Annotated in this window: 55 protein-coding genes, 4 pseudogenes and 1 riboswitch (2 of these 60 running past the window's edge); of the genes and pseudogenes, 26 read left to right on the top strand and 33 right to left on the bottom strand. The window is 72.1% G+C overall.

What is annotated here, in order from left to right; genetic code table 11:
• Positions 1–10, top strand: the 3' end of a protein-coding gene (locus tag FE374_RS17390; protein ID WP_139930597.1) for a prolyl oligopeptidase family serine peptidase. Its footprint begins 2,132 nt before the window's first position; only the last 10 of its 2,142 coding nucleotides appear in the window; its start codon lies beyond the left edge, outside the window; its stop codon occupies positions 8–10.
• The gene (locus tag FE374_RS17395; RefSeq protein ID WP_223173571.1) at positions 7–450 is read left to right on the top strand and encodes an HIT family protein; all 444 of its coding nucleotides are present in this window, start codon (positions 7–9) and stop codon (positions 448–450) included. The genes FE374_RS17390 and FE374_RS17395 overlap by 4 nt, the downstream gene beginning before the upstream one ends.
• Before the next feature lie 122 nt (positions 451–572).
• Here FE374_RS17395 and FE374_RS17400 read toward each other — a convergent pair whose 3' ends face one another.
• The 5 genes from FE374_RS17400 to FE374_RS17420 form a co-directional block, all read right to left on the bottom strand.
• Entirely contained in the window at positions 573–1,001 is a 429-nt protein-coding gene (locus tag FE374_RS17400) for a heat shock protein transcriptional repressor HspR (RefSeq protein ID WP_139930600.1), read from the bottom strand.
• 64 nt (positions 1,002–1,065) lie between these two features.
• The gene (locus FE374_RS17405; protein ID WP_139930602.1) at positions 1,066–2,076 is read right to left on the bottom strand and encodes a DnaJ C-terminal domain-containing protein; all 1,011 of its coding nucleotides are present in this window, start codon (positions 2,074–2,076) and stop codon (positions 1,066–1,068) included.
• Positions 2,077–2,152: 76 nt separating this feature from the next.
• A complete protein-coding gene (locus FE374_RS17410) occupies positions 2,153–2,812 on the bottom strand; it encodes a nucleotide exchange factor GrpE (RefSeq protein WP_139930604.1) in 660 nt (219 codons plus the stop codon).
• Complete coding sequence (dnaK, locus tag FE374_RS17415; protein WP_139930606.1) at positions 2,809–4,665, bottom strand: molecular chaperone DnaK; 1,857 nt, start codon at positions 4,663–4,665, stop codon at positions 2,809–2,811. The genes FE374_RS17410 and dnaK overlap by 4 nt, the downstream gene beginning before the upstream one ends.
• A 385-nt stretch (positions 4,666–5,050) precedes the next feature.
• Positions 5,051–5,512 (bottom strand): iron chaperone, encoded by a 462-nt coding sequence (locus tag FE374_RS17420; RefSeq protein ID WP_330998421.1) that lies wholly within the window; start codon positions 5,510–5,512, stop codon positions 5,051–5,053.
• Between the two features lie 274 nt (positions 5,513–5,786).
• Here FE374_RS17420 and FE374_RS17425 point away from each other — a divergent pair, with 274 nt between their 5' ends.
• The 5 genes from FE374_RS17425 (at position 5,787) to FE374_RS17445 (ending at position 8,013) form a co-directional block, all read left to right on the top strand.
• Complete coding sequence (locus FE374_RS17425) at positions 5,787–6,380, top strand: dihydrofolate reductase family protein (RefSeq protein WP_139930608.1); 594 nt, start codon at positions 5,787–5,789, stop codon at positions 6,378–6,380.
• Between the two features lie 10 nt (positions 6,381–6,390).
• Positions 6,391–6,969 carry a dihydrofolate reductase family protein gene (locus FE374_RS17430; protein WP_139930610.1) on the top strand — a complete coding sequence of 193 codons (579 nt, stop codon included), beginning with the start codon at positions 6,391–6,393 and terminating at the stop codon, positions 6,967–6,969.
• Between the two features lie 63 nt (positions 6,970–7,032).
• A complete protein-coding gene (locus FE374_RS17435; protein WP_139930612.1) occupies positions 7,033–7,230 on the top strand; it encodes a hypothetical protein in 198 nt (65 codons plus the stop codon).
• Between the two features lie 11 nt (positions 7,231–7,241).
• Positions 7,242–7,592 (top strand): MmcQ/YjbR family DNA-binding protein, encoded by a 351-nt coding sequence (locus FE374_RS17440; protein WP_139930614.1) that lies wholly within the window; start codon positions 7,242–7,244, stop codon positions 7,590–7,592.
• A gap of 55 nt (positions 7,593–7,647) precedes the next feature.
• Positions 7,648–8,013: a nuclear transport factor 2 family protein gene (locus FE374_RS17445; RefSeq protein WP_139930616.1), complete on the top strand. Its 366-nt coding sequence runs from the start codon at positions 7,648–7,650 to the stop codon at positions 8,011–8,013.
• A 55-nt stretch (positions 8,014–8,068) separates the two neighbouring features.
• Here FE374_RS17445 and FE374_RS17450 read toward each other — a convergent pair whose 3' ends face one another.
• Together FE374_RS17450 and FE374_RS17455 are read right to left on the bottom strand one after the other, a co-directional pair.
• Entirely contained in the window at positions 8,069–8,860 is a 792-nt protein-coding gene (locus FE374_RS17450; protein ID WP_139930618.1) for a 2-keto-4-pentenoate hydratase, read from the bottom strand.
• Entirely contained in the window at positions 8,857–10,233 is a 1,377-nt protein-coding gene (locus tag FE374_RS17455; RefSeq protein WP_456319082.1) for a hydantoinase B/oxoprolinase family protein, read from the bottom strand. The genes FE374_RS17450 and FE374_RS17455 overlap by 4 nt, the downstream gene beginning before the upstream one ends.
• On the opposite strand from FE374_RS17455, the pseudogene FE374_RS17460 reads away from it, so the two are divergent.
• Positions 10,169–10,543: pseudogene (locus tag FE374_RS17460) on the top strand (fumarylacetoacetate hydrolase family protein); the annotation flags it as partial. The gene FE374_RS17455 and the pseudogene FE374_RS17460 sit on opposite strands and share 65 nt — an antisense overlap.
• A gap of 126 nt (positions 10,544–10,669) precedes the next feature.
• On the opposite strand, the gene FE374_RS17465 reads toward FE374_RS17460, so the two are convergent.
• The 4 genes from FE374_RS17465 to FE374_RS17480 form a co-directional block, all read right to left on the bottom strand.
• The gene (locus FE374_RS17465) at positions 10,670–11,809 is read right to left on the bottom strand and encodes a glycerate kinase family protein (protein WP_139930622.1); all 1,140 of its coding nucleotides are present in this window, start codon (positions 11,807–11,809) and stop codon (positions 10,670–10,672) included.
• A 119-nt stretch (positions 11,810–11,928) separates the two neighbouring features.
• The gene (locus FE374_RS17470; protein ID WP_139930624.1) at positions 11,929–12,513 is read right to left on the bottom strand and encodes a dihydrofolate reductase family protein; all 585 of its coding nucleotides are present in this window, start codon (positions 12,511–12,513) and stop codon (positions 11,929–11,931) included.
• A 255-nt stretch (positions 12,514–12,768) separates the two neighbouring features.
• Positions 12,769–13,890 carry a M24 family metallopeptidase gene (locus FE374_RS17475; protein WP_179957333.1) on the bottom strand — a complete coding sequence of 374 codons (1,122 nt, stop codon included), beginning with the start codon at positions 13,888–13,890 and terminating at the stop codon, positions 12,769–12,771.
• A 49-nt stretch (positions 13,891–13,939) separates the two neighbouring features.
• Positions 13,940–15,448 (bottom strand): peptide MFS transporter, encoded by a 1,509-nt coding sequence (locus FE374_RS17480; RefSeq protein WP_168205733.1) that lies wholly within the window; start codon positions 15,446–15,448, stop codon positions 13,940–13,942.
• A gap of 181 nt (positions 15,449–15,629) precedes the next feature.
• Here FE374_RS17480 and FE374_RS17485 point away from each other — a divergent pair, with 181 nt between their 5' ends.
• Positions 15,630–16,037, top strand: coding sequence for a type II toxin-antitoxin system VapC family toxin (locus FE374_RS17485; RefSeq protein ID WP_139930630.1), 408 nt, complete (start codon positions 15,630–15,632; stop codon positions 16,035–16,037).
• Positions 16,038–16,081: 44 nt separating this feature from the next.
• On the opposite strand, the gene FE374_RS17490 is transcribed toward FE374_RS17485, so the two are convergent.
• Positions 16,082–16,948: an aldo/keto reductase gene (locus FE374_RS17490; protein WP_139930632.1), complete on the bottom strand. Its 867-nt coding sequence runs from the start codon at positions 16,946–16,948 to the stop codon at positions 16,082–16,084.
• 157 nt (positions 16,949–17,105) lie between these two features.
• Here FE374_RS17490 and FE374_RS17495 point away from each other — a divergent pair, with 157 nt between their 5' ends.
• Positions 17,106–17,762 (top strand): cytidylate kinase-like family protein, encoded by a 657-nt coding sequence (locus FE374_RS17495; RefSeq protein ID WP_139930634.1) that lies wholly within the window; start codon positions 17,106–17,108, stop codon positions 17,760–17,762.
• 70 nt (positions 17,763–17,832) lie between these two features.
• Here the strand turns inward: FE374_RS17495 and FE374_RS17500 are convergent, their stop codons facing one another.
• Positions 17,833–18,582, bottom strand: a complete 750-nt coding sequence (locus tag FE374_RS17500; protein WP_139930636.1) for a LysR family substrate-binding domain-containing protein — start codon at positions 18,580–18,582, stop codon at positions 17,833–17,835.
• 83 nt (positions 18,583–18,665) lie between these two features.
• Between FE374_RS17500 and FE374_RS17505 the strand changes: the two genes are divergently transcribed.
• The gene (locus tag FE374_RS17505) at positions 18,666–19,058 is read left to right on the top strand and encodes a DUF5997 family protein (RefSeq protein WP_139930638.1); all 393 of its coding nucleotides are present in this window, start codon (positions 18,666–18,668) and stop codon (positions 19,056–19,058) included.
• An 11-nt stretch (positions 19,059–19,069) separates the two neighbouring features.
• Here the strand turns inward: FE374_RS17505 and FE374_RS17510 are convergent, their stop codons facing one another.
• A complete protein-coding gene (locus FE374_RS17510; RefSeq protein WP_230978377.1) occupies positions 19,070–19,423 on the bottom strand; it encodes a GNAT family N-acetyltransferase in 354 nt (117 codons plus the stop codon).
• 59 nt (positions 19,424–19,482) lie between these two features.
• On the opposite strand from FE374_RS17510, the gene FE374_RS17515 reads away from it, so the two are divergent.
• From FE374_RS17515 to FE374_RS17525, 3 genes are all read left to right on the top strand, one after another.
• The gene (locus FE374_RS17515) at positions 19,483–20,841 is read left to right on the top strand and encodes a DUF4921 family protein (protein ID WP_139930642.1); all 1,359 of its coding nucleotides are present in this window, start codon (positions 19,483–19,485) and stop codon (positions 20,839–20,841) included.
• Positions 20,842–20,911: 70 nt separating this feature from the next.
• The gene (gene yczE / locus FE374_RS19295) at positions 20,912–21,586 is read left to right on the top strand and encodes a membrane protein YczE (protein WP_168205734.1); all 675 of its coding nucleotides are present in this window, start codon (positions 20,912–20,914) and stop codon (positions 21,584–21,586) included.
• Between the two features lie 144 nt (positions 21,587–21,730).
• Positions 21,731–23,176: a lipase maturation factor family protein gene (locus FE374_RS17525; protein ID WP_223173573.1), complete on the top strand. Its 1,446-nt coding sequence runs from the start codon at positions 21,731–21,733 to the stop codon at positions 23,174–23,176.
• Positions 23,177–23,208: 32 nt separating this feature from the next.
• Here the strand turns inward: FE374_RS17525 and FE374_RS17530 are convergent, their stop codons facing one another.
• The 4 genes from FE374_RS17530 to FE374_RS17545 all read right to left on the bottom strand — a co-directional run bounded on the left by FE374_RS17530 (position 23,209) and on the right by FE374_RS17545 (position 26,137).
• Positions 23,209–24,042 (bottom strand): siderophore-interacting protein, encoded by an 834-nt coding sequence (locus FE374_RS17530; RefSeq protein WP_168205735.1) that lies wholly within the window; start codon positions 24,040–24,042, stop codon positions 23,209–23,211.
• Positions 24,043–24,443: 401 nt separating this feature from the next.
• On the bottom strand, positions 24,444–24,935 hold the full coding sequence (locus tag FE374_RS17535) for a MarR family winged helix-turn-helix transcriptional regulator (protein WP_139930648.1): 492 nt from the start codon (positions 24,933–24,935) through the stop codon (positions 24,444–24,446).
• A 72-nt stretch (positions 24,936–25,007) separates the two neighbouring features.
• Positions 25,008–25,913: an FAD-dependent monooxygenase gene (locus tag FE374_RS17540; RefSeq protein WP_168205736.1), complete on the bottom strand. Its 906-nt coding sequence runs from the start codon at positions 25,911–25,913 to the stop codon at positions 25,008–25,010.
• The gene (locus FE374_RS17545) at positions 25,829–26,137 is read right to left on the bottom strand and encodes an FAD-dependent oxidoreductase (RefSeq protein WP_139930652.1); all 309 of its coding nucleotides are present in this window, start codon (positions 26,135–26,137) and stop codon (positions 25,829–25,831) included. Before FE374_RS17545 ends, FE374_RS17540 begins: the two co-directional genes overlap by 85 nt.
• Before the next feature lie 201 nt (positions 26,138–26,338).
• On the opposite strand from FE374_RS17545, the gene hpaD reads away from it, so the two are divergent.
• From hpaD to FE374_RS17570, 5 genes and pseudogenes are all read left to right on the top strand, one after another.
• Positions 26,339–27,334 (top strand): 3,4-dihydroxyphenylacetate 2,3-dioxygenase, encoded by a 996-nt coding sequence (hpaD, locus tag FE374_RS17550; RefSeq protein ID WP_139930654.1) that lies wholly within the window; start codon positions 26,339–26,341, stop codon positions 27,332–27,334.
• 67 nt (positions 27,335–27,401) lie between these two features.
• Positions 27,402–28,086 (top strand): annotated as a pseudogene (locus FE374_RS17555) (RraA family protein); the annotation flags it as partial.
• Positions 28,083–28,870 (top strand): annotated as a pseudogene (locus FE374_RS17560) (fumarylacetoacetate hydrolase family protein). The pseudogenes FE374_RS17555 and FE374_RS17560, both read left to right, overlap by 4 nt.
• Entirely contained in the window at positions 28,855–29,673 is an 819-nt protein-coding gene (locus FE374_RS20340; protein ID WP_456319083.1) for an aldolase/citrate lyase family protein, read from the top strand. Before FE374_RS17560 ends, FE374_RS20340 begins: the two are co-directional and overlap by 16 nt.
• Before the next feature lie 55 nt (positions 29,674–29,728).
• A complete protein-coding gene (locus tag FE374_RS17570; protein WP_139930656.1) occupies positions 29,729–31,213 on the top strand; it encodes a TIGR01777 family oxidoreductase in 1,485 nt (494 codons plus the stop codon).
• Between the two features lie 33 nt (positions 31,214–31,246).
• Here the strand turns inward: FE374_RS17570 and betT are convergent, their stop codons facing one another.
• A complete protein-coding gene (betT, locus tag FE374_RS17575; RefSeq protein ID WP_139930659.1) occupies positions 31,247–33,490 on the bottom strand; it encodes a choline BCCT transporter BetT in 2,244 nt (747 codons plus the stop codon).
• A 441-nt stretch (positions 33,491–33,931) separates the two neighbouring features.
• On the opposite strand from betT, the gene FE374_RS17580 reads away from it, so the two are divergent.
• From FE374_RS17580 to FE374_RS20345, 3 genes and pseudogenes are all read left to right on the top strand, one after another.
• Entirely contained in the window at positions 33,932–34,327 is a 396-nt protein-coding gene (locus FE374_RS17580; protein WP_139930661.1) for a RidA family protein, read from the top strand.
• A 126-nt stretch (positions 34,328–34,453) separates the two neighbouring features.
• Positions 34,454–35,269, top strand: coding sequence for a glycerophosphodiester phosphodiesterase family protein (locus FE374_RS17585; RefSeq protein WP_139931686.1), 816 nt, complete (start codon positions 34,454–34,456; stop codon positions 35,267–35,269).
• A 117-nt stretch (positions 35,270–35,386) separates the two neighbouring features.
• Positions 35,387–35,602 (top strand): annotated as a pseudogene (locus FE374_RS20345) (ABC transporter substrate-binding protein); the annotation flags it as partial.
• Positions 35,603–35,661: 59 nt separating this feature from the next.
• Here FE374_RS20345 and FE374_RS17595 read toward each other — a convergent pair.
• Together FE374_RS17595 and FE374_RS17600 are read right to left on the bottom strand one after the other, a co-directional pair.
• The gene (locus tag FE374_RS17595) at positions 35,662–38,010 is read right to left on the bottom strand and encodes a glycoside hydrolase family 65 protein (RefSeq protein WP_230978378.1); all 2,349 of its coding nucleotides are present in this window, start codon (positions 38,008–38,010) and stop codon (positions 35,662–35,664) included.
• A complete protein-coding gene (locus FE374_RS17600) occupies positions 38,007–38,735 on the bottom strand; it encodes an HAD family hydrolase (RefSeq protein WP_139930663.1) in 729 nt (242 codons plus the stop codon). Before FE374_RS17600 ends, FE374_RS17595 begins: the two co-directional genes overlap by 4 nt.
• Before the next feature lie 146 nt (positions 38,736–38,881).
• On the opposite strand from FE374_RS17600, the gene FE374_RS17605 reads away from it, so the two are divergent.
• The gene (locus tag FE374_RS17605; RefSeq protein WP_139930665.1) at positions 38,882–39,385 is read left to right on the top strand and encodes an SRPBCC family protein; all 504 of its coding nucleotides are present in this window, start codon (positions 38,882–38,884) and stop codon (positions 39,383–39,385) included.
• A 3-nt stretch (positions 39,386–39,388) separates the two neighbouring features.
• Here the strand turns inward: FE374_RS17605 and FE374_RS17610 are convergent, their stop codons facing one another.
• Both FE374_RS17610 and FE374_RS17615 read right to left on the bottom strand, forming a co-directional pair.
• Positions 39,389–39,712, bottom strand: a complete 324-nt coding sequence (locus FE374_RS17610) for a cupin domain-containing protein (RefSeq protein ID WP_139930667.1) — start codon at positions 39,710–39,712, stop codon at positions 39,389–39,391.
• Complete coding sequence (locus tag FE374_RS17615) at positions 39,705–40,400, bottom strand: hypothetical protein (protein ID WP_139930669.1); 696 nt, start codon at positions 40,398–40,400, stop codon at positions 39,705–39,707. The genes FE374_RS17610 and FE374_RS17615 overlap by 8 nt, the downstream gene beginning before the upstream one ends.
• Positions 40,401–40,537: 137 nt before the next feature.
• Here FE374_RS17615 and FE374_RS17620 point away from each other — a divergent pair, with 137 nt between their 5' ends.
• Both FE374_RS17620 and FE374_RS17625 read left to right on the top strand, forming a co-directional pair.
• Entirely contained in the window at positions 40,538–40,927 is a 390-nt protein-coding gene (locus FE374_RS17620) for a VOC family protein (RefSeq protein WP_139930671.1), read from the top strand.
• 51 nt (positions 40,928–40,978) lie between these two features.
• On the top strand, positions 40,979–42,631 hold the full coding sequence (locus FE374_RS17625) for a bifunctional 3'-5' exonuclease/DNA polymerase (protein ID WP_139930673.1): 1,653 nt from the start codon (positions 40,979–40,981) through the stop codon (positions 42,629–42,631).
• Between the two features lies 1 nt (position 42,632).
• On the opposite strand, the gene FE374_RS17630 is transcribed toward FE374_RS17625, so the two are convergent.
• From FE374_RS17630 to FE374_RS17675, 10 genes are all read right to left on the bottom strand, one after another.
• On the bottom strand, positions 42,633–43,823 hold the full coding sequence (locus FE374_RS17630) for an ABC transporter ATP-binding protein (protein WP_139930675.1): 1,191 nt from the start codon (positions 43,821–43,823) through the stop codon (positions 42,633–42,635).
• Positions 43,817–45,523, bottom strand: a complete 1,707-nt coding sequence (locus FE374_RS17635) for an ABC transporter permease (protein ID WP_139930677.1) — start codon at positions 45,521–45,523, stop codon at positions 43,817–43,819. Before FE374_RS17635 ends, FE374_RS17630 begins: the two co-directional genes overlap by 7 nt.
• Positions 45,523–46,611 carry a thiamine ABC transporter substrate-binding protein gene (locus FE374_RS17640; protein WP_139930679.1) on the bottom strand — a complete coding sequence of 363 codons (1,089 nt, stop codon included), beginning with the start codon at positions 46,609–46,611 and terminating at the stop codon, positions 45,523–45,525. The genes FE374_RS17635 and FE374_RS17640 overlap by 1 nt, the downstream gene beginning before the upstream one ends.
• Positions 46,612–46,682: 71 nt before the next feature.
• Positions 46,683–46,788: riboswitch (TPP riboswitch) on the bottom strand.
• 81 nt (positions 46,789–46,869) lie between these two features.
• Positions 46,870–47,136: a DUF4235 domain-containing protein gene (locus FE374_RS17645; protein ID WP_139930681.1), complete on the bottom strand. Its 267-nt coding sequence runs from the start codon at positions 47,134–47,136 to the stop codon at positions 46,870–46,872.
• Positions 47,137–47,267: 131 nt separating this feature from the next.
• Complete coding sequence (mnhG, locus tag FE374_RS17650) at positions 47,268–47,651, bottom strand: monovalent cation/H(+) antiporter subunit G (RefSeq protein ID WP_139930683.1); 384 nt, start codon at positions 47,649–47,651, stop codon at positions 47,268–47,270.
• On the bottom strand, positions 47,648–48,157 hold the full coding sequence (locus tag FE374_RS17655; RefSeq protein WP_139931688.1) for a monovalent cation/H+ antiporter complex subunit F: 510 nt from the start codon (positions 48,155–48,157) through the stop codon (positions 47,648–47,650). The genes mnhG and FE374_RS17655 overlap by 4 nt, the downstream gene beginning before the upstream one ends.
• A 5-nt stretch (positions 48,158–48,162) precedes the next feature.
• The gene (locus tag FE374_RS17660) at positions 48,163–48,771 is read right to left on the bottom strand and encodes a Na+/H+ antiporter subunit E (RefSeq protein WP_139930685.1); all 609 of its coding nucleotides are present in this window, start codon (positions 48,769–48,771) and stop codon (positions 48,163–48,165) included.
• Positions 48,768–50,411 (bottom strand): Na+/H+ antiporter subunit D, encoded by a 1,644-nt coding sequence (locus FE374_RS17665; protein ID WP_139930687.1) that lies wholly within the window; start codon positions 50,409–50,411, stop codon positions 48,768–48,770. Before FE374_RS17665 ends, FE374_RS17660 begins: the two co-directional genes overlap by 4 nt.
• Positions 50,408–50,941, bottom strand: coding sequence for a Na(+)/H(+) antiporter subunit C (locus FE374_RS17670; protein WP_179957334.1), 534 nt, complete (start codon positions 50,939–50,941; stop codon positions 50,408–50,410). Before FE374_RS17670 ends, FE374_RS17665 begins: the two co-directional genes overlap by 4 nt.
• Complete coding sequence (locus FE374_RS17675) at positions 50,938–53,982, bottom strand: Na+/H+ antiporter subunit A (protein WP_139930689.1); 3,045 nt, start codon at positions 53,980–53,982, stop codon at positions 50,938–50,940. The genes FE374_RS17670 and FE374_RS17675 overlap by 4 nt, the downstream gene beginning before the upstream one ends.
• A gap of 236 nt (positions 53,983–54,218) precedes the next feature.
• On the opposite strand from FE374_RS17675, the gene FE374_RS17680 reads away from it, so the two are divergent.
• Positions 54,219–54,939 carry the 5' portion of a (Fe-S)-binding protein gene (locus tag FE374_RS17680; protein ID WP_139930691.1) on the top strand. Its footprint extends 1,523 nt past the window's final position, so the window shows 721 of its 2,244 coding nt (coding positions 1–721); the start codon lies at positions 54,219–54,221; its stop codon lies beyond the right edge, outside the window.

Genomic DNA, 54,939 nt, shown 5'->3' on the forward strand with positions numbered 1-54,939 from the left:
GTTGACGTGAGCGTCGCGGACGGCGGCGCCGGGGAGTGCGTGTTCTGCCAGATCGCCAGTGGTGCCGAACCCGCGAGCATTGTGCGAGCGGACGATGAGGTGCTTGCGTTCCTCACGCACCAGCCGGTCAACGCTGGGCATGTGCTCGTGGTGCCACGAACACACGTCGTGGGTCTCGCGGACCTGCCTGACGCGACAGGCGCGGCGATGTGGAAGCTGGCGCAGGAGATCGCGACCACCCTGCGGCACGACCCGGCATGGTCCGACGGCGTGAACCTGCACCTGTCGGACGGTGCCGCCGCCGGCCAGCACGTCTTCCACGTGCACCTGCACGTCATTCCGCGGTTTCGCGGTGACGGCCTGCGCATCACGGACGAGCGGCATCACCCGCCCACGCGGCACGAGCTCGACGAGGCGGCGACCAAGCTGCGCGGTGCCTTGGGGCGGTAGGTCCTCCCCCGGCTCTCCGTCGCAGACCTCCCACCGCTTCTCCTGGGCCCGACCTGCCGCTCGGCGAGCCTGACATCGCCGCGAATGGGGCGCCGCGACTGAGGGCCCCCGCTGGAAGGCAGTCAGTTCTGGGTCGGTCGCCAGAGCACGAGGGCACCGCCGTTGCTGGTGGTCACCCGGCGCACCCGCGTGCCGCGCGGCACGGCGACGACGTCACCTGTCGGGCCTGCCGCGAAGATGCGGTGGCCTGGGTCGACCACCGAACGTAGCGAGTCGAGCTGGGCGCGGATCCGGGCGAGCTCGCGCTCCAGGTCCAGGATCCGCTTGATCCCGGCGAGGTTGACGCCCTCCTCCTGGCTCAGCCGCTGAACCTCTCGAAGCATGGCGACGTCACGAAGGCTGTACCGCCGTCCGCGACCGGGCGTGCGCCGCGGCTCCACGAGCCCGACCCGGTCGTACTGGCGGAGCGTCTGGGGGTGCATGCCGGCGAGCTCCGCGGCCACCGAGATGGTCAGGACGGGTGCGTCCTCGCGCGGGTTCGTCGGTGTCATGGCCCCTCCTTCCGGTATCTGCACTTCGCCGTGACGGGCCGGAGGTCACCGGCCCGCCACGGGATCACTTCGCGGCGGCCTCGGCCAGCCCGGACCGGGGATTCACCCCGTCATTGGCCTCGGCGAACGCCTTGACCGCGGCCTTCGCCGCGCTGCTGAGCCGGCTCGGCACCACCACGTTGACGGTGACGAGGAGGTCGCCGTCGGGCGCGGAGGGGATGTTCAGGCCCTTGCTCCGCACACGCAGCGTCCGGCCCGACGGCGTACCCGCCGGGACCTTGACCTTCACCGTGCGCCCGTCGAGCGTGGGGACGTCGATCGTGGCACCCAGGGCGGCCTCGTCGAACGTGATGGGCACCGTGATGCGCAGGTGCTTGCCGTCCAGTGAGAACACCGGGTGGGGCTCCACCTGCACGGCCACGATGAGATCGCCGGGTTCGCCGCCCCCGGTCCCTGGCTGTCCCTTGCCGCGCAAGCGGATCTTCTGACCGTCGTGCACCCCGGGCGGGATGCGAGTGGTCATGGTGCGACCGTCCACGGTGAGCAGGACGGTGGCACCGGTGACCGCCTGCCGGAAGGGCAGCTTCGTCGTCGCCGTGATGTCGCCGCCGCGCTGCGCCCGCCGGCGCGAGCCGAAGCCGCCACCGCCGAACATGCCCGAGAGGATGTCTTCGAAGCCACCGGTGCCGGTCCCGGTGCCCGTGCTCGTGGGCCCGCCGGAGTAGCGCACCCGCGTGCCGCCGGGCGCGCCGGCCCCCTGGCCGAACATCCCGCCGAAGAGGTCCTCGAAGCCGGCGCCGCCGGCGCCACCGGACCCGGCGGAGAAGCGCGCCCCGCCGCCGGCCATGGCGCGCAGCGCGTCGTACTGCTTGCGCTGCTCGGGGTCGGAGAGGACCGCGTAGGCCTCACCGACAGACTTGAAGCGCTCCTCGGACTTGGTGTCCCCCGGGTTGTGGTCCGGGTGGTACTTACGGGCGAGCTTGCGGTAGGTCTTCTTGATCGTGTCGGCGTCGGCGTCCTTCGCGACGCCGAGGGTGGCGTAGAAGTCCTTCTCGAGCCAGTCCTGGCCGGTCATCTCGCCTCACCTCCTCGATCGTGCGGTGCCGCGGCGGGAAACCCGCCGCGGCACCGGCCCTCATGGTTCTCGGCCGTCACTGCGGGCCGGTCACGCCCACGCGCGCGGCGCGCAGCACCTTCTCCCCGGCACGGTAGCCGGGCTGGAGCACCTGCGAGACCGTCGTGGCCGTCGCGGCGGGGTCCGCCTGGTGCATGAGCGCCTCGTGGACCTCGGGGTCGAACTCCTCGCCCACCTGGCCGTACCGCTCGACGTCGAACCGCTGCCGCAGCGTCCCCTCGAGCTTCTCCGCGATCGCCGCGAAGGGCCCCGTGAGGTCGCCGTGCTGACGGGCGAGCTCCAGCTCGTCCAGCACGCCGAGCAGCGCCTCGACCACGTCGTGCACGCCAGCCTGCTTGTGGTTGGCCACCTCGGCCTTCGAGCGGCGCACGTAGGCGTTGTACTCCTGCTGAAGGTTGTAGATGTCCGCGTTGCGTCGGGCGAGCTGGTCGGCCAGGTCGAGCGACTCGGCCCGGGCGGCCTCGAGCGGGTCCGGCCCGCTCTCGGTCGCCGGTCCACCGGCGGTGCCGGGCCCCGCGGCCGAAGCGGCCGCGGCGGCCCCGGGCTCCGCCGTCGTCCCGGCTGCGGCGTCGGGCTGGCGGACCTTCCCGGTCTCCGGGTCGATCCGGCGCTTGTCGGTCACTACGGGCTTCTCGACGTCGACCTCTTCCTCGCGTTCGCGGTTGACGTCGGTCACTTGTTCTCCTCGTCATCCACGATCTCGGCGTCGACGACGTCCTCGTCCGCGGCGGAACCGTGGGCGGCGCCGTCGGGGCCGGGGTTGGCGGTCTCGGCCGACTGCTGAGCGTAGAGCGCCTCGCCGATCTTCTGGCTCTTGGTGGTCAGGTCCGCCTGCGCCGACTTGACCGCCTCGAGGTCGTCACCCTCGAGCGCCTTCTTCAGGGCGTCGACGGCGTCGCGCACCTCGGAGGTGACCGCCTCGGGCAGCTTCTCGGCGTTGTCCGTGAGGAGCTTCTCGGTGGAGTACACCTGCTGCTCGGCGGTGTTGCGGACCTCCGCCTCCTCGCGCCGCTGGGCGTCCTCGGCAGCGTGGGCCTCGGCCTCCTTGATCATGCGGTCGATCTCGTCCTTGGGCAGCGCGGAGCCGCCGGTGATCGTCATCGACTGCTCCTTGCTGGTGCCACGGTCCTTGGCGGAGACGTGGACGATGCCGTTGGCGTCGATGTCGAAGGTGACCTCGATCTGCGGCATGCCCCGCGGGGCGGGCGCGATGCCGGTCAGCTCGAAGGTGCCCAGCGCCTTGTTGTCCCGCGCGAACTCGCGCTCGCCCTGGAAGACCTGGATGAGCACGCTCGGCTGGTTGTCCTCGGCGGTGGAGAAGACCTCGGACCGCTTCGTGGGGATGGCCGTGTTGCGCTCGATGAGCTTGGTCATCACGCCACCCTTGGTCTCGATGCCGAGGGACAGCGGGGTGACGTCGATGAGCAGGACGTCCTTGCGGTCGCCCTTGATGACGCCGGCCTGCAGCGCGGCGCCGACGGCGACGACCTCGTCCGGGTTGACGCCCTTGTTGGGCTCCTGGCCGCCGGTGAGCTCCTTGACGACCTCGGTGACCGCCGGCATGCGGGTGGAACCACCCACGAGGACCACGTGGTCGATGTCGCTGAGGGCGATCCCGGCGTCCTTGATGACGTTGTGGAACGGGGTCTTGGTCCGGGCCAGCAGGTCGGAGGTCATCTCCTCGAATGCCGCCCGGGTGAGCTTCTCGTCCAGGTGGATCGGGCCGGCCTCGCTCATCGACAGGTACTGCAGGGAGATGTTGGTGCTCGTCGTGGACGAGAGCTCCTTCTTGGCCTGCTCGGCCGCCTCACGCAGCCGCTGGAGCGCGATCTTGTCCTTGGCCAGGTCCACGCCGTCCTTGTTCTTGACCTGCTTGACCAGCCAGTCGACGACACGCTGGTCCCAGTCGTCGCCGCCGAGCTTGTTGTCACCGTTGGTGGCGCGCACCTGGATGGTGGAGAACCCGTCGTCGTCCTTGCCCACCTCCAGCAGGGAGACGTCGAAGGTCCCGCCGCCGAGGTCGAAGACGAGGATGAGCTCGTCCTCCTTGCCCTTCTCCAGGCCGTAGGCGAGGGCGGCGGCGGTCGGCTCGTTGACGATACGCAGCACGTTCAGGCCCGCGATCTGTCCCGCGTCCTTGGTCGCCTGACGCTGCGCGTCGTTGAAGTAGGCCGGGACCGTGATGACGGCGTCGGTGACCGGCTCACCCAGGTACGACTCGGCGTCCTTCTTCAGCTTGCCGAGGACCCGGGCGGAGATCTCCTGCGCCGTGTAGGTCTTGTCGTCGATGTCCACCTTCCAGTCGGTGCCCATGTGACGCTTCACCGAGCTGATGGTCCGGTCGACGTTGGTGACCGCCTGCCGCTTGGCCACCTCGCCGACGAGAACCTCGCCGGACTTGCTGAACGCGACGACGGACGGGGTGGTCCGCGCACCCTCCGCGTTGGCGATGACGGTGGGCTCACCGCCCTCGAGGACCGACACCACGGAGTTGGTGGTGCCCAAGTCGATCCCTACTGCTCGTGCCATGTGCGTAGCTCCTTCGTCGTGCGGCCGACGACGATCGCCGGCATGTTGAGTCAGATGCACTCAAGTCTGCGTCGTCTTGAGCAGATGTCAACCCGTAGCGGCTGAACTTGAGTCTATGTGGCTCAACTACGGTGGTGGGCAGTTTGTTCCCAATGCAGAAGCCGCGCCGTGAGACCGGGCGGGCGTCGAAGCCCCACATTGTCGAGGGCGCACGCCCTTGATGGCCGAGTCGCCCGGCGTCATTCTCGATGGAGGAGGATGGCCTCCTCGTACGCCGTCGACGCGTCCGCCACCGCGATCGAGACGATCGGCGCCACCGGCCCGCCGGCGTCGTGGGTCAATACCCGAGCGCGAAGCCGCCCAGCGATCCCGCGACTGATGTCGATCAGCCGACCGCTTTCCTGACGAGTGCCTCGATGGCGGCAGCCTCGGCGTCGCCGATCTGGGTCAGCGCGTAGCTCGTCGGCCACATGTGGCCGTCGTCGATCTGCGCGGAGTCGTTGAAGCCGAACGTCGCATAGCGACTCTCGAACTTCGCCGCGCTCTGGAAGAAGCACACGATCTTCCCGTCGAGGGCGTATGCCGGCATGCCGTACCAGGTCCTGGGGGCTAGGTGTGGTGCCGTGCTGGTGACGATCTCGTGCACGCGTTCGGCGAGTCCGCGGTCGGGCTGGGGCATCTCGGCGATACTCGCGACGACCGCGCGCCGATCGGCCTCGGCCTTGGCGCTGCCCTTCTCCTTGCGCGCGTCCGCCCGCGCCTCAGCGGCGCGTTGCTTCATCGCCGCCTTTTCGACCTCGGAGAACCCCGAGCTCTTTCCTTTCGGCCTTGGCGTCGCGCTCATCATGTGTCCTCTCGTTCGGTCGCCCACCGCCAGTTGGCGGACGCCTGCGGTTCGGGTGGGCCGAGGGTGATCCTTGGTGGACGACACCCCGGCCTGTCTGCTCTCTGGTGACATTAGCTGCGGCTTTGCGGAGCGTGCTTCTCAGTTCCTGACCGACCTCGTGACGCGGCACATGCGCGTGTGGTTCCCGGTCTTTGCAGGACGGCGGCGCCGATGAAGTTGCCGTGGGGTACTTCCGCGTGAACGATGACGGAGAGCCCTGCGAAGGGAGAACCCGATGCCAGAGCTGCTGGTCGACTTCATCACCTCGCTCGACGGCTTCGCCTCGGCCGAGGGCTGGCCCGGCTATTGGGGCCTCGAGGGGCCCGAGTACCTGGCGTGGCTCGACGAGTCACCGGAACGCGAGTTCACCACGCTGATGGGCGCGACCACCTACCGGCTGATGTCCGGTTTCGTGGCCGCTGACGAGCCTGGCACCGCCGAGCTGACCGCGATGCCCAAGGTGGTGTTCTCCTCAACCCTGAAGGAACCGCTGGAGTGGGCCAACACCCGCCTGGTCGCCAAGGACCCCGTCGAGGCGGTCCGGTCGATGAAGCAGGACGACACCGCCGGGCTACGCACGATCGGCAGCCTCACCCTGTGCCGGTCCCTGCTCGCCGCCGGTCTCGTCGACCGCTTTCGGGTGGTGGTCTTCCCGGTGATCACCGGCAGCGCCGGACGAGAGCGGATCTACGACGGGTACCCCGACGTCGCCCTCGAGATGGTCGCCAGCCGCACCTTCGACGGCCGGATTCAGCTCCTCGAGTACGTGCCCACCGTCCTTGCCCAGCGTGAGGGGCCGCCTCTCCACACCAGATCAAGCCACACTTGAGGAGACGATCATGACGGCCACCTACACGTTCGACGTCTTTTCCAGCGTCGACGGCTTCGGCTCCCACCGCGGCGACTGGGGCGGCTACTGGGGCAAGCAAGGCCCCGAGCTGCTCGACCACCGCCTCGCCCTGTACGGCGAGGAGCAGCGGATGGTCTTCGGGGCCAACACCTATCGGCAGTTCGTGCGGATGCTGGGCCCGAGCACCGAGCGTTCCGGCGTCGGTGACCCATGGGTCACCCGGATGAGGAGCTTGCCGGCGACCGTGGTGTCGACGACGCTGGAAGAACCGCTCGACTGGCCGGACGCCACCCTCGTCAGGGGTGACGCCATCGACGTCGTCGCGCGGCTCAAGGCGGAGTCCGACGTGCGGTTGCGCTCCCACGGCAGCCTGTCGATGAACCGGGCGCTCATGGCCGCTGGTCTGGTCGACCGCGTCCAGGTGACGCTCTTCCCCGTGATCACCGGTCAGACCGGGGAGGCGCCCATCTTTCAGGATGCCGCTGACTTCGACCTCGAGCTGATCGAGAGCCGGACGCTTGATGGCCACATCCTGGAGCTCACGTACCGGCCCACCCTGCACGCCTGAACACAGTCCATTCACCCTCACCTGTGCGGTGCGGGCACAGGCACCGCGGCCTACCGTGGGCAGATGGACCCGCAGACCGTCTGGCGCCAACGCTCGACGGCGGCGCCGCTGCGTGGCGTCGAGGACGAGTACGTGGGCGTCTGCGACGCCCACGACGCCCTCTTCGGCCGTGCCACCCGTGGCGGCGCCACGCGACGGGCGGTGGACGTGCACGATGTCCGCCCTCACCCCGAGCGGCGCGCCTCGAACAGGACCCCCTAGGTGGCGCACGGGTGACCTTCGACGAGCTGCGCACCTACTGCCTGGGCAAGCCTGGGGCCTGGCAGGACGAGCCGTGGGCGGGCGACGTCGTCGTCAAGGTCGGCCCTAAGATCTTCGCCTTCCTCGGGAACGGCTCGCGCGGCGCCGTCGGGCTCAAGTGTGGGCGCACCCGTGAGGAGGCGGACGAGTGGCTGCATGTCTACCCCGACGACGCCGTCGTCATGGCGTACATCGGCAGGTCCGGCTGGAACACGCTGACCACGGGCGGGGCGATTCCCGACGCGGAGATCCTCGAGGCGGTCGACGCCTCGTACGAGACGGTGGTGGGCAGCCTGCCGCGCCGGGACCGACCCCCCACCTGAGCCAGACCGGTCCGACGTCACCTCGTTCGCCAGTCCCACTGTCGAGGAGACCCAGATGAGCAACGAGCAGCTGGCCCGCGCCTTCTCCGGGCACCGCTTCGAGGAGACGTTCGACCGGATCGCGCCGCACGCGAGCTGGACCCTGGTCGGTGAAGCGCTCCTCGAGGGCCGGGACGCCATTATCGAAGCCTGCCGCGGCACCGCTGAGGCGAACGCCGACGTCGAGACCACCTGGCTGCGGTTCGTCTCCGCCGGCACGGGTGACGTCGTAGCCGTCGACGCCATCGGCCGCTACGCGGGGCCCGACGGAGTCTCCACCGTGTCCTCCTGCGACATCTTCGAGTTCGACGGCGCGGTCGTCACCGCGATCACCTCCTACACCGTCGAGCTTTCCGACGACGCCGCACGACCTCGGACGTGACTACCGGGCGGGCGCCTGAGTCACCCGCTGACCCGCGACCGTCGTGGCCGAGTGGTCAACCTTCCGTGAAGTGCAGCGTGACCGAACCGAGCGCGGCGATGGTGGCGGTCGCGGTCGCTCCGGGAGCAACTGCCCGCATCGGCCCTAGGGCGCCCGAGAGGATGACCTGGCCGGCACGCAGCGGCTGCCCGAAGTCACGCGCCTTGAGCGCGAGCCACTGCACGGCGACGAGCGGGTCACCCAGGCAGGCCGCGCCGCTGCCCGTGGAGACCTCCTGGCCGGTGACCGTCATCGTCATCTCGACATCTCGGGGTGTGAACTCGTCGAGGGTCTTGCGCTCGTTGCCGAGCACGTAGACGCCCGACGACGCATTGTCGGCGACGGTGTCGGCGAACGTGATGTCCCAGCCCGCGACACGGCTGTCGGCGACCTCGATCGCAGCGACCGCGTAGTCGACGGCGGCCGCCACCTGGTCGAGCCCGAGGTCGCCGTCGGCAAGGTCTTCCTTGAGCACGAACGCGATCTCTGCCTCGGCCCGGGGCTGCATGAGCCGGGAGGAAGGGACGGTCTCGCCGTCGGCGTACTGGGTGTCCTCGAAGAGGATGCCCAGATCGGGCTGGTCCACGCCGAGCTGTTCCTGGACGGCCGTGGAGGTCAGGCCGATCTTGCGGCCGACCACCACGGCGCCCTCGGCCGTGCGCCAGGCCGCGATCGCATCCTGGACCGCGTAGGCGGCGGCAAGGTCGCTGCTCCCGATGAGATCGCGCACCGGCGGGCACGTCTGCCTCGTCTGCGCCGCACGAATGAGGCGCTCGGCCGCTGCCCTGACCTCGTCGTCGCCGCTCACGACAGCCGCTGCAGCTGGACGTCGTGGAGCGGCTCGTCGCGCTGCCAGCGAACCTCGACGGCGAGGAGCGACCCGCAGCCCGGGCAGGCGTAGCCGTCGGCGACCAGCTCGGGATGCAACCTCACCCTGGCACCGAGGTCTTCTGCGGTGAGCGTCGCGCGGCCGGCGAACGTCTTCCAGTTCTCCGACCCGGGAGCCAGTACGTGGCCGCAGTCGCACGCGAACACCAGGCCACCGCCTGCGGCCTCGGCGAGGAGCAGCTTGTCACCGATCCGCCGGGCACCGGCACGAGTGGCGACCGCCGGTACGTCCCCGGACCTTGACCGCGGCCAGGCAATGCGCCGGGCGCGGATCTCGTCGCGCTTGCGCGTGGTCGCGGCGACGTCGACCTCGCCGTCCTTCACGACCACCCCGTAGTACCGCTCCGCACCCTCCACGGAGATGCGTGCCCGGGCGACGTCGGCGCCCACGCTCTGGGCGTCCGCGTCGATCCCGTCACACCACCCACCGCCGCCGTGGAACGACCAGTCGACGACGTCGCCCGGGGTGAGGAACAGCTCGCCGGGGCTGCCGGCGTAGTCCGTGACGGGGCCATCGAGGTCCCCGACGCCGACGGGTGCCGCCCCAGACGCGAGGGCCTTCTTGACGTTGGTGCCGCGCGCGAGGCGCACGTGGTGGGTGGCGCCCGGGAGGCCGCCGTGCAGACCGGTCGACGACGGCATGGACAGGCTGTGGGCCATGAGCACGCCGTGGACGAAGTTGGCGTCGTGCACCGTGAAGGCGCTGCTGAGCGACGAGCCGCCGTGGTGACGGCCGGCGCCACCACTGTCGGTGTTGATCTCGCGACGCAGCCACAGCCGCGGGAAGTTCGACTCGTCACCCTCGACGTTGGTGATCTGGTACGAGAGGATCTCGTGCGGACCGGCGTAGTCGATGCCGTCGTGGTGCGCCGTGGCACCCCCACCACCGGTCAGCGCCTCGGTCACCGCACCACCGAACGGGTAGCCGTGCTGGTTCAGGCCGCCGACGTGGAACACCTGGATGGAACCGGTCGACTCAGCCATCGCCTCGTCCCGGGTGGACGGGTCCGCGGTCGCGAGCGCGGAGATGACGGAGTGGGCCGTGTTCTTCACCATGTAGGCGCCGCCGACGGTGGCACCGCCGCAGGGGGCGGGCTGCTTCGCGTTGACGACCAGGCCTTCGGGCGCCTCCACGCTGATCGCGCGCATGATGCCGCTGTTCCAGGGGATGTCCGGTGCGATGACGGGCAGCACCGAGGCGAAGACACCTCCGCGCAGGCCCGAGAGCGTGCAGTTGAGCGACTGGCTGGCCAAGCGCTCCCCCACCTTCACCCTCGGCAAGTCGTTCGACACGCACGGCCCGATGGGCCCGTGGCTGACGACCGATGACGAGATCGACGATCCGCTCGCGCTGCGCGTGCGCCTGACCGTCAATGGCGAGGTGCGCCAGGACTGGCGCACCGAGGACATGATCTACGACATCTACGAGCAGATCGCCTACCTCACCCAGGTGATGACGCTCATGCCCGGGGACATCCTCGCCACCGGAACGCCGTCGGGGATCGGCGCCCCGACCGGGCGCTTCCTGAAGGCGGGCGACGTCGTCCGCGCCGAGATCGACGGGCTCGGCGCCATCGAGAACCGGATCGTCGCCGAGGGCTGAGCCCACTACGTCGTCGATGCGTCCGGATGCCGCTGCTGGTCTCCGGGCGCGTCGTCGTCCTAAGGCACGCTCATTTCGGTACCTGAGTCAGGCGAGGACCACGACCGGCGCAGCCGGGAAACCGGGTCAGCCGCGACCGCTCAACGCCAGCACCCGGCACACGGTCTCGACCGCCCGCTCGAGGTTGACCTGCCCCTGCGCCAGCGCCGTCGGCAGGTCCGTGACCGACCGCACGATCGGCACGATCGCGGCGAAGCCGTTGTCGTAGAGCAGCTCCGCGCCGTCGCCCACGTGGCCGGCGAAGGCGATCACCGGGACGCCGTGGCGGCTCGCGGCGCGGGCTACCCCGAAGGGTGTCTTCCCGAGCAGGGTCTGGGCGTCCACGCCGCCCTCCCCTGTCAGGACCAGATCGGCGCCCGCCATCCGTTCCTCCAGCCGGGCCGCGGCCATGACAACGTCGACGCCCGGGCGCAGCCGGGCGTCGAAGAACGCCAGGAACGCCGCACCGAGCCCGCCGGCCGCACCGGCGCCGGACCGGTCGGCCACGTCCCGGCCCGTCGCGGAGGACACCGCTTCGGCGAAGACGCCCAGGGCCCGGTCGAGCTCGGCGACCATCTCCGGCGTCGCACCCTTCTGCGGGCCGAACACGGCGCTGGCGCCCTCGGGGCCGCACAGCGGGTTGGTCACGTCCGAGGCGATCTCGACGTCGAGGGAGGCCAGCCGGGGGTCCAGGCCCGTGGCGTCGATGTCGGCCAGGCGAGCCAGCGCCCCACCGCCGGGCGGGAGCTCGGCGCCGTCGGCGTCGAGCAGTCGCACACCCAGGGCCTGGAGCATGCCGGCGCCGCCGTCGTTGGTCACCGACCCGCCAAGGCCGACCACCACACGGCGTGCGCCGCGGTCGAGGGCGTCGAGAAGCATCTCCCCCACGCCGGCGGAGGAGGCCCGCAACGGGTCCCGTTCGGCCGGGGCCACCAGGTCGATGCCCGCCGCGGCGGCCACCTCGACGACGGCGAGCTGCTCGGCCGCGACATAGCCGTAGGTCGCCGTGATCGGCCGGCCCAGCGCGTCGTGGGCCGCGGTGGTGACGAGCTCGCCACCCAGTGCCGCGGTGAGCGCCGCGGTGGTGCCCTCCCCTCCGTCGGCCATGGGAGCGGCCACGAGCTCGGCGTCGGGGAAGACGGCGCGCACCCCGCGGGACATGGCCTCGACGGCCTCCTGAGCGGTCATGGACTCCTTGAAGGAGTCGGGGGCCAGGACGAGCTTCATGTGGGGCCTTTCAGGTGACGAGGCGCAGCCATTGACTGGCGGGACAGAGAGCTGGCGCAGCCAGGTGACGGCCGTGGTCAGGTTACGTGCTGTGGTCGCGCAGACCGGAGATCGTGCGCTCAGCGGGCCGCGTACTGCGCGAGGAGCACGCCGGTTGTCGACGTCACCGACCGCACGAGCGTGAGGTTCGCGCGCTCGCCGTCGGCGAACAGCCTGGTACCCGAGCCCAGGACGATGGGGTGGATCTGCAGGACGTACTCGTCCACCAGGCCGGCGGCGTGGAGTGCGCGCACGAGCTCACCACTGCCCAGGACCACCAGGGTGCCGCCGACATCCGCCGCGGCCTGCGCCACCGTGTGGAGCGCCTCGCCGGCCAGCAGTCGAGAGTTCGGGTACTCGAGCACCGTTCCGCTCGAGCGGGAGACGACAAGCTTGGGGGTCTTCACGAGGACGTCCGTGAAGGGGTTGGGCTCGGTCGTCGTCGTCCAATGGTGGAGCACGTCCTCGTAGGTCCGGTGGCCGAACAGCATGACGTCGCCCGCTCTTCCCATGCCCTGGCCCAGGAACTCCATCGCCACGTGGTCCGCGTACGGCACCGCCCAGCCACCGTGCACGAAGCCGCCTCGGGTGTCCTCGTCGGCCCGGCCTGGCGCCTGCATCACCCCGTCGAGCGTGATGCTCTCAACAGCGCTGATCGTGCCCATGGTCTGCTCCCTCGCCGACCCGCCGCCCGGCCGTGCCCATGCCGTCACTGTACGACGGCGTCCCGACATGCCGGGTTTGCCAGCGGGTGCCAGCACCGCGTACTACCTGACCAGGCGGCCATCGACGAGCTCCTCGACGATCCGCTCCTGGACGTCGTCCCGACCGACCCCCGCCCGTGGCGCCGCCGTCGTACTCCTGAGTGCGGACCTGCCGCCGTCGGCGATCGGCCGCGGCGCGGCCGTGCGACCCGGCTCTCACGCCGGCAGGATGACGAGATCGTGCGTGGTCGTGTTGAGAGGCTCGACGCCGTCGGGCGTGCACACGACGATGTCCTCGATGCGCGCGCCGTGCCGGTCGGGCTGGTAGATGCCGGGCTCGACCGAGAAGGCCATGCCCGGCTCCAGCGGGAGGTCGTTGCCGGTCACGATGTACGGGTCCTCGTGGGTCTCCAGACCGATGCCGTGCCCGGTGCGATGGATGAACCGGTCGCCGTACCCGGCGTCCGTGATGACCTGCCGGGCCGCGGCGTCCACGGACGCGCAGGTGACACCGGGCCGCACATGGTGCACCGCCGCGGCCTGGGCACGTTGCAGGACGTCGTAGTAGGCGAGGAAATCTGCGGGCGGGTCGCCCACGGCGTACATCCGGGTGGAGTCCGAGCAGTACCCCGCCGGGGTGGTCCCGCCAATGTCCACCACCACCGGGTCCCCCGGCTCGATGACCCGGTTGGAGACCTCGTGGTGCGGGCTCGCGCCGTTCGGCCCGGAACCGACGATGACGAAGTCGACCTCTGCGTGCCCCTCGGCCCGGATCGCCTCAGCGATGTCCGCGCCCACCTCCCGTTCGGTCCGGCCGGGCCGCAGCCACTGCGCCACCTGGTCGTGCACCCGGTCGATCGCTGCGCCCGCCTCGCGCAGCGCCTGGATCTCCGCGGGGCTCTTGCGCATGCGCAGCTCGCGCAGCACGTCGCCGGCCAGCCGCTGCTCCATGCCCGGCATGGCCGCACGCAGGTTCAGCACCTTCTCGGCCCACATGTGGTTGTCGACGGCGACCCGCCGCCCGTCCGGCAGGAGGGACGCGACGAGGTCGTACGGGTCTGCGGTCTCGTCCCAGGTGAGCACGTCCAGGCCCAGCGCGCCGGCCGGCGAGGCGGCCGCCGCCGGCGCTTCGAGCCGTGGCACGACCAGCACCGGGTCGCCCTGCGTGCGCACCACCAGGCAGGTCAGGCGCTCCAGCGGCAGGGCCTCGTACCCGCAGAGGTAGCGCAGGTCGGGGCCGGGCGTGACGAGCAGGGCGTCCAGGCCGGCGTCGTCGGCCAGCTTCGTCGTCTTCTCGAGCCGTGTGCGAAGGGCCGCCGGCTCCCACGGATCGCTCATCGCGGACCTCTCCTCCATGCTGCCAACGGTGTACCCAGGCGAACGAGGATCAGCGGATGCCGCGCATCAGCCGGGAGATGCGCGGCGAGAGCACCAGCAGGATCACGCCGATCCCGATGGTCACCGCGCCGAGAATGCCGAAGTAGGCCGCCTCGTTGTCCTCGGAGTAGAAGCCGGCCAGCGTGCCCGACAGCGCGGTCCCGAGCGACACGGACAGGTAGAACAGCGCCACCATGAGCACCGGGAAGGCGCGGGGGGCCAGCTTGGTGGCCAGCGACAGGCCCACCGGGGAGAGCATGAGCTCACCCAGCGTCGCGACCAGCATGATGACCGCGATCCAGAGCACCGGGACCGCCTCCACGCCGACCATCGGCAGGAAGAGCAGGAACGCTGCCCCCATCAGGGCGATGCCGATGCTGAACTTCACGGGGGTGGTCGGCTGCCGATCCCCCAGCTTCGTCCACAGCGCAGCGAAGACCGGCGCCAGGACGATGATGAAGAACGGGTTGAAGGACTGCACCCAGGGGATGGGCATCGTCCAGTCCCCGAGCAGCGGCAGGTCGGTGAACTCGCGGTCCAGCCGGGTGTCGGAGTAGATCGTGATGACGGTGAACTGTTGCTGGAACAACGCCCAGAAGGCGGCCGAGCCGATAAACATCGGGATGAAGGAGAACACGCGGGAACGCTCGTCGGCGTCGAGCTGCTTGCTGGTCAGCAGGACGCTGAAGAGCACCACCGCCGCCACCGCGACGGCGCCCACGACGACGTTGGCCAGGTTGTCGGGGTTGAGCAGCCCGGTGGCCACGGCGACGGCGATCACCGCGACGGCGCCGACGGCGACGGCGATGGCCCGGCCGTACTTGCTGCGCGGGAGGGGGTCGGGCACGTGGTGGACCGACTCGGGCAGGTTCTTCCGGCCTAACGCGTACTGGGTGAGGCCGATGGCCATGCCGATGGCGGCGAGGCCGAAGCCGAGGTGGAAGCCCACCCGCTGCTGGGCGAGACCGGTCAGCAGCGGGCCGAGGAGGCCGCCGATGTTGATGCCCATGTAGAAGATCGAGAAGCCCGCGTCGCGGCGCGTGTCCCCGGGCGCATACAACGAACCGACGAGGTTCGTGATCGTGGCCTTCAGCCCGCCGGAGCCGACGGCGATGCAGATCAGCCCGAGGGCCAGTCCCGGTACCCCGGGAAGCAGCGCCAGGGAGATGTGACCGAGCATGATGAGCACGGCGCTGGCGTACATGGTGCGCTCGGAGCCGAAGAGGCGGTCCGCCACCCAGCCGCCCAGGACGGAGAACAGGTAGACCGATCCGCCGTAGGCGCCGACGATGCCGGCGGCCGCGGCCTGGTCGAGGCCGAGACCGCCCTCGGTGACCTCGAAATACATGTAGAGCAGGACGATGCCCTGCATGCCGTAGAAGGAGAACCGCTCCCACAGCTCCACGCTGAAGAGGTTCGCCAGTGCGCGAGGCTGCCCGAAGAAGGTCTTGCCACCGGGCTCGCCGGTCAGCGGCACCCCCGCTGACGTGCCGGCCTTGGCCTGGTCGTCCGCGTCCATGCGGACCATGCTGCTCCCGGTACGGGGAGCGCGGCCACTCGGGAGCGCCACCAATCGGTCACATCCGCCGCTGCACTCCTCGCGGGTCAAGTTAGATTCCTCGCAGGCGCGGGTCTGCGCCCGCACCGGTCGGGCACCCGGCCGTCTTCGCCTGCCTCGCCCGTTGTTGAGAGGGGGACCGGTGACCAGGTTCGTCGTCGACGCCGGAGCCGTGCTCGACCTCGTGGCGAGCGGGGCCGAGGTGCCGGCAGCCCACGAGCTGCTTGCCCCCACGCTTCTCCGCTCGCAGACGTTGTCCCTGCTGCACGAGGCGGTCCACCGTGGCGACCTGTCCGCCGTCGCCGCCCGGGACCGGCTCGACCGGATCGGGCGGATGCGGATCCGGCTGCTGGGCGACTCCGCGCTGCGCCGTCGCGCGTGGCAGGTGGCCGACCAGCTCGGCTGGGCGTCGACCTTCGACGCCGAGTACGTGGCGCTGACGCAGCTGCAGGCCGACGCCCTCGTGACCGCGAGCGCCGACCTCTCGGCCGCCGTCGCCGATGTCGTCCGGGTGGCGCCGATCGCGACGCTCCTCGACCCCTCAGCCTGACCTCGTGCGCTGATTCGACCCGCCGCCGCGTGCCGGCGGGTGGGTCACGCGACCGGCTGCGTCGCCTCCGCGAAGTCCTCCGGGAAGCCGTTGAAGCGGTCCGGGTGGAAGCCCGTGCGGCCGCCGCGGTCCAGCGAGGCGATGGCGGTCATGTCGTCCTCCGACAGCTCCGGCCCGCCGAGATCGAGATTCTCCGCCATGCGCGCGGCGTGGACGGACTTGGGAATGACCACGTTGCCCAGCTGGAGGTGCCAGCGCAGCACGACCTGCGCGGGGGTGCGGCCGAGCCGCTCGGCGATGCCGGTGATGACCGGATCGGCGAGCACGCCGCCGCGGCCGAGCGGGCTGTAGGCCTCGGTGACGATGCCGTGCTCGGCGTGGAACGCACGGAGCTCACGCTGCTGGAGGTAGGGGTGCAGCTCGATCTGGTTCACCGCCGGGACGACGCCGGAGGTGTTCAGGACCTCCTCGAGGTGGTGCACCAAGAAGTTCGCGACACCGATGGACCGCACCCGGCCGGCGGCGCGGAGCTCCTCCATCGCCCGCCACGAGTTGAGGAACTCCTTCCGCGCCGGTGCGGGCCAGTGGATGAGGTAGAGGTCGACGACGTCGAGGCCCAGCTCCCGGGCGCTGGCGTCGAAGGCGGTCACGGTGGAGGCGTACCCCTGGTCCGGGTTGGCCAGCTTCGTCGCCACGAACACCTCGTCCCGGTCCAGCCCGGAGGTGGCGACGGCGGCCCCCACCCCGTGCTCGTTGCCGTACCGCGCGGCCGTGTCGATGCTCCGGTAGCCGGCGGCGAGGGCCTCGGTCACCACCCGCTCGGTGTCCTCCGGCGGCACCTGGAAGACGCCGAGACCCATCTGGGGGATCGCGTTCCCGTCGTTCAGCGTCACCTGCGGCACCTGGCCCATCGTGCTCCTCCGGTTCTCACCCGGGCCGGCAGTGCGACGGCCCTCCGCTCGCACCATATCCGTCTCCCCCGACGAGGCCGGTGCCTGCCACGGCGGAAGTCCCGCTCCGTGTGGGTGCCGCTCAGTAGCATGGGGCTCGGGACCAAGGGAGGCTGCCATGACCGCTGACACCCCGACTGGGCGCACCCTGCCCGTCGTGACGCTCTTCGAGTCGTACGGCTCCGGCGCCGCCGCTGTCGGTCCCAAGGTGGCCGAGGCGCTCGGGCTGCCCTTCCACCAGCAGGCGTTCTCCTCCGAGGAGATCGAGGCGGGGGAGACACGGCGGGAGAACGAGGGTCTGATCTCCCGCGTGTTCGGAGCGCTCGGCACGTCCTACGGCGGTGTCGACGTCGGCGACGTCACCGCCGCGCAGCGCGACAGCTACGAGCTCACGATGGAGAACACCCGGATCGTGCTCGACGAGGCCGCGCAGGGCGGGGTCATCGTGGGACGCAACGGCGCGTTCATCCTGGCCGACCGCCCGGGTGCGCTGCACGTCCGGCTCGACGGGCCGCTGCAGCAGCGCCTCGAACGGGCCGCACGGGACAGCGGCATCGACCTCGCACGTGCCGAGAAGCGGCAGAAGCGCGAGGACCAGGTCCGTGCGGTGATGTCGATCGACCTGTACGGGTGGGACCCCCGCAAGGACGAGTACTACGACCTGGTGATCAACACCGGGCGGCTCGACCTCGACACGGCCGTGGAGATCATCGTCGCGGCCAGCCGGGTACGCGCGCGGCAGCCGCAGGGCCGAGGCGCTCCGCCGCAGGGCTGAGGCGCTCCGCCGCAGGGCTGAGGCGCTCCACGGCGGCGAGAGGCGCCCAGCCACAGCCCCGTGCCGGCACCTACCGGTGGCCGCCCGGGCCCCGTCGCGGGCTTTTGCGACCCCGCGAAGCGGGGCGCCGGTCCGAGGCCGCCCGTCCCGCCGTCCGCCGGTCGCCGCGGCCGTTGGTCCCACTGCTCCCGCTGCTCTCGCGCGACCCGCCGTCGTCGCCGCCGCGTGAGCTACGCGCCGTCCGCCCCCGCACGATGCCGACGAACGTCTCGACCCGTGGATCCTCGTTATCCACCAACCAGGCGAGCGCGACCTGCGCGCCCTCCACGTCGCTCACGGGCCGGTGCACCACGTCCTTGCGGTGGTGCAGTCGCGCGACGGACATCGGCACGATCACGATGCCCGCGCCCGCCGCAACCACCTCGATGGCCTGCTTGATGCTCATCGCCGGGACGTCGGCGCGGCTGCCCTCGCGCAGCTCGATGGCGACCTCGCGCCACGCGGGCACGTCGTCGGGGTCCTGCAGCAGGTGCTCGTCGGCGAGATCAGCGACGGCCACCTCCTCGAAGACGGCAACTGGGTGGTCCTTGGCCACCACGACCACCGGGACCTCGGTGTAGAGCGGGATCACGTGGAGGCCGTCGCGTTCGACGGGGAGGCGCACGAAACACATGTCGGCCGCGCCGGTGTGCAGCGCGCGGACGCCGTCGTCCACCGGGTCCGCCTCGAGCGGGCTGCCGGGTAGCCGCTCGGCCCAGATGCGCGACCACTTGTCGGGGATCACCCCTGGTGCGTACCCGATCCGGAACGGCTCGCTCATCTCGGCCCCTCCGGTCGACGTCCTGCTGCCCACGAGAAGGCTAGTGCCCGCCGGGGCCGGTGCACCGCCTACGCTTGCCAGCCATGAGCGCCCCCAAGCAGCAGACCATGAAGCCCCAGACCGCCGCGCGCAAGCTCGGGGTGCTGCTCGCCGCCACCCCGGCGGAGTTCCAGGACGGCATGGTCAGCCGGGAGCAGCTGAGCGACCTGCAGGCCGACCCGCCGGAGTGGCTGGCCGAGCTGCGCCGCAACGGTCCGCACCCGCGCCCGGAAGTCGCCCGCCGCCTCGGTGTCTCGGTCTCCGGCCTCGCGCGCGGCGGCGTGAGCGAGCCGCTGACCACCGCCGAGATCAAGGCCCTGCTCGAGGAGATGCCGCCGTGGCTCGCAGCGGAGCGTCGCACCCAGGCCGAGGTCCGGCAGGAGAACGCCCGGATCAAGACACGGGACGCCGAGCGGGCGCAACAGCTGGAGAACTGACGCTCAGACGCTCAGGTCGGCTCCACCACCGGCATCCCCGCGGCCCGCTCCTCGGGCGGCAGCAGGTCCCGCACCAGGTGCCAGGTCTCCCGGGTCACCGCCTCGACCGTGCCGTCGAGCTCCGGGTGCCGCGTGAGGTAGCCGCGCACGAACGGGCACACCGGCACCACCCGCAGCCCGGCCGCCCACGTCTGCGCGAGCGCGCCACCGACCAGGCGCTGCGCCACCCCCTGCCCGCCGAACTCCGGCGCCACCTCGGTGTGAAAGAAGATGCGGCGTCCGCCGTCGTCGATGAACTGGGTGCGACCGGCGTACCGGCTTTCGACCCACGCCTCGAACTGCTCCTCGGCTTGCCGGACCACCATGTCCATACCCCTCGAACGCGGACCGCCGCCGGAGGATTCCGTGGGCGTACCGTGCGCACATGCGCACCACGCACCAGGCGGCGTCGCTGACCCGGCTTCCCGACGGCACGGTCAAGCAGGTCAACCCGCTGACCGGCACGCAGGTGTGGTCGGTGCCCGGGCGCGCCGACCGGCCCCTGGGCGTGCGTCCGGCCGCGGCGGCACCGGTGGACCCCGCGGCCGCCGGGCGTTACTGCGCGTTCTGCCACGAGAACTATCGGCAGACCCCGCCCGAGCGGTCCCGCCTGGTCCGCTCCGGCCCCACCGAGGGCGACGGCGAGCATGGGTGGCAGCTGCTGGAACGGCTGACGGCGGCGGAGCTGGACACGACCGTCGCCGAGTTCCGGCGGGTGCCCAACCTCTTCGCGATCCTGTCCTACGACTACTGGCGCGTGAACTACGGCTACACCGCCCCGTCCGAGGCCGTCGAGCACGAGCGCGACTACCTCGCCACGCCGGCCGGCCGGGCGCACGTGCTCGCCGTCGTCCACGACCGGTTGCGGGCCGGCGGTCTCACCGAGGCCCAGTGGGCGGGGATGCCGGAGGGCGAACGCCTGAAGCACGCGAGAGGGTTCTTCGCCGGCGGGCACGACGTGGTCATCGCCCGCCGCCACTTCGTCGACGGCGCGACGACGAACGACCAGCTGGCCGGGTCGGGCACCCTGACCCCCGCGGAGCACCACCGGTTCCTCACGTTCACGGTCACGAGCCAGCGCGCGCTCTACGCGGCCAACCCCTTCGCTCGCTATGTCGCCGTCTTCCAGAACTGGCTGCGGCCGGCCGGGGCCTCGTTCGACCACCTGCACAAGCAGCTCGTAGCCATCGACGAGCACGGCGGCCAGACGGACGCCGAGGTCGCCCGCCTGGCCACCGACCCGCAGCTGTTCAACACCGTGGTGGACCACGCCCTCGACGCCGGCCTCGTGGTCGCCGAGAACGACCACGCCGTCGCCTTCGCCGGGTTCGGGCACCACTTCCCCACGCTGGAGATCTACTCCAAGAGCCGGCGTCACCTGCCCTGGGACCACGACGACGCCGAGCTGCGCGGCATCTCCGACCTTCTCCACGCCTGCCACGCGGCCACCGGTGCGGACGTGCCCACGAACGAGGAGTGGCACTACCGCCCGCCCGACGTCGCCACCGCCATGCCCTGGCGCATCATGCTCAAGTGGCGGGTCTCCACCATCGCCGGGTTCGAGGGCGGGACCAAGATCTACCTGAACACGCTCGACCCCTGGGCCATGCGCGACCGCGTGGTGCCGCGCCTGCGTGAGCTGCGGGCGGCGGGGCGGATCGCCGCGATGGACATCGGTACGGAGTGCCCGGCGAGCCGGTCCTCCCTGCGGTACGCGGAGGGCGCCGGCGTCGCGCCGCGATGAGGGCGCGCCCTAGGGATCGGTGACGAAACTCTCCCGGGTCGCCACCGGCGGACGTGCGACGATCGAATCCGTGACGAGCGAGCGAACCGGCCCACACCCCGACCCCACCGGACGGGTGGACTCGGGCGCCGGCTGGCGCGGTTGGCTCTGGCCCCGGCACCGGCCGGTCCGGCGCTACAGCCAGCTGTTCCTCGGCCTCGCGCTCCAAGGCCAGGGCACCGCGCTCATGGTCCACGCCACCGTCGGCAACATGCCCTGGGACGTGCTCCACGAGGGGCTGTGGCTGGTCTCGGGGACGCTCACGCTGGGTGCGTGGATGACGATCGCCAGCCTCTTCGTGCTCCTGGCATGGATCCCGCTGCGCCAGCGACCGGGCACCGGGACGGTCTTCAACACCTTCACGGCCGGGATCTGGGCGGACCTGGGCCTCTGGTTGCTGCCCGCCCCGGACGACCTGTGGGTCCGCGTGGCGACCGCGATCCTCGGGATCCTCGCCCACGGCGTCGGCACCGCCGCCTACCTCGGGGCCGGTCTCGGGCCGGGCCCGCGCGACGGGCTGATGACCGGGCTCGTCACCCGGACCGGCCGGTCGGTCCGCGCGATCCGCACGACGATCGAGGTTGTCGCCGTCGGCGTCGGCTTCCTCCTCGGCGGGACCATCGGCCTCATGACGCTCGCCTACGCGCTCCTGGTCGGCCAGGTCATCCAGTCCACGCTGCCGGCGGTGCGGGTCTCACGCCCCTGAGCCGCACCGGCTGACGGCGCCCATCTCCGCGAGATGTCATCTTCTCCGCGACATGTCAGGACATGTCGCGGAGAAGATGACATCTCGCGGGCGCTCGGGGCGGGGTGTGCAATGGGACCACGCGCACGGGAAGGGGACCGGGCCGTGGACTGGTTCGGGGCGGAGAATTCCGACGCGGCACGGTTCGTGCTGCAGCGGGGCGTCGCGCTGGTCTACGTGCTGGCCTTCGTCGCCGCGCTGCGCCAGTTCCGGCCCCTCCTCGGTGAGCACGGGCTGCTGCCCGTGCCGGCTTTCGTCGCGCGGGTGCCGGCCCGCCTGGCCCCGAGCATGTTCCACCGGCACTACTCCGACGTCCTGCTGGTCGCGCTCGCCTGGCTCGGCCTGACGGTGGCGGCCACGCTGGTGGTCGGCCTCCCCCAGTCGGGGCCGCCGTGGCTGCCGCTGCTCGCCTTCGCCGTGGCCTGGGCGATCTACCTCTCGATCGTCAACGTCGGGCAGGTCTTCTACGGCTTCGGGTGGGAGTCGCTGCTGCTGGAGGCCGGCTTCCTCGCCGCGTTTCTCGGTTCGGACGACGTCGCAGCCCCGGTGACGGTGATCATCCTGTTCCGGTGGCTCGTGTTCCGGGTGGAGTTCGGGGCCGGGATGATCAAGATGCGCGGCGACCCGTGCTGGCGGGACCTGACCTGCCTGTACTACCACCACGAGACCCAACCGATGCCCAACCAGGGCAGCTGGTTCTTCCACCATCTGCCGCGCCCGCTGCACAAGGCTGAGGTCGCGGCCAACCACGTCACCCAGCTGGTGGTCCCGTTCCTGCTGTTCGTGCCGCAGCCGGTGGCCACGTTCGCCGCGGCGGTCATCGTGATCACGCAGGCCTGGCTGGTGCTCTCGGGGAACTTCGCGTGGCTCAACGCCCTGACCATGCTGCTGGCGTTCAGCGCGGTGGGCGACGAGCAGCTCGACGCCGTGCTGCCCTGGTCAGTGGGTACGCCGGGGCACGCACCCATGCCGGAATGGTTCGCCGTCGTCGTGCTCGCGATGACCGCGCTGATGGTGGTGCTCAGCTGGTGGCCCGCGCGCAACCTGCTCGACCACCACCAGAAGATGAACGCATCCTTCAACCGGTGGCACCTGGCCGGCGCGTACGGCGCATTCGGGTCGATCACCCGGCGGCGCAACGAGGTGGTGGTCGAGGGCACCGAGGACGAGGACCCGTTCACCACCGACTGGCACGAGTACGAGTTCAAGGGCAAGCCGGGCCCGACCGGGCGGATGCCGCGGCAGTGGGCGCCCTACCACCTGCGGCTGGACTGGGGGATGTGGTTCCTCGCGCTCGGCTCCCCTTCGCAGCACCGGTGGTTCACCGTGTTCCTGCTCCGGCTGCTGGAGGCGGACGTCCCGACGTTGCGGCTGCTGCGCCGCGACCCGTTCACCGGCCGTCAGCCGCGATACGTGCGCGCCCGGGTGTTCCGCTACCGGTACTCCACCTGGGAGGAGCTGCGGCGCACCCGCCAGTGGTGGGTGCGCCGCGAGACCGGAATTCTCGTGGCTCCGCAGAGCCTGGAGACGATGCGGTCGCTGCTGCGGTGAGCCGGCCGGAGGTCAGTGGCCGACGGCGTTGCTCACGGGTCCTCGGGGTCGATCGGGGCGTGGTGGTCGTGCCCGGCGGTGCCGCGCTTCCAGTAGCCGCTGCACTCCACGGTCGAGGCGTCAAGACCGAGCTCGCGGCGCAGGTGGCGGCGGACCGGCTTGAGCATGGCGGCCTCCCCGCCGAACCACCAGTACCCGGTGCCCTCGGCGAGCGGGAGCGCACGGACGGCGTCCTCGAGGAGCGTCGTGGTGCCGGGGGCGGCGTCGCCGCGGTGGAGCCAGTGGATCTGGCGGTGCGGGCCGGCGAGGTCCTCGAGGTAGGCCTCGTCGGCGGTGTCCTGGGCCTCGACGAGCACGGTCACCCGGGCGGACTCGGGCAGCACGCGCAGCCAACGGGCCAGGGCGGGCAGCGCGGTCTCGTCGCCGCCGAGCACGAACCAGTCCGCGCCGGTCGGCGCGAGCTTGGACCCGCGCGGGCCCGCGACGACGATCTGGTCGCCCTCGCTCACGTTGGCGGCCCAGCCGGCGGCAGGTCCGTCGTCGTCGTGGAGGAAGAAGTCGAGCTCGAGCTCGCCGTCGCCGTTGACGAGGGGGGTGTAGTCGCGGCTGATGAGCTCGACGCCCTCGGGCCGCTCCATGCCGGCGGGTGTGAGCCGCGGTGCGTGGAGCTCGCCGGTGGCGGGGTTGGGGAAGAACACCTTGACGTGGTCGGCCGGGCCGGTGCTGGCGAACCCGTCCATCGGGCCGGAGAGCGTCACGCGGCGCATGCGCGGCGTGAGATCACGCCAGCGGGCGACGGTCATCGGGCGGATGGCGAACTCGTGGCGGACCCGCTCGCGGGTGAGTGTGGGTGAGATGGGGTTCATCGGCAGTCGGGGAACGGCGCCGTCTGGCACCCGGTCTCCCCTTTCCCTTTCCGTCGGTGGGTGACGACCCTGCACGGCGTGGCGGGGGGGCGTCCTCAGCATGCCGTGGTGGCTTCCGGCGGAGCCGGCACCTGCTCGTTCTCGCCGAGCCGGCCGCTCCCCCGCGGACGGGTGTGCGGGCCGGGGCCTCAATCTCCGGACGAATTCTCCGGGCCACGCAGAATCGGAACTGAGATCTTTCTCCGGGCCACCCTACACGGGGCCTGACGCAATTGGAACGGCCCCTCGTGCTTTATTAGGTGACGTCCGGCGCATGTACCCAAACAATTGGTACGGCTGGGCCATGCGGTGTCGGGCGAAGGCTCCACGTCGTCCGGCCGCGGGCCGGCGGCGCGGCCGCCTCAGTGCCCCGGACGAAGCAGGCGGTACAGCTCGGCGAGGGCCGCGGTCGCGTCGGTCAGGCGCCGCCGCTGGTCCGGGTCGAGCTCGCCGAGTGCCTCCACGAGCGGGCTCCGCCAGGCGTCGGAGATCGCCCCGTGCTCCTCGGCGCCGGCGGGGGTGGGCATGATGCGGGTGATGCGCCGGTCGTCCGGGTCCTTGGCCCGGGACACGAGGCCGCGCCGGACCAGGCCGGTGATCGCGGCGCTGGTGTTGGGCTGCCGAAGGCCGAGCGCCTGGGAGAGCTCGCCCACGGTGGAGCCGGGCGCATCGAGAACCTGCTTGAGCAGTGCGATCTCCGTGGTGGGGATCGGCCCGACGCCGGCCCGTTCCGGGGCCGAGCGGTGGATCACCCACGCGACCTCACGCAGGATCGTCGAGAGCGCCTCGAGGTCGGAGCCTCGCGTGGGCGCGCCGGAGTCGGTGGGGTGCGGGGCGTCGAGGGGCGTGGACATGTGCGGCCACACCCTACCCTTCGCTCGCCTGCCCACCGGCTCCGGCCCCGGCTCCAGCAGCACCAGCTCGCGCTACAGCGGCTGCGCCATCACCTCGAGCACGTGGTTGGTGGCAGCGATGTTGTCGAAGTCCGGCAGCCGGCCCATCTCCCACTCACCGATCGCGAGCGAGGTCTCCACGATGAGCTTGCAGCGCTCGTAGCGCCGCTCGGTGAACTCGGCGAACGCCTGCTCGGCGTCGTCGTACTTGGCCAGGACCTCGCCGAGCACCACGCCATCCTCGATGGCCTGCGCGGCGCCCTGCCCCAGGTGGGGCGTGATGGCGTGCACGGCGTCGCCCATCAGGACGATGCGCCCGCGGTGCCACGGGGCGGGCGAGATGAGTGACTCCTCGGGCCGGAGGACGATCTCGGTGTCCTCGGTGAGGAATTCGTCGCGCACCCGGCCGGTCAGGCCGCCGAAGGGTGCGAGGTGCTCGCGCAGCTGCTCCCTGCACTCGACCTGCGAGCGCTCCTGCTTGGGCATGTCCGTGTTGTAGAAGAAGTAGGCCAGCTCCGGGCCGATCGGGACGAAGCCCGCCATGCCCTTCGGTCCCTTCTGCAGGATGATCCGGTCGATCTCCGGCAGGCGCGGCATGTTGAGGCGGTAAGCGGACTGGCCGATGTACCGGGGGGCGAGCGTCTGGTCGAGCACGTAGCTTCGGACCTGCGAGTAGACGCCGTCGGCGCCGACGACGTAGTCGAACCGCTCCGTCGTCCCGTCCGGGTAGACCACCGTCACGCCGTCGGCGTCCGGCTGAAGCTCGGAGAACGTGGACTTGTACCGGATCTCCGCACCGACCTCCTGGGTGCGTTCGGTGAGGATCTCGTGGAGCTTGGGCCGGGTGAGCCCGTTCAGCGGGGGCAGGTCGGATCCCTCGATCGGCGTGCCCCGCAGGGGTGCAGGTGGTTTCCGTCGACGTCGTACATCGCGCCCCACTCGGACGCCGGGTAGCCGGCGTCCATGCAGGCCTGGGCGCAGCCGAGCGCGTCCAGCGCACGGAGCGCGTTGATGGGCTGGATGATGCCCACGCCGAAGATCGACGAGTGCAGGTCGTGCTGGCGCTCGAGCACCGTGACGGCGAGGCCCGCCTGACGAAGGGCGATCGCGGCGGAGAGCCCGCCGATACCGCCACCGACAACCAACACATTTCTTCCGGTCATGCCATTTCTCCTACGTCGTGGTGGGAGTTCGTCACTCGACCGGGGTTATCCCCTGACAATGGTCGGTGCGTTCTCGCCGGGAAACGGTGCTGCGTGCTTCAGCGCACTATTCGTGCTTCGGTGTGCGATTCCCGCCAGGTCATGGGAATGCCAGGCTGACACCGATACAGGGACCAGGAACCCCAATGACGGGAGTCACCGATGTTGCCGATCACAAACCCCGAGTCGGCGTTCATGCTCACCCGGGCCAGCCACGTCTCGCTCGGCGTCACCGATCTGGAGAAGAGCCGCGATTTCTACCGGGACGTCATCGGTCTCGTCGTCACGGAGGAGACGGACGACGCCGTCTACCTGCGCGGGCTGGAGGAGGCAGCGCACCACAGCCTCGTGCTCGAGCGCGCCGCCGCGGCGCAGGCGCACCGGATCGGCCTGCGGGTACGCGCCGACGCGGACATCACCGCAGCCGAGAAGTTCTTCGTCTCCGCGGGCATCGAGCACCAGCGGGTGGAGCGGGCGCACCAGGGCCCGACCCTGCAGTTCCGCGACCCCGTCGGCACCTTGATGGAGCTCACCTCCTCGATGGACGTGGTCGAGCGCAAGATGCAGAACTTCGACGAGTACCGCGCCGGGTTCCCCCAGCGCCTCGACCACTACCAGGTCGTCACCTACGACGTGCAGGCCGCGACGGACTTCTGGACCGGGCTCGGGATGCGGATCTCCGAGTACACGGCCAAGGACGGCACGGACGAGCTGTGGGGCACCTGGATGGAGGTCAAGGGCAACACGCACGACCTGGTCTTCACCAAGGGGCGCGGTCCGCGGCTGCACCACTTCGCCTACGCGGTGCCCGACGGCACCTCCCTGCTGCACGCCGCCGACGTGGCGGGTGCCATGGGCTTCGGGGACGAGATCGACCGCGGCCCGGGTCGCCACGGGATCAGCAACGCGCTCTTCCTCTACCTGCGCGACCCCGACCAGCACCGCATCGAGCTGTTCAACGCCCACTACCAGTTCATCGACCTGGAGACCCCGCCCATCCGCTGGGACATCAGCAACGCCAGGCGGGCCCAGCTGTGGGGCATGCCCGCGTCGAACCGGTGGTTCTTCGAGGCGAGCGAGTTCCCCGGCGAGCCGGTGCGGGAGCCGCTGCTGCAGGCGGCGCCGCCCACGCTCGAGGCGTACCTCGCCCTGCACTGAGCCGGCCAACGAAAGAGATCACACGATGACCACCACATCTGACCGCACGCACGCACAGCCCGGCACCCTCCCGGCCGAGCTGCGCGCCAAGCTCGAGCGTGCGCCGGTCGCGGGGCTCTCCGCGCAGCTGCGCAAGCGGGGCCTGAACAACATGACTATCGACGGCGTGCGCCCGATGCACCCGACGGCGAAGCTGGTCGGCACCGCCAGGACGCTGCGGTTCGTGCCCCACCGCGAGGACCTGTTCACCAGTCACGGCGGCGGCTACAACGCCCAGAAGCGGACGTTCGACGCGGTCGAGACCGGTGAGGTCATCGTCATCGAGGGGCGCGGCGAGACCGGCTCGGCCACGCTGGGCGACATCCTCGCCATCCGCGCCCACGCCCGCGGCGCCGCCCATCGTCACTGACGGCTGCGTCCGGGACTATGCGGCGGTCGCCGCCGTCGGGATCCCGTTGTACTCCGCGGGCGCTCACCCCGCCGTCCTCGGACGCAAGCACGTGCCGTGGGAGGCGGACGTGATCATCGGCTGCGGCGGCACCACCGTGCAACCCGGCGACATCCTCGTCGGGGACGGGGACGGCGTCCTCGTCATCCCACCCGCGATCGCCGACGAGGTCGTCGACGCGTGCCTGGCCCAGGAGGACGAGGACGCGTGGATCGCGGAGCGCGTCGCCGAGGGCCACGCCGTCGAGGGGCTGTTCCCGATGGACGCCGCCTGGCGGGCCCGCTTCGAGAGCGAGACCCGGTGACGCTCGATCCCCAGACCGTCGTCGCGATCGCCGATGAGCTCGCGGTCGCCGAGCGTGACCGGTCCACCGTGCCCCGGCTGACCGCGCGGCACCCCGGCATGACGGTGGAGGACGCGTACGCGGTGCAGAACGAGTGGCGCCGCCGCGGCATCGCCGCCGGACGGCGCCTGGTGGGTCGCAAGATCGGGTTGACCTCGAAGGTCATGCAGAACGCGACCGGGATCAGCGAGCCGGACTACGGCGCGATCTTCGCCGACGCCGTGTCGAGAACGGTTCCGTCATCGAGCACAGCCGCTTGTCCAACGTGCGGATCGAGGTCGAGCTCGCGTTCGTCCTGGCCGAACCGCTGCAGGGCCCGGACGTCACCGTCTTCGACGTCCTGCGGGCGACGGACTACGTCGTGCCGGCACTGGAGATCCTGACCTCGCGCCTCGAGCTCGCGGGCCGCACCATCGTCGACAACATCAGCGACAACGCGGCGTTCGGTGGCCTCGTCCACGGCGGCAACCCGGTGAAGGTCGGTGACGTCGACCTGCGCTGGGTCTCGGCGCTGCTGTACCGCAACGAGGTCATCGAGGAGTCGGGGGTGGCGGCCGCCGTGCTGAACCACCCGGCGACGGGTGTGGCGTGGCTGGCGAACAAGCTCGCTGTCCACGGCGACCGCCTCGAGGCCGGGGAGATCATCCTGGCCGGGTCGTTCACCCGGCCGATGTGGGTCGAGAAGGGCGACACCGTGCTCGCCGACTTCCGGGAGCTGGGGACGATCACATGCCGGTTCAGCTGACACCGACGCTCCGCGAGGCGCTCGCCGGGACGTCCCGGCCGCTGGCGGGGATCTGGGTCTGCTCGGGCAGCCCGCTCGTCGCCGAGATCGTGGCCGGGTCGGGGATCGACTGGTTGCTGATCGACCAGGAGCACGGGCCGAGCCAGCTGGAGTCCACCCTCAGGCAGCTGCAGGCCGTCGCCGCCTACCCCCGTCACCCCCGTCGTGCGTGTGCCGTCGGACGACGCGGTGACGATCAAGCAGGTGCTCGACCTTGGCGCGCAGAACCTTCTCGTGCCGATGGTGTCCTCGGCGGCGCAGGCCCGCGACGTCGTGCGCGCCGTGCGCTACCCGCCGTGCGCTACCCGCCGCGCGGCGTGCGGGGCGTGGGGTCGGCGCTCGCCCGGTCGGCACGCTGGAACCGCGTCGAGGACTACCTCATGAACACGGACCGGTACGTGTCCTTGTTCGTCCAGATCGAGACGGTGGACGGTGTCGAGGCGGCAGCGGAGATCGCCGCCACCGACGGGGTCGACGGCGTGTTCGTCGGTCCGTCCGACCTCGCCGCGTCCATGGGCCTGATCGGTCAGCAGACCCACTCGGACGTGACGGCCGCGGTGCGCCGCGCCTTCGAGGCGGTGCGTTCCGCCGGAAAACCCGTCGGCGTCAACGCGTTCGACCCGGCCGTCGCGCAGTCCTATCTCGACGCCGGCGCGACGTTCGTGCTCGTCGGCGCCGACGTCGCCCTGCTGGCCCGCAGCACCGAGGCGCTCGCCGCCCGATACGTACCGGCTGCCAACCGGGACGCACGCCCGTCCTACTGAGGGGCCGTGGGCCGATACGACGCTGCGGGCGCGGCTTCGATACGACGCTGCCACGATGGCCACCATGGCCGTCTTCGAGCGCACGACCGTCCTGCCCCACCCGCGAGATGAGGTCTTCGCGTGGTTCGAGCGTCCCGGCGCGCTCGTGCGGCTGAGCCCGCCGTTCGGGGGCAGCGTGCTGGCCGAGCCCAGCGACGGCATCCGTGACGGCTCGGTCGCGCGGCTCGGCATCGGCGCCCCGGGGGTGCTCGGCGCCGGCCTCGGGGCCCTTGCCCGCGCCGTCCCGTGGCCCGACGCCATCCCGGCCCGGCTGCGCCGTCCGGAGCTGGACTGGACCGCCCGGCACGACCGGTACGACCCGCCGCGGATGTTCCGCGACACCATGGTCCGAGGCCCCATGGGCCACTGGGTGCACACGCACCGCTTCGACGACTCCGCCGACGGCGGCACCGCGATGACCGACCACGTCGCCTTCGGCGCGCCCGGGGAGAAGGTGCTGCCCGGCCGGGCTGCCGACATCGCGGCCCGAGCGGTGCGGCCCTCGCTGGAGCGGATCTTCGCCTACCGCGCGGCCCAGGTCCGCGCCGACCTGGACTTCCACGCCGCGCACGCCGCCGCCGGCACCCGCACGGTCGCCGTCGCCGGCGCCTCCGGGCTCATCGGGCGCCAGCTGTGCGCGCTGCTGAGCGGCGGCGGGCACCGGGTGATTCGCCTGGTCCGGCGTCGCGCGGCCGCGCCGGACGAGATCGCCTGGGATCCCACCGGCGGCGTGCTCGACGTCGAGGCGCTGCGAGACGTCGACGCCGTCGTAAGTCTCGGCGGACGGTTCATCGGTGGCCGGTTCACCGCCGAGGCGAAGGCGGAGATCCGCCGCAGCCGCGTCGACACCACCGGAGTGCTGGCCCGGGCGCTCGCCGACCTCGCGGCCGACGGCCGTCCCCGGGCATTCCTGTGCGCCTCGGGTATCGGCTACTACGGTCCGCAGCCGCACGGGGCGCAGACGGACCCGGCACCGCTGACGGAGGACGCACCGTCGGGGCCCGGCTTCCTCGCCGCAGTCTGCCGGGCCTGGGAGGCCGCTACAGACCCGGCCGCCCACGCCGGCGTCCGGGTGGTCAACGTGCGCACCGGCCTGGTGCAGACGCCGGAGGAGGGACCGCTGGCCCGGCTGCTGCCACTGTTCGCCGCCGGGCTGGGCGGGCCGCTCGATCCCGGGCAGTGGCAGAGCTGGATCTCCGTCGACGACATCGCCGCCGTCTACGCCCACGCCGCGCTGGACGACCGGTTGCGCGGCCCCCTCAACGCCGTCGGCCCGGAGCCGGTGCGTGGGCGGGAGTACGCCCGCACGGTGGGCCGGGTGCTGCACCGTCCGGCAGCGCTGCCCGTACCGCGCTTCGGGCCCCGCCTCGTGGTGGGCAAGGAGGGCGCCGCGGAGCTGGCCTATGCCAGCCAGCGGGTGTCCGCGGACAAGCTGGTGGCGGCCGGCTTCCGGTTCCGGCACCGAACCCTCGAGGCCGCGTTGCGCCACGTGCTGCCCTGACGCGCCGCGGCCCCGAGGAGGCCCGTGATCGGCTCAGTCCGCGATGCGCTCCACATCGTCGGCGACCGCCGGGACGGGCGGGGTGGGACCTGCCGCGGGGGTCAGGACCGAGGCGTAGTCGTGCTCGCTGGAGTAACGCAGGAACGACAGGTGCGCCTCGTACCGGTCCAGGACGTCGCTGATGACCTGCTGCTGGGTCAGGCCCATCAGGTCGTAGCCCTCCGTGCCGGTCTGGGTGAAGACCTCCACCTTGTAGTACAGGTCGTCGCCCTTCGACATGGGCCGGCCACCGATGCGGGGCACCGGGGCCTCGACCGCGGCCACCTGGTAGTGGAAGTCGCGGTGCTCGTCCATGTTGACGATCAGCGTGTGCTCCTCGATGCCGTTCTCGGCGTTCGGGCTGGTGGACAGGGTCGACTCGTAGCCGAGCTCACGGAACTCCGCGGCGACGGCGTTGAGCGCCGGGTCCACGGTCCGCTCGATGAACTGGGAGACGGTCCGCTGCGACGGGTAGGAACGCAGCAGCGCCAGGCGCTGCTTCCATGTCTTCTCAGGCACCTGACCACCGTGGGCAGCGGCCGAGCGCCGGCGGATGATCTGGCCCTCGCGTTCCGCCCGCTCCATGCGGAGCACCTTCGAGAACGACGCCATGACGAGGTACGCGATGATCGTCACCGGGAAGGCGAAGATCAGCGTCGCGTACTCCATGGTGGTCACCCCGCCCGCGACCAGCATGGCGATCGTGAGCAGCGCGGTGAGCACGGCCCAGAAGATCCGCAGCCACTTCGCGCCGTCCTGGGCGGGGTCGGGGATCGTGGAGGAGAAGTTGGCCATCACCATCGCGCCGGAGTTGGCGCTGGTGAGATAGAACAGCAGACCGGACAGCGTGGCCAGGCCGATCAGGAACGCCGCGCCGGGGAACATCTCCAGGAGGGCGTACCAGCCCTGCTCCGGCTGGTCGATGGCGAGCTGGGCGAACTCGGTGTCACCGCCCATGACGACCGACAGGGCGGAGTTGCCGAAGATCGAGACGATGACGAAGTCGCACAGCACCGGGGCGGTGATGGCGGCGATGACGAACTCGCGCAGGGTGCGGCCCCTGGAGATGCGGGCGAGGAAGAGTCCGACGAACGGGCCCCACGCCAGCCAGAACGCCCAGAAGAACAGCGTCCAGCCGCCCATCCACTCGGCGCCGCCGGACTCGTAGGCGAAGGTCTCCAGGGTGCGCTCCGGCAGGGTGCCGAGAAACCGGCCGATGTTGGTGACCAGGGCGTTCATCAGGAACGCGGTCTGCCCGGTCACCAGGATGTAGAGCATCATCGCGGCCGCGATCCCGATGTTCAGCTCGGAGACCAGGCGGATGCCCTTGTCGACGCCGGACAGGCAGCCGGCGATCGTCATGACGACCGCGACCAGGACCAGGGCGATCTGCAGGGACAGACCCTCGGGCAGGCCGAACAGCCAGGAGAAGCCGACGTTCAGCAGGACGACGCCGATGCCCATGGAGGTGGCGACACCGAAGACGGTGCCGATGAGGGCGAAGATGTCGATGGCGTCACCGGCGGCGCCACGCACGCGCTTGCCGAGCAGCGGGTACAGGGCCGCACGGATCGACAGCGGCATGCCCCACCGGTACGCGAAGTAGCCCATCGCCATGCCGAGCAGGGCGTACATCGCCCACCCGGAGATGCCGTAGTGGAACATCGTCCACACGACGGCGTCCTGGGCGGCCTGGGCCGACTGCGGGTCGCCCGCCGGGGGCATCATGTACTGCGCGATCGGCCCGGTCACGGAGTAGAACAGCATGTCGATGCCGACGCCGGCACCGAACAGCATGGCGACCCACGTGAACAGCTTGTACTGGGGCCGGGAGTGGTCCGGGCCCAGGCGCACCCGGCCCTCCTTGGAGAAGGCGACCCAGAGCACGAAGAGGATCACCAGCACGACGGTCACGACGTAGAACCAGCCGAGGTTGGTCGCGATCTTCTGGACGAGGTCCTTCATCACGCTCGAGGCGTGGGTGGGCGCGAACATCGCCCACAGCGAGAAGGCGACGATCACGGCGGCCGAGATGATGAACACCCGCCAGTTGACGCGCGCTCCGCGGTCCTCAGCGAGCTCCGTGGGGCCCTTGCTGAGCTCGGCGCTGGAGATCGGCGCCCGGTTGCCGTCGTCGGGCCGGGGCTTGCGCCGCTCCGCGGCGCCGAACCGACCGCGGTCGATCGTCGTCGCGGGTGCTTCGGTGTGCGGTGTCACGTCGTGGTCGGATGTCGCCACTCGTTTCTCCTTCGCCTTGGGGACCGGATCCGCGGGCGCGTCTGGGCGCGCGCCGCAGCCCTCTCAGAAGAAGCGACAAGGGAACGAGTCAGGCGGTGCAGGCACCCAGCCGTGCAGCCGCCGTGGGGACACTAGCTCGCCATCCACCGTACGTTCAGGCAACCCGTTGGTAAACGGTTTGTCGCTTATGTCATAAGTGGGGCGGTCAGCGCGGCATGGCGCTCACGGATCGTTCCACCGGACGGCTACCGCCTCGAAAGGTGAGACGTCCGCCGTCGGGTGGCGGCGCCGTTCCTCCGCGGGTGCCCACAAGCGAACTGCGACATCATGAGAGACCTCGCGTGCAGGGCTGCCGGCTTTGCCTCGGCCACCGCAGTGAGGTGCGCGCCGGTGCCGCGTGCCCAGGCCCTCGCCGCACCGCGACGCCCACGGAGGTCGACGATGACGCTCACCCACATCAACCCGGACACGTTGCACCACAACCCCGCCTTCTCGCAGGCCGTGCTGCTCGACGGTCCGGGCCGGCTGCTCGTCATCGGTGGTCAGAACGCGGTCGACGCGGACGGTGCGATCGTCGGCGACGACGTCGGCACCCAGACCGCGAAGGCGCTGGAGAACCTGCTCGCCGTCCTGCACTCGGTCGGCGCCGGCCAGGAGCACGTGGCCAAGCTGACCGTCTATCTCACCGCCGGGCAGGACATCAACGCGGGGTTCGCCGCCTCGCAGCGGGTGTGGGGCCAGCACGCCACCGCCCTCACCGTGCTACAGGTGGCTAGCCTGGGCCGGCCCGAGTTCCTCGTCGAGATCGAGGCGCTCGCCTACCTGCCCGCGGAGTGAGCCCCCCGGTTCGACCTGCCGGGGACCACCGGAGGGGCTGGCGGTGACCGTTGCGTGAATCTTCGGCGACGGCGCGCCCGGTGCGTGGCGGGACGCGGGCGTGGCCCCGATGCTGGCGGCGTGGTCATGCTCGCTGCCGCCGCATCGCTCCTCGCCCCGACGGGCCTGTACGGCTCGCACCCCGGGCCGTACGCCGTCGCCCACCGCGGTGGGGCAGGCCTGGCCGCGGAGAACACCCTCGCCGCGTTCGAGCGCTCCGCCGCGCTCGGCGTGACCTACCTGGAGACGGACGTGCGCACCACGGCCGACGGCGTCCCCCTCGCCTTCCACGACAGGGCGCTGGACCGCGTCACCGACCTGCGCGGACCCGTCGCGGCGCACCCGTGGGCCCACGTGCGGCGGGCCCGCGTGCTCGGCACGGAGCCGGTGGTGGCGCTTGAGGACCTGCTCGGATCCTTCGCTCAGGCGTGCTTCATGATCGACGTCAAGGAGGCGCGGTCGGTCGCACCCACCATCGCGGCGATCCGACGCACCGGGACGGCCGGCCGAGTCTGCGTCGCCGGCGGCTGGGACACCTGGCTCGCCGCCATCCGCCGCGAGTGCGGCCCCGCACTGACCACGGCCCTGGGCTGGCGGGCGCTGACCGCGCTGATCGGCTGCGCCCGCACCGGGTCCCGACCGCCAGGCGCCATTGCGACGGCTCCGTTCGCCCACGTGGCGTGGCGGCTCGGGGCGATGGGCATCATGTCCGCGCCCCGGGTGGCTACGCGCCTGGTGTCGATGGCGCACGACCTCGGGGTCCGCGTGATCACCTGGACCGTCGACGACGCCCCGTCGATCCACCGGCTCCTCCACGACGGCGTCGACGGGGTGATCACCGACCGACCGGACGTGCTGCGCGAGGTGCTCGTGGGACGCGGCATGTGGGTACCCCGGCGCTAAGGTGCCCTGAGCGGCCGACCGACACCGATCGACGGGGATCAAGGGGCGGGACGATGAAACGGCGACGGAGGGGAGGCGCCGGCAGAGTCGGACGGCACGGCAGGCGCCGGGACGGAGACGGTCACCCTCGCACTCATCCCGATCATCGATGTCGCACCGGTGTACGTGGGCCTCGACCAGGGCTTCTTCGAGGAGGAGGGCCTCGAGCTCGAGCTGAGCACGGGCCAGGGCGGCGCGGCCATCGTCCCGGGCGTGGTCAGCGGCAGCACCGACTTCGGCTTCGGCAACAACCACTCGCTCATGATCGCCGCCTCGAGCGGCCTTCCGCTGCGGGTGGTGGCCAGCGGCGGCGGGCGGCGTCGCTCGTGCTCGCCGGCCAGGCGGAAGGCACCTCAGGCCCTGGCCTGCACCCGCGGGCCGAGCCCCGGCGGCTGCTCCGGCGTCGCCAGCAGCGGCTCACGCGGGCGCAGCGGGCGGCTGACCGGCCGCGCGGACGTGACCACCACCTCCTCGTCGTAGATCCGGACCGGCAGACGCGCCCGGGGGCCGGGCAGGCTGCACCGCACCTGCCCCTCGGCCACCTCCACCCGCACCGGCGTGCCGCGCCACCGCACCCGGAACACGAGCCTGGTGATCGCGTCGGGCAGGGCCGGCGACAGGCGCAGCGTGGTGGTCTCGCCGTGCCCGAGCCCGCCGAACCCGGCGACGAGCGCGGTCCAGGCGCCGGCCAGCGAGGCGATGTGCACACCGTGCCCGGTGTTGCCGTGGATGTCGCGCAGGTCCACGAGCGCGGCCTCGTGGAGGTAGTCGTGGGCGAGCGCGAGGTGGCCGGTCTGCGCGCACAGCACCGCCTGCGTGCAGGCGGACAGGGAGGAGTCGCGCACCGTGCGCCGCTCGTAGTAGTCGAGGTTGCGGGCACGCTGCTCGTCAGTGAACCGCTCCGGGAACCACTGCATCGCCAGGACCAGGTCGGCCTGCTTGACCACCTGCTTGCGGTAGAGCTGGAAGTAGGGGGCGTGCATGAGCAGGAGGTACCGCCCGGCGGAGGCCTCGAAGTCCCACTCGCCGAACCGGGTGAAGCTCTCGCACTGGGGATGGACCCCGAGCTCCTCGTCGTAGGGCACGTGGACCGCCTCGGCGGCCGCGCGCCAGAGCGCGACCTCCTCCGTCGTCACGCCCAGCCCGGACGCGAGCTGGGGATTGCGGGCCGCGGCGTCGGCGGCGGCCTGCAGGTTCCGGGCCGCCATGAGGTTGGTGAAGACGTTGTCGTCCGTCAGCGCGGTGTACTCGTCGGGGCCGGTGACGCCGTCGATGTGCCACACGCCGTGCCGGTCGTGGTGGCCCAGCGAGCGCCACAGCCGGGCGGTCTCCACGAGCACCTCCAGGCCGCACTCCCGCTCGAGCTCGGTGTCCCCGGTGATCAGCCGGTACTCCTCGAAGGCACGAGCGACGTCGGCGTTGATGTGCGGCGCCGCCGTGCTTGCGGGCCAGTACGCCGAGGTCTCCTCGCCGTTGATGGTGCGCCACGGGAACGCCGCGCCGGCCAGGCCGAGGGTGGCCGCCCGCTGGCGGGCGAGGTCGAGCGTGGAGGCGCGCCAGCGCAGCGCGTCCGCCGCGGCCGGCGGGTGGGTGAGGGTGAGCACGGGCAGCACGAAGCCCTCGATGTCCCAGAACGTGTGCCCGCTGTACCCCGCCCCGGTCAGCGCCTTGGCGCCGATCGCCCGGCGCTCGGTACGGGCCCCGGCCTGCAGCACGTGGAACAGGGCGAACCGCATGGCCTGCTGGAGCACCGGGTCGCCGTCCACCTCGACGTCCGCCCCGGCCCAGAACTCGTCGAGAAAAGCGCTCTGGCCGAGCCTGAGGGTGTCCCACCCCGCGAACCGGGCGCTGGTCAGCGCGGCCGCCACCTGGTCGCGCAGCGCGGGCTCGGAGCGTGTCGCCGACCAGCCGTAGGCCACGTACTTCACCAGCCGCAGGGTCTCCCCCGGCCGCAGTACCGCCACCACTGTGGTGCGGGCCCAGTCCGGGCGCACCTGCTGGTCGACCTCGAACTGGCCCGCCGCCTCGATGTCATGATCCATCCCCGCCGCCAGGAGCAGGTTGCTGCTGCGGGTGCGGTGCACGAGGACGGCGCCGACGTGCTCGGTGTCCGCCGTCACCGGGTCCAACGGCTGGTCCAGGGCGGCCGGCACCCGGGGGTCGCCGTCGACCACCGCCGGCCGCGGCTCGTTGGCGACCAGCTCGGACTGCAGGATCACGCGGGTCTCCTCCAGCGCCTCCACCTCGTAGGCGATGCCGACCACCGCCCGGTGAGCGAAGGAGACGAGGCGCGTCGAGCGGATCTTCACCGGCCGGCCGGCGGGTGACACCCACTCGGCCTCGCGCCGCAGGGTGCCGGTGCGGAAGTCGAGCACCCGCTCGTGCGAACGCAGGGTCCCGTACCGCACGTCGAAGGGCTCGTCGTCGACGAGGAGCCGAACCAGCTTGCCGTCGGTGACGTTGACCATCGTCTGCCCCGACTCGGGGTAGCCGTACCCGCTCTCGGGGTACGGGAGCACGTGCTTCTCGTAGAACCCGCTGAGGTAGGTGCCCAGGGTGTGGTGCGGCTCGCCCTCGTCGAGGTTGCCGCGAATCCCGACGTGGCCGTTGGCCAGGGCGAACATCGACTCTGTCGCGGCGAGCCGGTCCAGGTCGAGGGTCGGCTCGCGCAGCGACCACGGGTCAACCGGCAGCGGGGTCACAGCAGCTCCTCCAGATCGGGTACGACGACGTCGGCCCCTTGGTCCAGCAGGGCGGCGGCCCGGCGCCGGTCCCGGTCCACACCGACGACGAAGCCGAAGCCGCCGGCGCGTCCCGCCTGCACCCCGGCGAGGGCGTCCTCGAAGACGGCGCACCGGGCCGGCTCGACGTCGAGCCGGCGGGCGCCCTCGAGGAACGTGTCCGGCGCCGGCTTGCCGGGCAGCGCCAGCTCCGCGGCGACCACGCCGTCGACCACCGCACCGAACAGACCGGCCAGGCCCGCGACGTCGAGAACCATGCGGGTGTTCGCGCTGCTGGACACGACGGCGCAGGCCAGCCCGGCGGTGCGGGCCGCCTCCACATAGGACCGGCCGTCGGCGAAGACCACCACGCCCCCCTCCACCAGGCGGCGCAGCAGCCGCTCGTTCTTGACGGTGCCGAGCCCGCGCACGCTGTCCCGGTCCTCCGGGGAACCCAGCGGCAGCGAGACGCCCCGGCTGGTGAGGAAGTCGCGGATGCCGTCCTCGCGGGGCTTGCCGTCCACGTACCTGGCGTAGTCGGCGTCGGGGTCGAACGGCGCGAACACCTGCCCGGTCCGTAGCGCCCGGGCGCGGAGGAACTCGTCGAAGGTCTCCGCCCACGCGGCCCGGTGCGTGTCCGCGGTACGGGTGAGCACACCGTCGAGGTCGAAGAGGCAGGCCCGCACCTGCGCCGGCAGTCCCAGCATCGCCCGCCTCCTTCGCCCGCTCGTAGGCCAGTTTTTCCGCCGTCGGGTCGTGGCGCATCCGGGCGAGGTTTTCCGGGCCCCCGCACCCGATGCGCCGGGGCCGCCGTCGTGCGGCACACTGGGTTTCCGGACCGAAGGAGAAGCCCATGGCACCTCAACCTAGCGGGGCGCTCGCACGCACGCCGTCGGGTCTCGACCTCATTCTCGTGCGCGAGTTCGCCTCGCCGCCCGCGCAGGTCTGGGCCACGCTGACCGAGTCCGCGCGGACGGTGAAGTGGTTCGGCTCGTGGACCGGCACACCGGGGACCGGCGGCGTCGTCCGGGTGCGGATGGTGCACGAGGAGGGTGAGCACGAGACCACCGCGCGGATCGACGCGTGCGAGCCGCCGAAGCATCTGGCTGTCACCACCGGCGAGGAGGCCGGGGGCTGGCGGCTCGAGATGTTCCTGGTGGACAGCGGCGACGGCGGGACCATTCTGCGGTTCGTCCACCACCTGCCGGCGGATGCCCCCGTGGCGGACACGGGGGTCGGCTGGGACTTCTACCTGGACAACTTCGCGGCGGCGCACGAGGACCGGCCGCTGGTGATGTGGGACGACTACTACCCTGCGCTGCTGCCCTACTACGAGGCGCTGGCCGAGCAGGCCTGAGCTCTACTCCTCTGCCGTGACCGCGGTCAGGAGCACGACCGAGTCCTCGATAGCGGCCAGACCGTGCCGCTCGTGCGGCACCGGCTCGAGCGCGCCCGCAGGGAGCACGACGTCCCCACCGGGGCTGGTCAGCCGCACGAGCCCGTGCAGCACCTGCAGCGTGGCCGCGAGCGGAGTGTTGTGCTCTTCCAGCTTCTGCCCCGCCGCGAGCGCGATGATGCTCTGCCGCAACGGCCCGTCGTGGATGAGCTTCAACGCGCTGCGCCCGCGCGGAGACGCCTCTGCGGCGGCGAGGTGCTCGGCCACCAGGCCGGGGATGTCAGGCATGACGACCTCCGAAGTTGTCCCACACGAAGGATGGCACGAGCTCCACGACCGCGGTCAGTCGGGCCAGCGCGGGCTCGACGGCAGCGAGGTCCGCGCTGCCCCGGTCCCACCAGAAGATCGCGTCGCCCTCGATGAGCAGCCGCTGCCCGCGCAGGTCCTCGGCCATGAGACGTTCCATCAGACGAGGGTGCAGGACGTCGTAAGTCACCTGCTCGGGCGGGCCCTGCACCCGCCAGGCCCGGTTGAAGTCCTCGTGCTCGAGGTCGATGTCCCGGGCGCCGAGGGCGTTCGCGACCCGCGTCAGGGCGTTCTCCGGGGTGAGCTCGATCCGCGGCAGCGGGGCGGGCAGGCCGAGGGAGACCACGTGGAAGCGGTGGTTGGTCTGGCTCGTGCGGCCCTGGCCGTCGGTGCTCCGGGTGACGTAGGTGTACCGGAAGGAGCGCGCCGGGCGGTCGACGTACTCGCCCTCGAGCACCTCGTCGGCGTGCCGGCTGCTGCCGGTGCCGAAGGGACCGCCGCGCAGCGCACGGGTCAGCTCGGTGTTGCGCCGGTCGAGATAGCGCCAGCCACGCTGCGCGGCCCAGGCCTGCAGCGCCTGGTGGCGACGGCTGTTCACGACCACCGCCACCGCGACGACCACGACGGTGAGCACTACGCCGAGCGTCGCGATCAGGGCCACCGGGTCCATCAGCCACCTCCTCGGGCAACGGCTCCGCTCGGGCCGTCGGGGCTGACGCTACCGGGCCGCACCGACACCGCCGGCAGCCGCCGCACACCCGCCTTCGGGCGCTGGCCGGGGTGGGCCTCATCCGGTAGGAAAGGCGCATGACCAGCGCCATCTCGAGCATCGCCATCGACGCGCACGATCCCCGGCGCGTCGCCGACTTCTGGGCCGCCGCCCTCGGCTGGGTGGTCCTCGAGGACCCCGACGAGGAGGTGGTAAGCATCGGACCGGCCGACGGCAGCGCGCCGGGGATCGACGTCATCCCTGTCCCGGACGCCAAGTCGGTGAAGAACCGGCTGCACCTGGACCTGCGCGCGGACGGGTCGACCCAGGCGGAGGAGGTCGACCGCCTCCTGGCCCTGGGCGCCACCCGTGCCGACGTCGGCCAGGGGCCCGACGTCACCTGGGTGGTCCTCGCCGACCCGGAGGGCAACGAGTTCTGCGTGCTGCAGCGCTCGGCGCAGCGGGTGGCCGCCGAGGCAGGACGGTGACGAACGGGCTCGTCGGCGCGGGGTGAGCGATCACCGCCCTACGCTCGGGGCGTGGACGTCGTCGTGGCAGCGAGCGCGGAGGGCGTGCACCTGGTGCGCGACGGCGACGACCCAGCCTCCGCCGTCGTGCCCGCCGCCCAGCTCCCCGACCGGGTGCGTGCGCTCGAGCGCGACCGTCCCCGCTGGGTCTGGGCCGACACCGCAACCACCTACCCCGCCCTGCTGCGCGCCGGGGTCCGGGTGGAGCGGTGCCACGACCTGCGGCTGTGTCACACGATCCTCCGGCACGCGGCGGCGACGGCGGGCTCCTCGCTGGCGACGGCGCCGCCCGGCCCGTGGGACGCCCTGGCGGCGGACGATGCCGACCGGACCCCCACCCTCCTCGACGACCTCGCCCCGGCGATCGGGCCCGACGAGGTCCTCGGTGAGCACGCCCGGCAGCGCGCCGCACTCGCCCTCGCCGCCGACCCGGGCCGGTTGCGCCTGCTGCTGGCCGCCGAGTCGGCCGGGGCGCTCATCGCCGCGGAGATGTCCCACGACGGGCTGCCGTGGGACCGGGCCATCCACGACCGGCTGCTGACCGAGCTCCTCGGCCCCCGCCCCGCGCAGGGTGGCCGCCCGCCCCGGCTCGAGGCGCTGGCCCGCCAGGTCAGAGAGCTGCTCGACGCCCCCCACCTGAACCCGGACTCGCCCCCGGAACTGCTCCGCGCGCTGCGCGGGGCAGGCCTCGACGTGACCTCGACGAGCAAGTGGGAGCTCGCCGAGCTCGATCACCCGGTGATCACGCCCCTGCTGGAGTACAAGCGGCTGGCCCGCCTTCTCAGCGCCAACGGGTGGGCCTGGATGGACGCCTGGATCCGCCCACCCGGCCCGGGCCACCGCGGGCGCTTCCATCCGGACTACGTGCCAGGCGGCGTCGTCAGCGGGCGGTGGGCCACTCGCGGCGGCGGCGCGCTGCAGCTGCCCAAGCAGGTGCGCGGCGCCGTCGTCCCCGATCCGGGGTGGAAGCTCGTGGTCGCCGACGCCGCCCAGCTCGAGCCCCGCGTTCTCGCCGCGATGGCCCGGGACGAGCAGATGGCGCGGGCCGGGCGCGGGGCGGACCTCTACCAGGGTCTGGTGGACGCCGGCGTCGTCGAGCGCCGCGCGCACGCCAAGGTCGCGATGCTGGGGGCGATGTACGGGGCGACCACGGGCGACGCCGGCCAGCTGATGCCCCGACTCAAGGGCGCATACCCGCGCGCCATCGGCGTGGTGGACCGGGCGGCGCAGACGGGTGAACGTGGCGGGGTGGTCAGCACCTGGCTGGGCCGGACCTCCCCGCCGCCGCCCGAGGAGTGGCACGTGGTCCAGCGCCGGGCGAGCGAGGCCGACGCCGACGAGTCCGCGCGGCGCGGGGCCCGCCGCCGTGCCCGGGACTGGGGCCGCTTCACCCGCAACTTCGTGGTGCAGGGCAGCGCCGCGGAGTGGGCCCTGTGCTGGATGGCGGACCTGCGCCTGCGGCTGCGCAGGATCGGCGACGGCGCCGCGCACCTCGTCTTCTTCCTCCATGACGAGGTCATCGTGCACACCCCCGCCCGCCTCGCCGACGACGTCGCCGCCGCCGTGCACGAGGCCGCCGCGGGGGCGGGCCGGCTGCTCTTCGGGGACTTCCCGGTGGACTTCCCGCTCGACGTCGCGGTGGTCGACAGCTACGCGGAGGCGTGAGTCAGGCGCTGCCCGGCTCCACCCGTGTGTCATCGTGGGGTGAGGCGGGGACGACGACGGCCGCCCCGGGGTCCAGCCGCACCTGCACCCGCTCCCCCACCACCGTGGCCCCGGGTGCGACGGCGGTGGCCCGGCTGCCGTCGGGCAGGGTGACGTCCACCTCGGTGCGGCCCCGCACGAACCTTGTGCCGAGCACGGGTACCTCGACGTCGTCGCCGCCCGTCCAGCCCTCGCCGGTGACCACGTGCAGCGCGGCCGGGCCGACGGCGACCAGGGCTGCGCCGTCGGGCACCGCCGTGCGCAGGGGCACCTCACCGAGGACGGTCCGGGCGACGTCGCGGCGGACCTCGGCGGGCAGGAAGGGCCCGTAGCCGAGGAAGGCGGCCACCTCCCGGCTGACCGGGCGCCACCACAGCCGGTCCGGGGCGTCGACCTGCAGCAGACGGCCGGCGTCCATCACGGCGACCCGGTCCGCCACGGTGAACGCCTCGTCGTGGTCGTGGGTGACGTACAGGGCCGTGGTGCCGGTCGCACGCAGGATGTCGTGCAGCTCGCCGGTGAGGTGCTCGCGCAGCCCGCGGTCGAGGGCGGAGAGCGGCTCGTCGAGGAGCAGCAGGGCCGGCTGCGGCGCGAGCGCCCGGGCCAGCGTCACGCGCTGCGCCTGCCCGCCGGAGAGGGTGCTGACCGGGCGCGGGCCGTAGCCGGCCAGGCCGACGAGGTCGAGCAGCTCGGCCACCCGCCGCTCGCGGCGGGCCCGGGGCAGCCGCGCCATGGTCAGGCCGTAGGCGACGTTCCCCGCCACCGTCCGGTGCGGGAACAGCTGTCCGTCCTGGAACATCAGGCCGAACCCGCGCCGGTGCACCGGGACACCGGCGAGGTCCCGCCCCGCCCAGCGCATCGTGCCGCCGGCCACCGGTTCCAGGCCTGCGACGGCGCGGAGCAGGGAGGACTTGCCGGAGCCGGATGGCCCGAGCAGCGCGACCACCTCGCCCGTGCGCACGTCCAGGTCCACCCCGGCGACCGCCGTCGTCACCGCTCCCCGGCCCGCGGGGTAGCGCACGTGGAGGTCGCGCACGCGCAACCCCTCGGGCGCGGCGCCCGGGCGGGCATGGTTCACCGCACGGTCCGCAGCACGGTCCGCAGCGCTGGCCCCCGCCCGGCCCTCCGCTGCGGCGCGAACCTCGCTCACCATTCGGATCCCTCCTTCGTGCGCAGCTTCTCGGCCAGCGCCATGACGGTGGCGGTCAGCACCGCCAGCACCACGGCCGCGGCCAGCGCCATGCCGTAGTTCTCCGCGCCCGGCCGCCCCAGCAGGCGGAAGATCACCACCGGCAAGGTGGGCCGGTCCGGGCGGGCCAGGAACGACGTCGCCCCGAACTCCCCCAGCGAGACGGCGAACGCGAACCCGACCGCCAGTCCGATGCCTCGGACCAGGTAGGGGCCGTCCACCGTGCTCAGCACGCGCCACCGCGACGCGCCGAGGACCGCCGCCACCTCGCGCTGGCGCGGGTCGATCGCCCGCAGCACGGGCAGCACGGCCCGCACCACGAGCGGCACGGCAACGACCGCCTGGGCGATGGGCACGAGGACCAGCGACGAGCGCAGGTCCAGCGGCGGGCGGTCGAGTGTGATGAGGAAGCCGAACCCGACCGTGACCGCGGAGACGCCCAGCGGCAGCATGAACACGGCGTCGAGCAGGCTCACCGCGCGCCGCGCGGCCCGCGCGCGGGGGCGCCGCGAGACCACCAGGGCCACCAGCGTGCCGACCATGACGGCGAGCACGGTGGCGTCGACCGCGACGCGCAGTGAGTCTGCGGTGGCCTCCCACACGGTCACCGACAGCGCGTTGTCCCCGCCGGTGGTGCCGAGGGCGCGGTAGTTGCCCAGGCCCCACCCGTCAGGGGCGCGGAAGGACCGCACCACCAGGCCCACGAGCGGAAGCGCGAGCAGTCCGAGGACCACGATGGCGGTGACGACGGAAGGCAGGAGGTCCGCGCCCGGGCGTGGGCGCGCGCTGGTGCGCTCGATGAGCGTGAGCCGGTGCCCGGCGTCGGACGTGCGCAGGCCCAGCGCGCGCTCCCGGCGCGTGCGGGTGCGCCCGGCGACCGCGAGGGCGGTGGCGACCACGACGAGCTGGACCACGGAGAGCACCGCGGCGGCCCGCAGATCGAGGAACTGGGTGGTCTGCACCCAGATCTCCGTCTCGATGGTGCCGGACCGGGCACCGCCCATCGTCAGGACCACCCCGAAGGCGGTGGCGCAGAAGAGGAAGACGATCGAGGCCGCCGAGGCGATCGCGGGCGCGAGCGCGGGGAGGGTGACGGTACGGAAGGCCCGGACCGGGGAAGCCCCGAGCGCCCTCGCCGCCTGCTCCGCCCGCGGGTCCAGCCGGGCCCACATGCCACCGACCGTGCGCACCACCACGGTGTAGTTGAAGAACACCAGGGCGAGCACGATCGCGGCCAGGGTGCCGTCCAGGCCGAGAAAACCCAGGGGCCCGCCCTCCGAGAGCAGCGACCGGAACGCGACACCGACGACGACGCTGGGCAGCACGAACGGGACGGTCACGAACGCCCGCACCAGGCCGCGGCCGCGCCAGCGGCAGCGGTAGAGGACGTAGGCGCCCGGGATCCCCAGCAGCACCGCCCCGGCCGTGCCCAGGACGGCCTGGGTGAGCGTCTGGCCGATGATCCGCCAGGTCCGGGGGCGGGCGAACACCTCGGTGAAGGCGCTCAGGTCGAGGGCGCCGTCGGTGAGGAAGCCCCGGCCCACCAGCGACAGCACCGGCCAGGCGAAGAAGACGCCGAGGAACAGCAGCGGCAGCCCAGCCGCGAGCGCCCAGGCCGCCGCTCCGGCAACCCGGGCACCCGCGTACGTGCGCGGCCGGGTCATCAGCCGATCACGGTCTCCGTCCAGGTGGCGATCCAGTCCTCGCGGTGGGCGCTGATGTCCTCCGGGGCGACAGTGAACGGCTTCTCCGCGAGCGGGGCGTGCGCCGCCCACGCCTCGGGCAGCTCGGTCTGCTCGTCGACGGGGTACATGTACATCTGGCCCGGGATGTCGCCCTGGGCCTCCGGGGAGAGCAGGAAGTCGATGAACTTGTGCGCGGCCGCCTGGTTCTGCGTGCCGGCGATGACGCCCGCGTACTCGACCTGGCGGAAGCAGGTGTCCAGGAGCGCGCCGGTGCGCGGCTCGCCGCCGTTCTCCGGGACCTCGGCGGCGGGCGAGGACGCGTAGGAGAGCACCAGCGGCCGCGGCCCGGCGCCCTCGGAGCCGGAGAAGTCCACGTAGTAGGCGTCCGACCAGCCCTCGACGACCTTCACGCCGTTGTCGCGCAGCTGCTCCCAGTACTGCTGCCAGCCGTCCTCGCCGAACGCGCCGACGGTGGCAAGCAGGAACGCCAGGCCCGGCGACGACGTCGCGGGGTTGGTGACCACCAGGAGGTCCTTGTACTCGGGCTTGGTGAGGTCCTCGAGCGTGACGGGCTCGGGCACCCCGGCGTCGGAGAACCACTGGTGGTCGACGTTGACGCACACGTCGCCCATGTCGACCGGGGTGAGGGCGCCGGCGTCGTCGGCGTACTGCTCCGCGCCGACCGGCAGGGCGTCCGTGCGGTAGGGCTCGAGCACGCCGGCGTCGACGGCGCGGGCGGCGAAGGAGTTGTCGATGCCGTACACGACGTCACCGAGGGGAGAGTCCTTCGTGAGGATGAGCTGGTTGACCAGGGCGCCGGCGTCGCCGGGTGCCACGAACGTCACGTCGAACCCGTTCTCGTCCTCGAACTGCGCGAGGAGGTCCTCGCTGAGGCTGAACGAGTCGTGCGTGACCACTGTCAGCTCGAGGGGCTGGGCGGCGCCGCCCTTGCCTGGCGCGGAGGCGCCGTCGCCGCCACCGATGACGCTGCACCCGGCGAGGGTGAGCGCGGCAACGGCGAGGACGCCGGTGCGGGCGGACCAGCTGATGCTGTTGGTCCTGGTCATGCTGGTCAAGGCTCCTCCTCGTACTTCAGGAGGGCCTGCCGTCGTCCCCAAAGCCGCGGGTGCGACGGCAGGGAGAGACGTTCCCGACTTCCTTCGCCGGTGCTAACCGGTGCAGGTTCGAGGGTCTGCGGCTGTCCGCACTCTCAGCGCCGCTGCGGCGCTCCCCTGTCGTTCGTCGACGAGCCTACACCGCGCGCGGCGGCCTGCCGGCCACGGGCGTGCTGCCCGCGCCAGGTGGCCACCCGCTGCCGGGGGAGGTCAGGCCCGCCGATCGATCTGCTTGGCAGCCGGCCCGGAGTACCACTTGGACGCGCCGCGCAGGGCGAGCTGGCGGCTGAGGCCCACCAGGGCGCCGGAGACGGCGGCGAAGGTGACGACCTCCCACATCTTCACGCCCGGGTCGTCGGGGTCCTGGGGCGGCTCGTGGCCGGTCAAGGCCTTCCACCCGAGCTTGAGGGCCCGGTCCGTGACCAGGCCCGCGAGCAGCAGGGCTCCCGCATTCACCATGTTGTAGCGGATGTCCATCCTCGCTCCGTCCGTTCGATGGTTGCGCGTGCGCGCCTGGCCGCATGGCCGCGCCCGCCTCCGATCATGCCGGACCGACAGCGGTCCCGCGCACCGCCGGGCAGTACCTCATCGGCAGGCGCCCCGGAACCTCAGCGCCCGGCAGCGCCGTCCGCCTCCGCCTTCCGGCGGGAGGCTTCCAGGTCCTCGGTCAGCTCGTCGACCACCAGCGCCGAGCGGTCCACCTTGCCCGTGCGGTACCCGGCCCGGCCGACCATGTGCGCCGAGATCGGTGCGGTGATGAGCTGGAACGCCACCACCAGGACGAGCGTCCAGCCCACCACGGGGTTGCGCACGATCAGCGCGACCCCGGTCATCATCAGGGCCAGCCCCAGCACCTGCGGCTTGGTCGCGGCGTGCATGCGAGAGAGCAGGTCCGGGAAACGGAGCACCGCGATCGCGGCCACCAGCGTGAGCAGGGCGCCCGCCACCAGGCAGGCCGCGCCGAGTACGTCGGCCACGTCGGTCCAGCTCATCGGCCCTCCCCCCGCGCTCCCTCGCCCATCTCCCCGTCCCGGGCGGGCGGCTCCTCCTCGTGCTGTCCTGCGACGGACCCGTCCACCGGCCCGGGGTCGGCCGGCTCGTTCCCCGGACCGGCATCGCCAGGCTCTACGCCGTCGCCCCGGACGCGGGCGGCGTCCGGGTCGTGCACGGGGGCGGCCTCGTCGTCCATCACGTTCTGCTGGGCCAGCACGACGCGCAGCTCCTCCTTGGTGAGGATGCGGGCCTCGTCGGCCCGCTCGACGGCGACGAAGCGGGCGATGGTCACGGACCCCACGAACCCGACGATCGCCAGCACCACGAGTACCGGCACCAGGTCGGTGCGCTTGGTGTTGGCCGAGATGAGCGCGATCGAGCCGAGCACGACCGCGGTGACGACGTCCAGCGCCACCACCCGGTCGAGCATGGTCGGCCCGCGCTCCATCCGTACGAGCGCGACGACGCCGGCCACGGTCAGCACGACCGTGCAGAAGGCGTACATGGCGGTCAACGGGCCTCCTCCCGGGGTGCGGTGGTGCTCGCGACCCGGCCGGCCCTGGGCGAGGACCCGGGCACGTAGCCCGCGTCGATGAGCTGGTCGCGCGAGGCAAAGGCGCGCAGGATGCGCTCCTCCTGCTCGAGCACGGTGCGGTGCGCCTGGTCGAGCCCGCCGGCGAGCTCGACGTCGAAGATGTGGATGTAGAGAGTGCCGGTGAGCCGGTGTGCCTCGACCACGATCGAGCCCGGGACCAGAGAGGTCATCCCTGCGGTGGTGGTGAGGTAGCTGTCCGAGTGCCCCCGCAACCGCACGCGGATGACGGCGCCGTGCGGCTCACGGCGGCGCAGCACCATGACGGAGATCTGGGTGGAGGCGACGAGGACGTCCCACGCGAACCGAACCGCCAGGCGCACCACGCCCCAGGGCCGGAACCGGCCGTCGAACGGCGCCGCCGGCAGCGGGGCGACGGTGGTCACCACGAGCGCCACGCCGAGGCCGGCGATGGTGTTCGCGAGATTGATGTCCCCCCACAGCAGTACCCAGATGGCGGTGAGCCAGACGAGCATGCCCCAGGAGGTCCGGGGCCACCGGCGACGGCGGTTGTCGGGCGCGCTCATGCCGCACCTCCCGGCGCGGTCGCGGGCCCTGCGGCTGCGCCCGGTACGGGTGAGCCGGGCACGGCAGGTGCGCCGGGGGCCGGCGGCGCGTCCTCGACGGCCCCGCGCTCGCCCTCCTCGGCCACCTCGGGCGACTGCCCCGTGCCACGCCCGCCCTCGGGCAGCACGGAGTTGATGTACGGCGTCCGTGCTCGCAGGTCCTCCGCGGCCTGGTCGGTGTAGGTGAACAGGGGCCCGGCGAGGGCTGCGAGAACCAGCGAGAAGACCACGAGCGCACCGGCCGAGCCGACCATCGCGCGCGGCATGGTGGCCTCGGGCAGCGGCTCGGGCGCCTCCTGCCAGAACGCCATGTTCCAGGTCTTTGTGATCGCGTAGAGCGTCAGCAGCGAGGTGAGCAGGCCACCGGCGATCAGCGCCCAGGACATGGCCGTGCCCTGCTGGGCGGCCGCCTCGACGAGGCCCACCTTGCCCAGGAAGCCCGTCATGGGCGGGATGCCGGCCAGGTTCATCGCGGGCACGAAGAAGAGCACGGCGAGCAGGGGCGCCAGCCGCGCGAGGGAGCCCAGGCGCACCAGTGAGGTGGTGCCCCCGCGCCGCTCGATGAGCCCCGCCACGAGGAACAGGGAGGTCTGGACGGTGATGTGGTGGGCGACGTAGAAGATCGCCGCGGACAGGCCCGCCACGGTGCCCGTCGCGATGCCCCAGATCATGAACCCGATGTGGCTCACGAGGGTGAAGGAGAGCAGCCGCTTGATGTCCTCCTGGGCGACGGCGCCGAGGATCCCGATGATCATGGTGGCCAGCGCCACCCACAGCAGCAGGTCGTTGAGCCGCCCGTCGGGGAAGAGCAGCACCTGCGTGCGGATGACGGCGTACACGCCCACCTTGGTGAGCAGGCCGGCGAACACCGCGGTGACGGGCGCGGGCGCCGTCGGGTAGGAGTCGGGGAGCCAGGCGGAGAGGGGGAACATCGCCGCCTTGATGCCGAACGCGACCAGCAGCATGAGCTGCAGCACCAGCTGGGTGCCGGAGCCGACCTCGGGCAGCCGCAGCGCCAGCTGGGCCATGTTGACGGTGCCGGTGGCGGCGTAGATCAGCGCGATGGCGATGAGGAAGACCACGGAGCTGATGAGCGAGACGACCACGTAGATGGTGCCTGAACGGATCCGTTCACGGGTGCCCGAGAGCGTGATGAGCACGAAGCTGGCGGCGAGCAGGATCTCGAAGCCCACGTACAGGTTGAACAGGTCCCCTGCGAGGAACGCGTTGGACACCCCGGCGGACAGGATGAGGAAGGTGGGGTGGTAGATGACCACGGGCGCACCCTCGTCGCCGTCGGCCAGGCCCTGCGCCAGGGAGTAGACGAGCACCCCGAGGGTCACCGTCACCGAGATGACGAGCATGAGCGCGGCCAGCCGGTCCGCGACCAGGGCGATGCCCACCGGCGCGGCCCAGCCGCCGACGTCGAGCACGATCGGGCCGTCGTCGACCCGCACCAGCAGCACGACGGCGGTGACGAGGACCACCGAGAGGGTGGTGACGGAGACGATGCCCTGCAGGCGCCGGTACCTGGCCAGCGCGAGGGCGAACCCGGCGCCGATGAGCGGCAGCACGATGGGCAGTGTGACGAGCCAGGTCATCGGGCCTCCTCGTCGTCGGCGCCCAGGGCGGGCGGGTGGTGCCCGTGCGTGGCGTGCGCGAGCTCGTCCTCCTCCGCGGTGGAGGTCTCGTCGCGGGCCAGCGCGGCATCCTGGGCCAGCGTGGTGCCGGCGTCGTCGGTGGCCCGATCGGAGAGCTCGTCGCGCGCGGCCCGCCGCGCGAGGCGCCGGTCCTCGAGGTCGTCCTGCACCTCGTCGTGGCCGTTGAGCTGCCAGGACCGGTAGGCCATGGCGAGCAGGAACGCGGTCATCCCGAGGGTGATGACGATGGCGGTGAGGACCATCGCCTGGGGCAGGGGGTCGGACATGTCCTCCGGGGCGGTCTCGCCGAGGATCGGCGCCCCGCCCGCCCGCCCGCCGGCGACCAGCATGAGCACGTTGACGCCGTTGGAGATCAGCGCGATGCCGATGATCACGCGGGAGAGGGAACGTTCGAGGAGCAGGTAGACGCCGGTGCCCACGAGCACCGCGACCAGCACCACGAGCACCAGCGAGGGGGCCATCTCGATCATCGGGCACCTCCGCGGTTGGGGGTCGGCTCGTCCTGGGGGGCGCGGGTGTCCGGCGCGGGCAGCGCGTCGTCGGCCACCCGGCTCGGGTCGTCGAAGGCGATGTCCGGTGCCTGGTTGCCCTCGAGCTCGCCCTGCCTGTCCACCTCGGCGCCGAGCGAGCGCAGGATGTCCAGCACCAGCCCGATGACCACGAGGTAGACGCCGGTGTCGAAGAAGAGCGCGGTGGCCAGGTGGACGTCGCCGAAGATCGGCAAGGTCACGTCCACGACCGTGCTCTGCAGCACGGTGCCGCCCACCAGGGCCGGCACCAGGCCGGCGCCCGCGGCGAGGAACAGGCCGCTGCCGAGCAGGACGCCGGGGTGGACCGGGGCGGCCTCGCCGAGCTCGTAGCGCCCGCCTGCCAGGTACCGCACGATCAGCGCGATGCCGGCGACCAGCCCACCCGCGAAGCCGCCGCCGGGCGCGTTGTGCCCGGAGAAGAGCAGGAACACCGAGAAGACGAGCATCGAGTGGAACACCAGTCGCAGGCCCACCTCGAAGATCACCGAGCGGCGCTGCGGGGCGAGGGTGGCGCCACCGCTCAGCCAGGTGCGGTTGCGGCCGGGCACGCGGATGTTCTTGGCCGGGGTCTCCGAGCCGGGCGGGCGGCGCAGCTCGGCGGCGGGATCGGGCATGCCGCCCGACCACACGCCGTGCCGCTCGCGCGCCGCGGACAGGTGCGCCGCACGGTCGATGCGGCCGGTGCGGGCCCGCAGGAAGATCAGCGAGGCGACGCCGGTGGCGGCCACGACCACCACTGATATCTCACCCATCGTGTCCCAGGCGCGGATGTCGACGATGGTGACGTTGACGATGTTCTTGCCGTAGCCGAACTGGAAGGCCTCCGCGGGGAAGTCCACCGACACCGGCTCGTGCACGCGCGCCCCGGTGGCAAGGACCCCCAGGACCGCCACGGTGATGCCGACGACGGCGCCCAGGATGGCCCGCCACCACCGAGAGGTGGCCAGGGGCCGGTTGGAGAAATAGGCCGGCAGCCGGCGCAGCACCAGCACGAAGACGACCAGCGTGACCGTCTCGACGAGGGTCTGGGTCAGGGCGAGGTCGGGCGCGCCGTGCAGCTCGTAGAGCAGGGCGACGCCGTAGCCCGAGACGCCGAGGAGCAGCACGGCCTTGAGGCGGCGGCGGGCCCGGGCGACCAGGAACGCGGCGATCGCCACGATGAGCACCACGGCCCCCTGCATCGGGCTGTCCCACAGGCGGACCGAGACGGGCCACGTGTCCCCCAGGGTCAGGCCGACGGCACCGGCCGTGACGATAATCGTGATGAGGATGATGGAGAGGTAGGCCGGCAGCGAGCCGCGCTGCGTCAAGGCGGTCACGTCCGCGGCGAGGTTGTCGAGGAAGCGCAGCAGGGCCCGGTAGACGTCCTTGGCGCCGCGGACCTCCGGCATCGCGTCCTGGATCACCTCGACCCGGCGGCGGCCGGCGAACAGCGCCACACCGGCGGCGAGCACCGCGACCGTGGTGAGCAACGCCGGCCCCACCCCGCCCCAGAGCGTCAGGTGCCCGGGCTCACCGGGGTACGTGGCTGCGTACGGGGCCAGGGCGCGCTCGGTGGCGGCGGGCATGAGGCCGACGGCGAGGCTCCCCGCGGCGAGCACCACCGGGGCGGCCATGATCAGCCGGGAGGTCCGCTTGGCCTCGGGGACGGCGACGCCGGGCTTGTCGACGAAGGCGCCCCACCAGAAGCGCAGGGCGTAGGCGACGGTGAGCGCCGAGCCGACGGCGACCGCGACCAGCACCACCCAGTCCAGCGGCTCGCCACCGTGCGCCAGCGACTCCAGCGCCGCCTCCTTGGCGACGTACCCTGCCATCGGCGGGATCCCCGCCATGGACGCGGCCGCCAGCGCCGCGGCGACGGCGGTGACCGGCATGCGGCGGCCCAGCCCGGACAGCTCGCGCAGGTCACGGGTGCCCACCGACCAGTCGATGATGCCCACGATGAGGAACAGGGCGGCCTTGAACAGGGCGTGGGCGGCGAGCATGGCCAGGCCGGCCAGGGCCACGCCGGAGTCGCCGTAGCCGACCAGCACGATGATGAGGCCGAGCTGGGAGATGGTGCCGAACGCCAGGAGCAGCTTGAGGTCGTGCTGGCGCAGCGCGCGGTAGCCGCCGAGCAGGAGGCTGCCCAGGCCCGCGACGAGCACCGCCCACCGCCACACGGCCAGGTCGGCGAACCCGGGGGCGAAACGGGCCACCAGGTACACGCCCGCCTTGACCATGGCGGCCGCGTGCAGGTACGCGCTGACCGGCGTCGGGGCGGCCATGGCCGCAGGGAGCCAGAAGTGGAAGGGGATCTGCGCGGACTTGCTCAACGCGCCCAGCAGGACCAGGACGACGGCGGCCGGCACGAACGCGGGATGGGCGCCGGGGCCGAGCTCACCGGCGGCGGCGGACGACACGAGCTCGCTGATCCGGTAGGACCCGCCGTCGATCTCACCCAGGGCGATGAGACCGGCCAGCATCGCCAGACCGCCGAAGGTGGTGACGATGATCGCCTGCATGGCCGCCCGTCGGGAGGCCTGCCGGTCGTGGTAGTGGCCGATGAGCAGGAAGGAGAAGATCGTGGTCAGCTCCCAGAACACGTACAGCGCGAGGGAGTTGTCCGTGGTGACGAGGCCGAGCATGGCGCCGGCGAAGGCCACGAAGGCCCCGGCGAAGCGTCCCAGCGCCGTCGCGTGCGCGGAGAAGTAGGCCGCGCAGTACATCAGCACCAGGGCGCCGACACCGCCGACGATGAGCACCATCAGCCAGGCCAGCACGTCGAGCCGGAAGGCGAAGTCGATGCCGAGGGCGGGCACCCAGGTGACCTCCTGGACCGGCAGGTTGCCGGCGAGCACGTCGCCCGTCTGCATGGCCGCCCAGACGGCGGCCGCCCCGGGGACCGCCGCGAGGCCGAGGAAGGCCCGGCGCCCGAACCTGCTGACGACCGCCGGTGCGAGCAGGGCCGCAGCGGCGTGGATCATCAGCAGTTGCAGCACGGGCGGCTCCGTCGGTCGGGGGCGGGCGGGGATCGAGTTTTCATCCGGGCGGACGGCGCGCCCCCACCACCCAGGGAACCGACACGGCCGACGGCGGAGGCTTGGGGTGCGGGTCGATACTACCAACCGACCACCGACAGTTCGCCCTGCCCAACCATCTGCGGCGCCGAGCGAACGGGTATGTCGGTGCCCGGCGGTACGGTGTGGACGCTCACCAGACGCAGGGAGGACAACCCGTGCTGCAGACCGTCGCCATCGTCCTGGTCGCCGTCGCGACCGTCGTCGGCGTGGCGATCTTCACCCGTGGGGCGGCCGCGATCGCGGCGCAGGTGCGCGTGGGGCGGCCCGCGGCCGGCCGTCTTACCCCGGTCGGTCGGCGCGCCTGGACGGCGCTGGCCCAGATCCTGGGCCACGGCCACTTCCGCGGCCGGCCGGTGGTGCGGGCGGCGCACTGGGCCGTGATGCTCTCCTTCCCCCTGCTCTTCCTCACCCTCGTGACCGGCTACGGCCAGCTCGCCGACCCCGCGTTCGCACTGCCGCTGCTCGGTCATCTCCCGCCGGGGGAGTGGCTGACCGAGGCCATCGCCTGGCTGGGGCTGGTCGGCATCGTGGGGCTGATCGCCGTGCGGCTGCGCACCCAGCCTCGGCCGGCCGAGGAGCCCGAGACCGCCCGCCGCTCCCGGTTCTTCGGTTCCACCCGGTGGCAGGCGTACGTGGTCGAGGCGGTGATCCTCGCCGTCGTCCTGTGCGTCCTGGCGCTACGGGCGCTGGAGTACGCCTACTACGCGGGAGAGCCGGAGCTCGCTCGGTACGCCACCACGGTTCACTTCCCGCTGACGGCGTGGCTGGGCGAGACGCTGACCGGCAGCGGCCAGGCCACGCTGGCCACCGCGATCACCGTGGTCGCCGCCGTGAAGATCCTCGTCTCGGTGGGCTGGCTCGCGATCGTCGGGCTCC

It is taken from the genome of Georgenia yuyongxinii (genome assembly GCF_006352065.1).
In the GTDB taxonomy this organism is placed as follows: Bacteria; Actinomycetota; Actinomycetes; order Actinomycetales; family Actinomycetaceae; genus Georgenia; species Georgenia yuyongxinii.

Excerpts from the sequence above, each read along its gene's own strand:
- FE374_RS17585 (WP_139931686.1), top strand. The coding sequence starts at position 34,454 with ATGCTCGCTGCCGCCGCATCGCTCCTCGCCCCGACGGGCCTGTACGGC.
- FE374_RS17430 (WP_139930610.1), top strand. The coding sequence starts at position 6,391 with ATGACGGCCACCTACACGTTCGACGTCTTTTCCAGCGTCGACGGCTTC.
- FE374_RS17435 (WP_139930612.1), top strand. The coding sequence starts at position 7,033 with ATGGACCCGCAGACCGTCTGGCGCCAACGCTCGACGGCGGCGCCGCTG.
- hpaD (WP_139930654.1), top strand. The coding sequence starts at position 26,339 with ATGTTGCCGATCACAAACCCCGAGTCGGCGTTCATGCTCACCCGGGCC.
- FE374_RS17640 (WP_139930679.1), bottom strand. The coding sequence starts at position 46,611 with ATGACCAGGACCAACAGCATCAGCTGGTCCGCCCGCACCGGCGTCCTC.
- FE374_RS17465 (WP_139930622.1), bottom strand. The coding sequence starts at position 11,809 with ATGAAGCTCGTCCTGGCCCCCGACTCCTTCAAGGAGTCCATGACCGCT.
- FE374_RS17495 (WP_139930634.1), top strand. The coding sequence starts at position 17,106 with ATGACCGCTGACACCCCGACTGGGCGCACCCTGCCCGTCGTGACGCTC.
- FE374_RS17510 (WP_230978377.1), bottom strand. The coding sequence starts at position 19,423 with ATGGTGGTCCGGCAAGCCGAGGAGCAGTTCGAGGCGTGGGTCGAAAGC.
- FE374_RS17645 (WP_139930681.1), bottom strand. The coding sequence starts at position 47,136 with ATGGACATCCGCTACAACATGGTGAATGCGGGAGCCCTGCTGCTCGCG.
- FE374_RS17535 (WP_139930648.1), bottom strand. The coding sequence starts at position 24,935 with ATGTCCACGCCCCTCGACGCCCCGCACCCCACCGACTCCGGCGCGCCC.
- FE374_RS17475 (WP_179957333.1), bottom strand. The coding sequence starts at position 13,890 with ATGAGCGATCCGTGGGAGCCGGCGGCCCTTCGCACACGGCTCGAGAAG.
- FE374_RS17490 (WP_139930632.1), bottom strand. The coding sequence starts at position 16,948 with ATGGGCCAGGTGCCGCAGGTGACGCTGAACGACGGGAACGCGATCCCC.
- mnhG (WP_139930683.1), bottom strand. The coding sequence starts at position 47,651 with ATGAGCTGGACCGACGTGGCCGACGTACTCGGCGCGGCCTGCCTGGTG.
- FE374_RS17480 (WP_168205733.1), bottom strand. The coding sequence starts at position 15,448 with ATGGACGCGGACGACCAGGCCAAGGCCGGCACGTCAGCGGGGGTGCCG.
- FE374_RS17665 (WP_139930687.1), bottom strand. The coding sequence starts at position 50,411 with ATGACCTGGCTCGTCACACTGCCCATCGTGCTGCCGCTCATCGGCGCC.
- dnaK (WP_139930606.1), bottom strand. The coding sequence starts at position 4,665 with ATGGCACGAGCAGTAGGGATCGACTTGGGCACCACCAACTCCGTGGTG.
- FE374_RS17620 (WP_139930671.1), top strand. The coding sequence starts at position 40,538 with ATGACCAGCGCCATCTCGAGCATCGCCATCGACGCGCACGATCCCCGG.
- FE374_RS17445 (WP_139930616.1), top strand. The coding sequence starts at position 7,648 with ATGAGCAACGAGCAGCTGGCCCGCGCCTTCTCCGGGCACCGCTTCGAG.
- FE374_RS17630 (WP_139930675.1), bottom strand. The coding sequence starts at position 43,823 with ATGGTGAGCGAGGTTCGCGCCGCAGCGGAGGGCCGGGCGGGGGCCAGC.
- FE374_RS17570 (WP_139930656.1), top strand. The coding sequence starts at position 29,729 with ATGGCCACCATGGCCGTCTTCGAGCGCACGACCGTCCTGCCCCACCCG.
- FE374_RS17545 (WP_139930652.1), bottom strand. The coding sequence starts at position 26,137 with ATGACCGGAAGAAATGTGTTGGTTGTCGGTGGCGGTATCGGCGGGCTC.
- FE374_RS17615 (WP_139930669.1), bottom strand. The coding sequence starts at position 40,400 with ATGGACCCGGTGGCCCTGATCGCGACGCTCGGCGTAGTGCTCACCGTC.
- FE374_RS17530 (WP_168205735.1), bottom strand. The coding sequence starts at position 24,042 with ATGAACCCCATCTCACCCACACTCACCCGCGAGCGGGTCCGCCACGAG.
- FE374_RS17515 (WP_139930642.1), top strand. The coding sequence starts at position 19,483 with ATGCGCACCACGCACCAGGCGGCGTCGCTGACCCGGCTTCCCGACGGC.
- FE374_RS17405 (WP_139930602.1), bottom strand. The coding sequence starts at position 2,076 with ATGACCGGCCAGGACTGGCTCGAGAAGGACTTCTACGCCACCCTCGGC.
- FE374_RS17610 (WP_139930667.1), bottom strand. The coding sequence starts at position 39,712 with ATGCCTGACATCCCCGGCCTGGTGGCCGAGCACCTCGCCGCCGCAGAG.
- FE374_RS17660 (WP_139930685.1), bottom strand. The coding sequence starts at position 48,771 with ATGAGCGCGCCCGACAACCGCCGTCGCCGGTGGCCCCGGACCTCCTGG.
- FE374_RS17580 (WP_139930661.1), top strand. The coding sequence starts at position 33,932 with ATGACGCTCACCCACATCAACCCGGACACGTTGCACCACAACCCCGCC.
- FE374_RS17420 (WP_330998421.1), bottom strand. The coding sequence starts at position 5,512 with ATGATGAGCGCGACGCCAAGGCCGAAAGGAAAGAGCTCGGGGTTCTCC.
- FE374_RS17400 (WP_139930600.1), bottom strand. The coding sequence starts at position 1,001 with ATGACACCGACGAACCCGCGCGAGGACGCACCCGTCCTGACCATCTCG.
- FE374_RS17670 (WP_179957334.1), bottom strand. The coding sequence starts at position 50,941 with ATGATCGAGATGGCCCCCTCGCTGGTGCTCGTGGTGCTGGTCGCGGTG.
- FE374_RS17505 (WP_139930638.1), top strand. The coding sequence starts at position 18,666 with ATGAGCGCCCCCAAGCAGCAGACCATGAAGCCCCAGACCGCCGCGCGC.
- FE374_RS17470 (WP_139930624.1), bottom strand. The coding sequence starts at position 12,513 with ATGGGCACGATCAGCGCTGTTGAGAGCATCACGCTCGACGGGGTGATG.
- FE374_RS17605 (WP_139930665.1), top strand. The coding sequence starts at position 38,882 with ATGGCACCTCAACCTAGCGGGGCGCTCGCACGCACGCCGTCGGGTCTC.
- FE374_RS17635 (WP_139930677.1), bottom strand. The coding sequence starts at position 45,523 with ATGACCCGGCCGCGCACGTACGCGGGTGCCCGGGTTGCCGGAGCGGCG.
- FE374_RS20340 (WP_456319083.1), top strand. The coding sequence starts at position 28,855 with ATGCCGGTTCAGCTGACACCGACGCTCCGCGAGGCGCTCGCCGGGACG.
- FE374_RS17600 (WP_139930663.1), bottom strand. The coding sequence starts at position 38,735 with ATGCTGGGACTGCCGGCGCAGGTGCGGGCCTGCCTCTTCGACCTCGAC.
- FE374_RS17425 (WP_139930608.1), top strand. The coding sequence starts at position 5,787 with ATGCCAGAGCTGCTGGTCGACTTCATCACCTCGCTCGACGGCTTCGCC.
- FE374_RS17500 (WP_139930636.1), bottom strand. The coding sequence starts at position 18,582 with ATGAGCGAGCCGTTCCGGATCGGGTACGCACCAGGGGTGATCCCCGAC.
- FE374_RS17655 (WP_139931688.1), bottom strand. The coding sequence starts at position 48,157 with ATGTACGCCTTCTGCACGGTCGTGCTGACCGTGGCCGGCGTCGTCGCG.